Genomic DNA, 57671 nt, shown 5'->3' on the forward strand with positions numbered 1-57671 from the left:
AACAGACTGCCATTGAAAGATTCCGGGCTTGTTCGGATTAAACTTGTAATTTGCCATTACTAAGAAAATTATCACCAACATGAATATTACGACCATTATCACAATTAAAGTCTGCTTGAACGGAAAGATTGCGACCGTAACTACCAAGAATCTCTTGAATCTTGGCAGTTTGCGCATCTGGATTTGTTGCATCGATCTGATTGAACTCTTGACATAACTTGGCAGCCCGCGCTTTTTGAGCGGCCACCTCAGCATCTTTAAATTGATACCATTCCCCAGCTGCTAATTTATCTAATTCTGACATTGTTGTCCCTCCTGTATTTTATCACCCTAATTTTACTGCTTAGAGTGGCGTCGAAGTCAACACTTGAGTTAATGGTTTAGCAGGTGTTATTGACAACTATCCTTGCGGACCAGCTGCCTCGAATTTATTCAGCAGTTAGGGCAACAAAAAAAGAAACCGATTACTCAGGTTTCTTTGCGCCAATTCTAGGCCTTAAACTCACGAATTAATTGTTGGAGTTGCTGATTATCGTTAGCCGTTCCGACCGTTAGTCGTAACCACCCTGGCCGTAAGCCAGTGCGAATCAGATACCCATGGTGCACTAAATAGTCAGCCAGTTGCGTGGCACTCGGATACTTAAAGAAAATGAAGTTCGCGCCAGATTGATCGTAAGTGACACCCTGATCATCAAAGAATGCCATCCACTTAGCACGTTCCGTCGCATTTTTTTGGACCGTTTGTTTCACAAAATTAGGATCATCGATTGCCGCCAGGGCTGCCACTTGAGCCAAGGAATTCACATTGTATGGAAGCCGAATAGTTTGCATCGTTGCGGCATATTTGGTATTAAAAACGGCGTACCCGATTCGAAAGTTAGCTAACCCATATGCTTTGGAGAATGTCCGCATGACCACTACATTCGGGTACTTGGCTGGTAACTGCATGGCCGTTACTTGAGCCGCGCCCGGTGTAAAATCAATGTAGGCTTCATCAATCAGGACCATCGTCTCCGGGGGTACTTGCTGAACGAACGCTTCAATTGCCGCTAATGATTCCACGGTGCCCGTCGGATTGTTCGGATTGCACAGCCAAACCATCTTCACGCGGGGCGTAATGGCCTTCATTAAGCCTTCGAAGTTCACATGGTCATTAGGCAACGTTGGCACACTGATTAATTGCCCCCCCTCGATCTCAGCATGTAGTCCATATTCTGAAAACGTCGGTGCGGACACTAGCACCTGGTCGTTGGTGGCTAAGAACGTCCGTGATAACATCACGATCATCTCATCAAGACCTACACTAAAAACGATGCTATTCGGGTCGATTCCCTGTTGCTGGGCCACTGCTTGTCGTAACTCCTGTGCGTTGGCATCGGGATAACGATTACTCTGGGTGAAGTCCCAATTCTTCACAGCGATCGCCACTTTTGGCGAGGTGCCATACGGGTTCTCGTTAGCTGATAACCGGACTAATTCTGTCAATCCTAACTCAGCTTGGAGGGTCGCCAACGGCTTTTCAGGCACATAGGGTTCTAACTGTTCAATACTAGCTTTCATTCGGCTACCTCCTATAGGTTCTTAATTTCGGGCCGATCCTTATAGTCACTCATCTTACCTTCACGTTTAGCCAATTCTTGCTTAATCTGGTCAAAACTAACACCACGTTCGACCAATAACACTAAAACGTGATACAACAAGTCGGCTGTCTCATAGGTTAATTCGTCGTCACCGGGATTTTTGGCCGCCACAATAACTTCGGTTGATTCCTCACCAACTTTTTTTAAAATCTTATCCAGTCCCTTAGTAAATAAATAATCTGTGTAGGAGCCCTTCTTAGGCGTTGCCTTCCGTTGTTTGATCAGTTCGTATAATTCTTCCATATTTTGCATATTCGACACCACTTTCTTCTATAATATATTCATCAATTTAATACGGGTTAAAAACAATCCTGCTTATCGACCGTTGGGACCGCATTTTCCAACCAATCAGCCATCTAACTCCCAACTCATTCGGCTATCGTCATCAATCCTTAGGCGCCCGGCTCTAGTTCAACCGGGTTAAAGAAACAACTCGTATGTCCCGTATGACAAGCGGGACCATGCGGATGAACTGCGACCAATAGTGTATCTTGATCGCAATCCAACGTCATACTAACGACATCTTGTAAATTGCCGCTCGTAGCGCCTTTGTGCCAAAGTTCTTGCCGAGACCGTGACCAAAACCACGTCTGGCCCGACGCCAATGTCCGTTGATAGCTTTCCGCGTTCATCCACGCGACCATTAAGACATCCTTCGTATCCGCGTCGGTGACGACCGTTGTCAGTAAGCCGTCACCCTTTTCAAAGTCTGGTTTCATCTTACGACCACTCCTTGTTTTCTTAATGTCGCTTTGACATCTGCAATCGTTAACTCGCCAAAGTGAAAGACGGAAGCCGCCAATGCACCATCAACCGGGGTTGTGCTAAAAACATCCACAAAGTCTTGTAAGTTACCCGCACCGCCGCTGGCAATGATTGGCACATTGACCGTTGCTCCCAGGGCCTGATATAACTTGGTATCAAACCCCGCCTTAGTGCCATCGCGATCCATGCTAGTGACCAATAACTCGCCAGCCCCTAAGGCGACCGCTTGCTTGGCCCACGCCACTGCATCGAGGTCGGTCGCTTGCTGACCCCCATGTGTATAGACACGATATTGACCAGCTGCCGCATCCCACGCCGCGTCAATCGCAACAACAATGCACTGGTTACCAAATTTTTCAGCACCGGCACGAATCAGTTCAGGGTTGGCAACTGCAGCCGAATTAATAGCCGTCTTATCAGCACCCGCACGTAAGATTCGTTGCATATCAGCAACGCTTGTAATTCCGCCACCAATCGTCAGTGGCATGAAGACCTGAGCTGAGACTTGTTCGACCATGGCGGCCATCGTCTCGCGGTGCTCATTGGTGGCTGCAATATCTAAAAAGACAAGTTCATCCGCGCCCTGTTGCTGATAGGCAGCTGCAATCGCCACCGGATCTCCGACATCCGTCAAGTTGACGAAATTAACGCCCTTCTTGACCCGACCATCCGCCACATCCAAGCACGGAATAATCCGCTTTGCTAACATTCAGTCACCCCCGCTAATTCGGCCAGTGTCACACCGCCTTCAGCTAACGCCTTGCCAATAATAACATCCTTGAACCCACTGGCTTGTAACACTTGAACATCGGTCAAATTCCGAACGCCACCGCTGGCAATCAGGTTGGCCGTGGGCACCTGTGCTTGTAGTTCTTGGTATAACGCAAGGTTAGGGCCTTGCATCGTGCCATCACGGGCGACATCGGTCACGATAAAGTGCTTGGCACCACTCGTAGTCATTGTCTTCATTAATGTACTCATCTTGGTCTGTGACTGCTCCAACCAGCCTTTAATTGCCACATAACTATTGGTTCCGTCTAACCCAATCACAATTCGCTCACCACCAAACTCACTTAACAGTCGTTTGACCAGTCGTGGATCAGTCAACGCAACTGACCCCAAGATTAAGCGATCGATTCCTAATTCGAGATAACGAGTCGCCAGCTCGTAGGTTCGAATACCTCCACCGAGCTCGATCGTCCCGGTAAATGCTTGCCGGATCGCCGTGATTGTCGCGAAGTTTTCTGGGCGCCCTGACTTGGCACCGTCCAAATCGACCATGTGTAATTGCTGCAAGCCCGCTGCGTTAATTTGTTGGGCTTGAACGACAGGATCAGGATTAATCAATGTCGCCTGTTTAAAATCACCTTGGTAGAGCCGGACACTCTGACCGGCTCGTAAATCAATTGCTGGAAAAATCATTTGCACTCACCATTTCCTTAAAAGCTGCTAGTTGTTGTAATCCGACTCGACCACTCTTCTCCGGGTGAAACTGCATCCCAATCACATTTTGATGCTGAACAATACTTGGAACCTGGACGCCGTGTTGAACTGTCGCCACGATTTCAGTTGCCGGACATACCGCATAGTACGAATGAACGAAGTAAGTATAGGCCGCGTCAATACTGGCAAAGGGACTATCAGGACGCCGAAGCTCGTTCTGATTCCACCCCATCTGTGGGACTTTGACATTCAAGTCCGTTGGCAAAGCGCTAACCCGGCCGCTTAACAAGCCTAGCCCAGCATGCTCGCCGTACTCGGAACTACTTTCAAACAAGAGCTGCATGCCTAAGCAAATACCGAGAACGGGTTTGCCACTCCGCGCCAATGCTTGTAACACGCCGACTAACTGGCGCTCTTTTAAAGCGGCCATTGCAGCTGCGAAAGCTCCCACACCGGGTAAAATAACTGCGTCAGCGGCCGCTAATTGTTGCGGGTCAGCCGTTAAGATGGTTGACACTTGCAGGTAGTCAAAAGCTTTCTTCAAATTACGGGTATTACCCGTATCATAATCGACGATTGCAAACATTTAAATCACGCCTTTCGTAGAGTTGACCCCCTGAATATCTGGATTAATCGTGACAGCTGCGCGCATTGCCCGCCCAAACGCTTTGAACAAACTTTCAACTTTGTGGTGAGTGTTACGGCCGTACAGGATGCGTGCGTGCAAATTCATTTCAGCAGCAAAGGCCACGGCTTGGAAGAAATCTTCGACTGTCTCCGTATCTAAGCCACCGAGCCGCGGATTCGTGAGCTCGGCATCAAAAACTAAGTATGACCGTCCACTTAGGTCGACACTGACCTGACCTAAAGTCTCATCCATTGGCACAAATTCCGTCCCGTACCGTTCAATTCCCTGCTTATCACCCAACGCCTGCTTAAAGCATTCGCCAAGCACGATTCCCGTATCTTCAGTAGTGTGGTGCGGGTCAACGTCGAGGTCGCCGTGACACTTCACGACCAACCCGAAGCGCCCGTGCTTCGCAAATAAGTTCAACATGTGGTTCAAAAAGCCTATCCCGGTATCGATTTCGATACCGCTCTGTTCGTCTAAATTCAAACTGATTTCAATCTGGGTTTCTTTCGTTTCACGTTTAATCGTTGCTTGTCGCATGTTCATTTCCTCCTCATCTGCTAAAACGACTACCGGCTGTAATCACAATCAGTATCAACTACTAATTACGCCCTAATCGTAATAGGTGTCAAAACGACTCTCAATCGCACGAGCATGGCCTTCCAGACCTTCGGCCCGTGCCAACGTGGTAATCGCCGGAGCTTCCTTAGCCAAAGCGTCCTTAGTGTATTGGATAAAGGACGTTCGCTTAACGAAATCATAGACGCCAAGTGGTGATGAGAAACGGGCCGTGCCACTCGTTGGTAAGATGTGGTTCGGACCAGCAACGTAGTCACCGAGTGGTTCAGAGGCGTAGCGTCCTAAGAAGACCGACCCGGCATTTTTGATTAAATTCAAGTACTGAGTTGGATTCTTCAATTGCACTTCCAAGTGTTCTGGTGCCACCGTATTCATCAAGTCAAACATTTCTTCAACCTTTGCGACAACGGCAATGAAGCCTTTTTCGTTAACAGCGTCGGTAGCGATCGCTTCTCGTGGCAAAACTTTCAACTGTGACGTCACGTTGTCACTGACGGCCTGCGCTAAGTCGGCACTATCCGTAATTAGGATTGGCCGGGCTCGACGGTCATGTTCTGCTTGACTCAATAAGTCAGCCGCTAATTGCCGAGGATCAGCTGAATCATCCGCTAAAATACCAATTTCTGACGGGCCGGCCACCATGTCGATCGCCACCTGACCAAAGACCTGCTTCTTAGCAGTCGCCACAAAAATGTTCCCAGGACCAATAATCTTGTCGACCGCTGGAATCGACTCAGTCCCATAAGCTAACGCAGCAATTGCTTGAGCGCCTCCCACTTGATAGATGGCGTCGACGCCAGCGATTTTGGCTGCAGCAAGAACGGCTGGATTGATGCCATCGACTTGTGGTGGCGTCACCATAATGACTTCATTAACGCCGGCAATCTTAGCGGGCAAGGCACTCATCAGTAAAGTCGATGGATAGGCTGCCGTGCCACCTGGAACGTATAAGCCAACCCGATTAAGCGGCATTAACTTCTGCCCTCGTAGAACGCCAGGCTGTTCAGCATCAATAAAGCCAGTCGCCTTTTCCTTTTCGTGAAAACTCGTGATATTGCGTTTAGCTAACAACAAGGCGTCCTTCACTTGCGGGTCCAGATTGTTATAAGCATCATCAATAACAGTTTGTGACAACTTAAAGTCGGTCAAGGTGACCTTATCGAATTGGGTTTCGTAATCCTTGACGGCGGCATCCCCGTTTTTAATCACATTGGCAATAATTTCGCGAACCGCTGATTCAACCTTTAAGTCAGTCAATTGTTGGGTCTTCGTTTGAACTAAGCGTTTTAAACTAGCTAAATCTTCATTAATAATTTTCATTAGACAAACTCCTTTGGATTATTCGTATCAACAACTGTGGCCAACCGATCAACTAAATCAAAGATGGCGGCTTGTTGCTGTTTTAAGGCTAACCGGTTGACCACTAGGCGGGTCGAGACTGGTTGTAAATAGTCATAAATTTGTAAATGGTTCTCACGAATCGTGGTCCCCGTCTCGGTGATATCTACGATGGCGTCGGCTAAGCCAGTCAGTGGTGCTAATTCAACCGAGCCTTCAATCTTAATAATTTCAACATCTTGGCCCAAGCGATCAAAATACCGTTGGGTAATCAATGGGTACTTGGTGCCGATGATTTTGCGTCGTGGTGCAACGGGATCAAAGTCGGCCGTGGATGCTAGCACAAATTGGCACTTACCAACCCCCAAGTCTAACAGTTCATATTGGGTACTCTCGTGTTCAGTCAAAATATCGCTACCAACGATGCCGATATCAGCAGCACCCCGTTCGAGGAAGGTCGTCACGTCCGGCCCTTTCGCTAAAATAAACTCATATGGTTGCGTCTCAGAATCAAAAATCAACCGCCGTTGCTTGTTGCGGACTTGCGAACAATCCAGTCCAGCTTCTTCCAGCAACGGCAGGACTTGTTGTTCGACGCGGCCCTTAGTCAAGGCAATCTTTAAACGTGGTTCAGTCATTGGTCATACCTCCAGTTAAATCAATCAGTTGGGCATTCAAACGTCGTGCTTCGATGCGCGCACCTGCTAAGTCATCCGCCAAACTCAAAATGGCGTGCGGTTGTTTCGCTAAGTATGCCTCCGCTTGTGACCACTGTTCAGGCTCAAAGTAAATCAATTGTTCAGCATAAGCGGTCTGTTGGTCGGTGGCTAAAGTCGTTAACAAGTCAACGTTTAACCCCATTCCCACAGCCGGTTCTGCTTCAGCTTGAAAGTTCGTTAACAGTTTGTCGTAACGGCCGCCGCTGAACAGGTAGCCAGCCCCCGCTTGTGAATAACCCCGAAAAGTCAGGCCGGTATAGTATTTTTGTGGTGCTTGGCTACTCAAATCCACCGAGATGACTTGCTCCGGCATCGTTTGTTGCATCCAGGCCACCACCGTTTGAAGCCGTTTCAGACTTGGTTGGACTGTTTCAGGTAGTGGTGCTGCCGCTAATTCTTTGAAGATACATTCTGGACGCCCGAACAAACGCGGCCATGCTTTGAGAAAATCGTATAAAGGCTGTGCGCGGTACTTGGCAATCAACTTCGTGTAGCGTGGTACTTGCTTATCGAACAGTGCGGTTAAAATGGCTTGTTGTTCGCCTTCGTCACCAGTCAAGCTGGCCACGACCCGTTGTGCAAATTGGGCATCTCCTAATTCGATTTCAACAGCATCGGCAATCAGCTCACTTGAAAGCTGGTTGGCAATCGTTAAACATTCAAATTCGGCTTTCAGCGATGCGTAACCGACTAATTCGACTCCCGCTTGTGTGATTTGGTTATATGAACCTGATAATTGACGGCTTACTCGAAAGATATCGCCGACATAACCAAACTTTTGCGGTAAGGGGACATTCGTCGCGCTAATGAAGCGAGCAACTGGTAAGGTCATGTCCGGCCGTAAGACCAAGGTGCGACCATCGTTGCCAAATAAGCGGTATAGTTGGTAGTTACCCATCTGATATGGATCAAACACCGCTTCGTTTTCTAATAACGGCGTTGCAATTGGCGCGAGCCCGCGTTGTTTAAAATGGGCTTGGATCACCGCGATCAAGTGTTGTTTGATACGTGCCCGCCGACCAAATTCATCCCGGGTTCCTAGTGGTAATAAGTGTTTCAACATAATTTACGCCTCCTAAAACGTCGTTATTTTTAAAACTAATCAGTTTAATTCATATCGTTACTTATCAACGCGCTTAATCAATTGCTTACATGCTAACCGGAGCGACTTGCGATTCCGTCACGCAAACTTACCGCATGGATCGGTGAAACTAAAAAACGCCCCCTTAGCAATTTGCTAAAAGGACGTTTACGCGTGGTTCCACCTTATTTCATCTACCGTTCGCACGGCAGACCTCATGTTGATCAAGTCAACTTGGATAACGAAACCAATTCGGCTAAGGCTAATGAGACTGGTTCACCTTAGCAGTTCATAGATGTGTGTTCGTTAAGCCTGTCTGTCCGGTTCTCAGCTACCCGGGCTCTCTGGATGAGGAAGACTTAATTACTTGTTCTAATCACAACCGTTTATTAAAATTTGATTAGTCGTTTAATTTATAATTCATTGTAATCACTAAACTGACGGCTGTCAACCCTCAATTAATTTTTTTATAAGATGATAGCCACGCCCCACACTGGCTATGTCATGGGCATCAGAGCCATAAACCAGCGGAATGTCAAGCTTTTGAGCGCGTTGTAGAATCTGTTCACCGGGATAAAAATCATTACAATACGGTTTGTAGAGACCAGTCAAATTCAAATCTAACTGCCGCCGTTGCTGCTTCACTAACGCCAACGTCTGATCTACTAATTGAAGATTATGGACATCCAAGGGTTCAGTCAAGCCAAAGTAATCCTGATATTTGCGGACGAGACTCATGTGGCCGATCCGTTGTGGTGCGTAAGGGCCCAGATCTGCTTGTACTGATGCCAAGACCGTCTGATAATACTGTTCAAAAACACGTTGGGGCGTCTTAAGCCACTGCCCAAAACCGGCTGCAAAATCATCCGTTGACATGTCAACACACCAGAAATGCTGCCGTAACCCCCGCATGAAATGGACTGACAAAATACTTTCCTGCGTCCGAGGACCATAGGTATTCAGAAAATCACGCGTCCAAGCAACATGCTCTGGTAAGAAATCAACTTCAAAACCCACTGAGATCTCGATTTGCCCGGCATATTTGGTCTTCAGTCCGTTAGCCAGTGCCAAATAATCGGCTACTTGGTTCTCACGCAACGACGCCTCAGTATAACCGGCCGGCGTCCCTTCATACTGGTCACGAAATGCCGGTGGTAACGGTGCGTGCTCCGTAATACAATACCGCTGAAAACCTAGCTGTATCGCCCGTTGAATCATTTTTTCCGTTGCTTCACCACTCCCATGCGGACATAGTTCCGTGTGGGTATGCCCATCCATTAGCATATCCTCATCACCCTCTCATAATTTATGCTTATTCAATCATATTTTTTTTAGATAAGCAAGTATGGTCGAAACGGTCATTCGCGACAATCCGCTAGCAGTCACGGCGAAAGTCTAACAATTTACTTATTTATTTATATTAATTGTCACAATTTCTTTATACCATGATATAGTCAACATTAGTTAAAGAACAGCGCTATTCCCAAAAAAGGGGGGACCAGCCATGCACGAACTCATTACAAAACTTTATCAACTCGCACTTTCCAGTCACATTGTCAGTACGTTGCTGGAACCCGTGCACATCGTTATCTTAGCTTTACCCATCATGACCTTACTACTCGCCATGATTATCCTGACTATCCAGCTCCGAACACGTCAAACACTGAGTGAGCGTAACTTGATCAGTACCTATTCGTTTATTTGGTACTTGGCAGCAGCCTACTTACTAATTATTCTGCCACTCCCGACTCGCTCATCCGTGGCTAGCCTAACAACTGCTGAGTATAATTTACAACCCTTCTACTTTCTCACCCAGTTGAAGGCACTCACGCCGTTTGAACTCGGGGACCCCAGTACTTGGTTAGCCGCCTTCAAATCTGACACGTTCTTCCAGCCGTTCTTCAATATTCTATTATTTATGCCGATCGGTGCCTACTTAAAGTGGCGGCACCGCTGGCCGCTCTGGTTGATCACCCTGACGAGCTTCTCGATTTCATTGTTCTTCGAAACCACGCAGTTAACCGGATTATACGGCTACTACTCACGAGCCTACCGGATGTTCGATGTCGACGATTTAATGATGAACACACTTGGTGGGATTGTCGGTGCTGGGTGTCTACATCTGATTCCTAATCAGTGGCGCAATCGCGACCACAGTACCCGGTTGAATTGGCAGGAACACCCCATCAATTGGCGCCGCATTGGGGCGTTGGTCATCGATTGGCTCGCAATTGCCGCCTTTGACACCGTCTACTTCGTCTTAGTCAAACATTTTAATTGGCCATTACCACATGATTTTCGCTGGCTATACCTGCCTCTTCTTCATTGGGCCCGCCTGGTGTTGGCATGGTAAAACCATTGGTGGTCGCCTGCTCAATAGTCAGATCGTAACCATCAGTGGTCACCAGGCCAATCTCTGGCAACTGCTTATCCATTACAGTGGGCTCTACTTAATCGGCCTGCCACTTTTATTCTTGGATTTATGGTTATTCAATCGTCTAGGCAATGTTCCTAGTGCCACCCTTAACCGCCTGGATGTCTACCTCGTCGTCGTTTCAGTCATTTTACTGATTATCAGTTATGATTTATTGTTAGCGCTTTTCAGTCGCAGTCACCAGTTATGGTGTGAAAAGTTAAGTAGAACAACTGTTAAATAATTAGGTGGCCTTAAAACTTCCTTTGCGTTGTCTCGCAACTCATGTTAAATTGAAGATATCTCAAAACGCTGGAAGTAAAAACAATGATAAAAGTCCATGAACTAAGCGACGATTTTCGCTGGGTCGCTGTTAATAATTACACTGAAAATGATTATCATCAACTCGTAAGTGAGGAACACGTTACCGACGAAATGTTAGGCTACGCAACCGATCAACACGAACGAGGCCGGTTGGAATATGACGCCAAAAGTGCCATCACGACCATTATTTTTGACGTGGTCACAGAAGACGTTGAGGAAGGTACTTATACCGCCCAAGTCAGTTTCATGTTGATTGACCACACCCTACTGACTTTTACGACCGATAACACAATATTCGTTGAGGATATGTTGGCAGACGAAATCGATGCCGATTGGGAAGATGTCCTGCATCCATACGACCATATCTTTAACGTCTTGTACAAGCTATCACGGCAATATTTTTCGGCCATCAACAAGATCAATAAACAACGACAAGACATTCAGATGAAGATGAAAAAGCAAATTCAGCGTTCGGTCATTATTCAATTGATGGACTTAGAAACAACGCTAGTCTATTTCCTCACGTCCCTTAAAAGTAATAACGACATGTTGCAGTCACTCAAACGGTTTGTACCGGTCAAATTCTCGGCGGCCCAATTAGAACGGCTCGACGATATTATTGTCGAGGCACAACAAGGATTGGAAATGGCCAACATTGCCTCAGACATCATCGGCCGGGTGTCGAACGCCTACTCGAACATTCTAGACAACAGTTTGAACAACACGATGTGGGTGCTGACGATTTTCTCCATCGTCCTGACAATGCCCAACATTGTCTTCGGTTTTTTCGGGCAAAACGTCGACTTACCGTTCATGAAGAATCCATTCGGTTGGGAGATTACGGTATTCATCGCCGTTGCACTATGTGCCCTAACCATTTGGTTGCTACGACGCAATTCATTTCGTAAATAAAGGAGGTTTTAAAAATGCCTAGTCGAGTTAAAGTCACGGACACCAACGATTACATCAATAAAGCTGCAATCGCTGCACAACCAATCTTGAGCACCCTTGCCCAACTGATTACATCGGAATTGCTTGACTTTACTGCTAAAATCAAGTGGAATTTGCCGTTCTATGAACATGACAAACAATACGTTAGCATTGCTGCTTATCAGGCCCACGTCAGTCTAAGTATTTCAGCCGACCTTGACGATGCGACCCTCACTGCTGCTAAAACTGCTGGTTACGCAACCGGTCAAAAGCGGCTGAACATTGGCCTGGATCAACCCGTACCAGTGGCGCTAGTTAGACAAGTCTTACAACTAATTGCTTAAATATACGCTGCTTTTAATTTCAAAAGGTTCCGAACTGTCAAACAACTGACAATTCAGAACCTTTTATTTTGGTTATTCTTATCCAATATCCAAGCTATCAAAACCAGTTTTTCTGTACAGTTTCATCGATTAAACTGAAACTGCTAAGGACTATCGCTTGCGCAACCGATAATCCTTTACATTAGCAAATCGAGACAGCTCAACCAGTTGACCGGTCGCCTTCAAATACGCATCATATTCCTGGTCAAGACCGGGAAGAACTTCATTAGTACCCGGTACAAAATGAATATCCTCATGTCCGGCAGCCGTAGCGGTCTCATAATACCACTCCTTAAACTTCAAATAACTCATCGTATCCTGTAAGTCGGTAATCCGCTGTTGTAATTCCTGCTCATGCGTTTTGAGTAATTGGTAACGATCGTTTAATGTCGTATCACCTTCGAGTCTGAGCGCAATAAAAGTAGCAATGTCAGCTACTGACACACCCGCATTTTTGAGACATACAATGGTCCTCATCAAATGTAGATCATTATCAGTAAATTCACGCCGGCCAATTGAATTACGCTTCACGAATGGCAGTAATCCCGACTTATCATAGTAACGAATGGTATCAATCGTCACTCCTAACTTATCAGCTACTTGTCCGATTGAATAACTCATACTGAACTGAACCTCCTCGATTGTCGTTTAACCACTATCTTAACGCAGCTAATCGTCTGTCGATAATGAAAGGTCCTCACGTGACTTAATTTCACTAACAATGCTTTGTAAATTAGCGAGTCCACCTTGATAGGCAAATTCACCTAATGGCAAGTGTGCCGGTACTTCTACCAAATTGGCCTGATCAAACATAACCTGAGCAATTCGGTGCGGATTGCCCGGTGCCTGAGTAACCGAGTCCGATACCGTCGTAATCGCGTCACTAAACGCGGCGTAATCTGCAATTGTCGGTACCATCTTTTGGGATGACCGCCCTGACCACTGCGTTCGAGCGCCACTTGGTTCAACCGTCATAATTTGAATCCCCAAGTCTTTTACTTCTTGCCGCAAGGTATCACTATACCCCTCAACTGCATACTTTGTCGCACTGTAAAAGCCCATAGTTGGTAGTGTCGTCAATGCCAACGCCGATGATAAATTAATAATTATCCCAGCATGGTGTGCCCGCATGGTCGGTAAAACGGTCCTAGTCACGTTAGCGAGTCCCATAACGTTAACTTCAAACATGTAGCGAACTTTCGCCATATCACTTTCTTCAATTGTTGAAAAATAGCCTAAGCCAGCATTGTTCACTAAAACATCAATAGTTCCAAAACGTTGAATCGCTTGAGCGACCCCAGTTTTAATTTGTGATTCATTTGTCACATCAATGCTTACTTTCTCAATACGCGTCGCGTCAAAAACATCTAGGTAGGCTAAATCATCGGTGTGGCGGGCAGCCGCAATCAGCTGAGTGTCAGACTGACGTGCAACAATTGTCGCGAGTTCCTTTCCAAAACCACTTGAAGTTCCTGTAATAAACCATGTTTTCATCTTTTAATCACTCCTATTAATCTTGCTGAGCTACTACTTTACTCAGTCATAGTCCTTTTAGCAGCCTTGACTAACCCATCTAACCAGCTTTGGTGACCATTTAGCATCGGATTGGGTGTTTGATTAGCTAAGTCTTTAGCAGGCTGTCCAACTTGCGATTCTTGTGTTAATAATCGAATCCGGCCATCTGTCAATTTTTCAATTAAGAAAGCGTGATAGACATCAAATTGAGTATCTGCATCACCATTTTGCCAGCCATGCCATGCTAGTCGTGCTGTTTCACCATCCGTCGGTTCAACGAGTTCCATGACCTGGGCATCGATAGGAAAACCAAATGTATCAAATCGGAAATGTTCCGCAAACTTTAGTTCAGTATTCGTTTGATCATCCAAAATAATGTTAGTCGCATTGTCATAATACGTCGTCCACTTCGATGTATCGACTAAATTTTTCCAAACAGCCGCTAAAGTCACACCGTCTGTAATGACCTCGTTTGACACGAAATTATCAGTATGCCCTGGTAAATAGTCCGTTGACCAATTAATTGATTTCATTATTAATTCCTCCATATTCGCGTTAAAATTTTATTCTAGCTAGCAAATTAACATCATGACATCTCATTGACCATTCACTAACTTTGAATAAACTTAGCTTATATGCTGGAGCTGACTCCAGGACAAGGATAAAGGACACTCATCAGTTTTAGCTTAACAAATTCTTAATATTGCTTTCTAAAACGAACCTAATTTCAACATGACGCTTATTATATTTTATCTGACTCTAACGCTCGAATAATTCGACATCAAAAAAAGCTGGTCGCCAGAATATTGATTCTAGCGATCAGCTTTTCATTACCCTTAACAAATTAGTTTTATTGCATGTGCAATAAACCCATCTTGTCCATGGTTTCCGCAATCTGAACTGAGTTCCAAGCAGCACCCTTTAAGAGGTTGTCGGAAACGTTCCACATGTGGAAGGCTTGTGGCGTTTCTTGGTCAGGACGAACCCGACCAACGAACGTGTCTTTAGAACCTTCCGCATTATGCGCTTGCGGATAAATTTGGTTATCAGGGTCGTCTTGTAAGACCACGCCTGGTGCAGCTGCCAAAGCATCTTGAATGCCCTTGACGGTTGCCTTAGGATCTTCAACTTCAAAGTAAACTGATTCGGAGTGACTCACTGGCACCGGAATCCGCACACAAGTTGCCGTTACTTTGATATCCTTACTGTCCATGTCGCCGCCACACATAATCTTTTTGGTTTCATGGATCATCTTCCATTCTTCATGGGTGTAGCCATCTTCTTCAAACACGTCAATTTGTGGTAACGCATTGAAGGCAATTGGATAATGCTTCTTGTCGCCCGCAACAGGTAAGATATGAGCTTCCATCTCTTCACCTTTTAAGTAGGCTTCCGTCTCATCATGCAATTCCTTCAAGGCCCGGTTACCAGCACCACCAACGGCTTGATAGGTTGAAACAATGACCCGCTTCAAACCAAATGCCTTGCGCACTGGTTCCAAAGCAACGACCATTTGGATGGTTGAGCAGTTCGGGTTAGCCACGATTCCATGATGAAGCTTCAATGCTTCAGGGTTAACTTCAGGAACAACTAACGGAATCTTTGGGTCCATCCGGAAAGCACTTGTATTATCAACAACTACGGCACCCCGTTTGACTGCTTCAGGGGCGAACTTCTTAGATACTGAGCCACCCGCTGAGAAGAGGGCTAAATCAATTCCTTCGAATGATTCAGGAACGGTCTCTTCAACAGTTAAGGCTTGACCATTGAACTGTAATTGTTTACCGGCTGAACGGCTTGATGCCAAAAGTTTAACTGAGTTGACAGGTAAACTCGTCTGTTCCACCATTTTGATCATCCGCGCGCCAACTGCACCAGTTGCACCGACAATCGCGACGTTATATCCACTCACTATGAAGACCTCGCTTTGATAGTTATTGAAACCTCATTATAGCACGTTTGTAAAGATTAGAAAATAATGAGTTCCATCCGACCATAAATTAATCTGTCACTGATTGCACTGCCAGCTGTTTTGCACACGCAGATCATCAAAAAAGTAACCGTTACCATCGTTAATTAAACAGTCATTTAGCTGTCGCCTATTTTGACGTATAATGAACCTAATTCAAAGGAGGCCGCGCCATGTGTACCAGCTTAACTTATCTTGATACTGACAATCACCGCTACTTCGCCCGCACCATGGACTTTCCAACAACGACACCTTGGCGGCCAATTTTTTTGCCGCGCCGTTATCCGTGGCCAACTGGGTTAGCGACGACGCGTATGACGCAGTATGCCATTCTCGGTGGTGGCCGGCTACCTGACCACTTTAAGGCTTGTTTGATGGCTGACGGCATTAACGAAGCTGGTTTGATGTGTGCTGAACTGTACTTGCCCCACGCCGTTGAATACGCCACTCAACCACAAGTCAACCAAATTAATTTAACACCTCAAGCCTTCATCAACTGGGCTTTAGGTGAACACCAATCAGTCGCAGCCGTGATCGCCGATCTGCCAAGTGTTAACCTGGTCGGTGCGTCCTGGGGTGATGACACTGGTGAAGTCTATCCCTTTCACTGGTATCTCAGTGATGCACACACCAGTGTCGTCATCGAACCCACTGGTGGCCCACTGACTGCGCAACCGAATCCAGCCGGCGTCCTGACCAATACACCAGTCCTAAGCGACCATCAGCGCCGACTAAATCTTTATTTAGCAATATCTGGCAACCAGATTACAACTGCCACTCGTCAGGCTGCTCAGCACGTGATTCAGACTAAGCAACCATTACCGAGCGGGCCGATTCCCACTGATCGTTTCATTCACATGGCACTTCGACGACTGGGAACACCGCAGTTAGCACCGCAACAAGTGCCGACCACTTTATTCCGCTGGTTACAAGAAGTAAGCTTGCCATACCACGCCGACCGTCGCCATCTCATCAGCCACAACTACACGCACTATCGTTGTTTGATCACGTTAGCGACTCGTACTTACCGCTTTATTCCACGCACGACTGGTCACGAACAACGACTGACACTAACACCTGAAATGGCAGCAACCTGGCGAACACCGTACCTCTTCCCTGCCGATTGAAACTAAAAAATCACGATGTTGAGACTGAACTCACATCGTGATTTTTAATTAATGACGCTGCTTCAAAAAATGATCAAATTCCTGATTGATTGCCGCTCGTACTTGGGGCTCATGTAAATCAGCTTGCGCTGCATTCGGACCACCCGTAACTTGACTAACCACTTGCAAATAGCCGAACAAGACCTGGCTGGGATCAAGATGATACTGCTTGGCTAACGTCACGGCTAGATCATAACGATCAGGTCCTAATAAACTTGAATAATCCATTATGCCGTCCCTCCCTTCGCCTGTTCTAGCTGGCGACTCATCCGTAAGTAGGCCAAAAAGTGAAAAATGATGCCACCTGCTAGTAAGATTGCACCTAACCATACCGACCAAAACGTTGCCACGATGGCTAAGCCATAAATCGTGACACTTCGAACCGGATCAAACTTAATTGCGGCATAAAAAGCCATTGAGATTCCCGGCTTCTTTAGATCCTGGTGATGATGCAGATAAGCGTACATGAAATAAAATGTCGCCGAAATAAACAGGGCAACCAAATCATAAACGATAAATGCCGTTTGCATATCCTGTCGATTACCAGTTGTCAACGCATCTGCCACTAATGACATCGGGTAATCCAATAAGGTGATACTAAAGAGCATTAATAAGTTTAGCATATTAACGTTGCGATCAATTCGTTGTAGCATGTTGAAATAATCATGATGAAATAACCACAGCGTGCCAACGTAGAAATACGAAAAGACGTACGACAAGATCAACGGCCATTGCGCTAATAGTGCCGCCAGTAAATGTCCCGGTTGGTAATCGGGAATGTGAAATTCTAAGACTAAAATTGTAATTAAAATGGCAAAAATACCATCACTGAACGCCTGAAATCGATCTGTTTTCAAAATCAGCACCTCCCACAGCGTTTTAGGATACCATAACTCACAAGTAATTACTGTAATTAACTTTTCAAACTGACGACCAAACCGCTTCTCTAACACCTGATATGGTAAGATTAAGTCAAAATAAAGTAATTGATGTGGGGGCGTCAAGACGAATGCGAAAATTATTAAAACCAAAGTGGTTGTTCTTATTTTTCTGGGGAATCGTGGTGTTTGCAAGTATTCTGATTTTACCGAACATTACCACGTTTGTGAATGAACAAACCGCAATGCCACAAGATGCAACAACGAGTCCTAAATATCAACAACAATGGGGTCACGGGTTAACCAACAGCCAGTCCTTAACGTTAGTCTTCAACAATTCAAATGGTAAATTATCCAAACAGCAACGCCAACAAATCTCCACGACCCTAGCCAAACTTAATCGCCGAGCCGATGATTATGGCATTAACCAGCTTCGAACGCCAACCGGTATGACTAATGACCGGCACTTATTACGTTCCAATGATGGTTCCACCGAATTAGCCCTTGTCGCCGTTCAGACATCCCGGGCTGACCTATCTGTGATTGCAAATCAACTTAATAATGCGATTGCAATCGCCGACCTCAATACGAGTGTCACCAGTACGGACTTGATCTACCAACAACACGTGCAACAACAACGTCGCAACTTGCTGATTAGCATGCTTGTCGGTAGTCTGCTCAGTTTAATCATTCTCGGCCTCATCTTCCGCTCACTGTTAGTGCCATTACTGAACTTACTGTGTCAAGTGGTCACTCTGATCACAACGATTAGCTTTATCACTAACGCGCGTTTAGCTTGGCATTGGCCACTGACGGCTAATGCGCTGAGCCTTGCTGGTCTAATCAGTTTAATACTGACTAGTCTATTGACATAGCACTTTATGTACGCGTATTGGCAATCGAGCGCACCAACCGCACCGACCACTGTCAGTCTCAAAATTCTGACACTTCAATATCGACAGTGGGCACTTGTTTTTATCCCATTAATACTCATAACCATCACTTTACACTGGACTGCCTTCATCTCATTAGCCGCTGCTTGGGCCATTACTGTAGCGCTTGGAATCACCTTACTGGCGGTACCGCCGCTCAATTACGCCTTTACCGCTTGGCTCGGTGATAATTTATTTTGGCCAGGAACAACGGCTTGGCCGACCCGTCCACGCAATCTATGGGGCCAATTGAGCAAGTTCGGCTACTGGCAGCCAGCGCTTGGGAGCTTGGCCGTCGCACTGTTACTACTCCCCGGCCTCATTCTTGCTAACGGCCAGTTTGCCGATGACAACTTACGACCCTGGCGCCAAAATCAGCTTAGTAATGCTGAATTAGGTCAGCAATTAGTCCAAGCTCACTTCGGTACCGGTGCCACGGCGCCAATCACAATTACACTACGAGCACCGCAGAATTTAACGCAGCAGCAATCATTACAAACAATCGATCACCTGACGACTAAACTGCGGGCCGTACCAAATGTGGCTCAAGTCATCTCAGTGACCCAGCCCACCGGCCAACCACTAAGTAATTTCTACGTTAACCAGCAACTTGCGACTATCAACATTGATTTGGCTGGTAAACTGACGAGTATGGCGAAACTCAAGAGCCAACTCACGACTGACCAACAAAGTCTGGAACAAGCAGCGACTAGTCGCCATACCAAGTCGGTCGACCAGTTGTCCGACCGCATCAATGATTTGGCTGAACTGAATGATCAAGTGCAACGGCAATTACAGGCTATTGACACGACGCTAACGACATCAGCTGAGGCTGAACCCGATTTAACCAAAGTCAATCAGCAGGTCACCAAGTTAGATCACCTGACTGACCGCATGACAACCGCACTAAATCACGTGGTAACGGCCCAAACTACGGTCGCAACCGAAGCTGGACACGTTGATCAGCGTGTTCACCACGTCAACCAATCATTGAAGCAGACCGTTCAACCCTTAACCACCTTACTCGCTTCACTGAAAAATACGAAGACCTATCTACATGATTTAGCCGCTAGTCAAGTTGGCCGGAGTTTTTACCTGCCTGCTAACGCGGCTACTAATCAGGCCTATCAAAACAGTCTTTTTACTAATATTAGTAGTGATTTAAGCATGACACAGCTAACGGTCACTTTGAAATCAGCGCCGGCTAGTGCGGCTAGTCGCAGGACCCTGCAACGACTTCAGGCAGTCACCCACGACAGCCTACTCGCCACGCCCTTAGCGCACGCCAAAATCCTAACAACCGGGGTAACACAGCAACAGCACTATCAGCATACCCTGATTGCGACCCACGCACTGAGATGGCTCACACTCGGATTAATCATCGGCATAGTTGTTTTATGGTTCGGCCTGCGTTCATTGACCTTCAGTCTGTTAATGACCGCGTGCCTAACTGGCGTGACGTTAACTAGTTGGGGTTGGACTCAGTTAATATTAACACGCTGGTTGCAAACCGGGCCGCTCAGTAGCAGTGTCTTGCTTGGTAGCTTGATGTTGTTGACACTGCACTGGCTAATGATTACCACCGCAACCAGTTACCGTCAAAGTTGGTTACGACACTTGGAACCCACTCAACTGCAGCAACACTTTTATACTAGTGGACGATTTGTTTGCCCGGTAACAATGATTGAATTGACCTACTTACTGCCACTGCTTTTGACGACCGCACCAACCTTAAAGGGGCTTGCACTCATGAGTCTCATTGGGATTACGATAAGTAACCTCATCGTTCCATTGGGATTTTCAGGGTGGACACGTTGGGCTAATGAGCCACCAGCTATAGCCACGCTTTGGCAGCACTTTCGCCCATCATCTACCAACCGCTAGCAATTGATTAGCCTAATCTTTGAGTAAAAAAAATTGCTTTTCCAGACGTCAAATCTGGAAAAGCAACTTTTTTACAATACTAAATTGAATCGTAGCAAACTGCCAGTCGTTTATACTTAATGATTGTGTGAGCACCGGTAATCTGATAGTCACCGCTGACTAACTCAATATCGTCATACTAGCAACGACAAAGACTAATAAGGTCATCGCCATCCGCCATTCACTGTGCCAAAGATTTTGCGTGTGCCACCACACAGCTAACAATCTCCACATCAGCTAACTAGACCATATTGCTTAATCGTAACTCACACGATGATTCAAATTTATTGATTGAAATTCTGAACTGACCCCGTAAACAATGTTAGCTCTACACATAACCAAAACAATGCCCCAGAAACCATAAAATTTCTGGGGCATCATCAATCCCTACATGATACTTTAATAAATCAATTCATGCGTCTTCAAGCACGACGGCGATAACCGATTCCCACCGCGGCAATTAACAAGCCCAAAAGCCCGGCAAAAATCACCCAAATCGGCGACTGCTTCTCTCTGGTTTGCGGCAAAGTTCCGTGGTTATAGCCAGCTGATGTGCTTTGGTCACTACCAGTTGGCGTTCCAAAGCCGTTCATACCAGTTGTCACACCATTATCCACAGTGCCACCAGCACCATTGACACCCGTGCTTGGTTGCTTGATCAGTCCTGGTAATGCCGGTTGACCTAATCCAGATTGTCCCGGTTTAGGTGCAGCGGGTTGGCTTGGACCGGGTACAGCTGGTCGTTCCGGTTGTGGCGCGGTTGGCCCCGTGGTTCCAGGGTTACCTGGCTCAGTCGTTCCTGGTTCGCCTGGTTTGCCTGGTTGGCTTGGTTCAGTCGTTCCTGGTTCACCCGGTTTACTTGGCTCAGTCGTCCCTGGCTCACCTGGTTTACTTGGTTCAGTTGTTCCTGGTTCACCTGGTTTACTTGGTTCAGTCGTCCCTGGTTCACCTGGTTTGCTTGGTTCAGTTGTTCCTGGTTCACCCGGTTTGCCTGGTTCAGTTGTTCCTGGTTCAGTGACCGGTTCATCAGTTGCTGCTACCGTTACCACTGCCGTTTGATTCGGCTTGATTGTAAATGATAACGGTGCCGCATTAAGCTGATAACCACTAGGCGCTTTAGTTTCAACAAATTGATAATTGCCCGCGGTCAGACCTGATACGGTAAGTTGACCAGTGGTATCCGTCGTTAATCCCATCTTGAGCACTTTGCCAGTGGCATCTTGCAATTCATAAACGGCCCCAGCCAATGCCGCCTTGGTCGTGGCATCAGTCTTGGTTAACGTGACATCACCAGTTGTCGGCACAACTGGTTGCTTGACATCATCCTGACTTACCTGAAAAGCAACCTCTGGCTTAATACCGCCGAGAGTAAATTTTACTGGGGTGGTATTAAGTTCATACCCAAGCGGAGCCTTGGTTTCAACGAACTGATAATCACCAGCACGTAGATTTTTGACAATCAATTGTCCCTGCGAATCAGTCGTCAACCCAGTTTGGATTACCTTGCCCGTACTATCTTGCAATTCATAAACGGCTCCAGCCAACACGGCCTTGGTTGCCGCATCATGCTTCGTTAATTCGATGGTATAGGTCATCCCTGCTGTTCCATTGCCACCATAGGTAATATCGGCCGTCGCATCAACGCCTAGTCCGTCCAGTGCAGCCGTATTATGCCATTTAGCTGTGTCAGCCGGATTAAAATTCTCAACCTTAGTGTTATAAGTAATCACAAACGGCGAATGAATGTTGTTAAACGTAAAAGTAATCACGTTACCATTAGTTGCAACAGTCGGTGTTAACGGTTGCTGTGGCACTTGGATACCATTGATAATTTGCACGGCCTGTGCCGCAACCGAATCTGAAATGAATGTCTGATTGGGCCCTAGCGTATCTGTAACCACACCCGTCGAGTTATTGCCCGGTGTCACGGTAATGTGCCACCCCAATACCGTTGGCGCACCATCACTTCCCGACGAAACAACCAAGCCACTTTTAGCAATTTCGGCTGATCCTTCCGTCGCCGTCGCATTGCCCTTCGCATTCATGCTCAATGTGCCAGCCCGACTATTGAGTGTACCCAACGCATCCGTAAACGTGATCGTCCCAGTACTGGCACCTTTCGTATACGTAAACGTGCCCAAGGTTTGCCCAGCAGAATCTGTTAACGGCATCACAACATCATGATCGATACTGACGTACGTTGGAATCTCAACGGTTGCTGTATCACCGGCCTTAATCACTTCAGAATCTGGAATACTCCAATGATACGTTAATTGGTAGCCAGCCTTATCATTCAACGTACTTGTGTCAGTAACGGGCTTGCCATTCGCATCAAGTACGATGGCATTGCCAGCCGTTAAACCCGTAACACTGATTTCTTTAGCATGTGCAGTACTCCCCAGCATAAATAGCGCTAATATTACCGTCAACATGCTTAGCATATACCCAACTAGCTTTCTTCGCATACGCTCCTCCCCCATTCAAAAAAAGCTTTGTCTTTGTCATTCTCACAACCCAACACACCCTCACAGTCGCGTATGATTGTCAGGGTCGGCCACCAGTTAGTGATTCACGCTAATCAGCTCCATATGTACAATACTGCAACCAACTAGTTTACTACGAATCAAAACTTTTATTTGCGAACTATCCGAACTAATCGTTTAGCAAAAAAGGCCTCTAGAACTATGCCTAGAAGTCTACCGGAAATTCCATTTACATTGTCTCGCTAAAAACAGCCACAAAGCTAAGCCTTAAGTTGAAGGCCCCTTTATTCTGGAATATGACTCGAATCAACAACCTAACCAACTGAAAGTTACGCCAATATGCTTACGATAATGCCAATATCATCGTCTGATGTCGCAAACCCGCCTCCATAAACGGGCGCCCTTGTGGCTGATACCCTAATTGTGTATAAAACCCTTGTGCAGTGACTTGAGCGCCTAGTACCAACTGTCGCCAACCACGGCTCAGCCCATCCGCTGCAATACGTTGAAGCAATTGCCGTGCATAGCCCTGCCCTCGCGCCGCTTTCAACGTAGCAACTCGTTGAACATGCCCCGTCCATTGGTCGCTAGGTGTCACTCGCGCTGTGGCTACCGCCTGCTTTTGATCATCATACAAGACGTAGTGCCACGTCGCTGGAGTGACCATATCAATTTCCAAAGTTTCATCGATATGTTGTTCCTGCACAAAGACTGCCCGCCGGATTGCAATGGCATCCGCATAAACTGATGAATCAACCTGGTTACTCATTTTTATCTGCATCACGTTATCACCCGTTCTTCTGAAATACTTTGAGAATACGCGTTTCACCGGTTATCGTCAAACTAACTCGAAACGAAATTAACGCATTCTTAAAATTGTTAGCGATTACGAGTTCCGATGTTATGTTAAAATGATTTGATGACTGGTTATCGAGTCATATCCAAATTTGTTAAAAATGAGGTCTTTATCGATGTTTACCAAATTTCGCCAATACGTTAACACGCGAATTGGATTTTTTTGGCTACTAGTCTTCTTATTCTGGGCCAAAACGATCTATGCGTACTTAACCGAATTTTCACTAGGCGTTGCCGATCCACTCCAGGCATTCCTGATGCTCGTGAACCCGATTGCAACGACGGTCTTTCTGTTTAGTCTGGCGTTCTACATTCGTAAAACCGGTGTATATTACTATATTTTGCTATTCATTGATGCACTCGACACCATTTTACTGTATGCCAACGTTATCTACCATCGTGAATTCACGGATTTCATGACTGTTAGTACGATTACCGGCGTGTCCAAGGTCAGTCAGGGACTTACCGGCTCATCGTTAGCCCTAGCGAGTTGGGGCGATGTTCTTTACTGGGCGGATATTATTGTCATTCTGGCCTTGGTCATTCTTCATCGGATTAAGCAAGACACACGACCAATTAAGAAACACACGGCCTTTGCGTACACCTCTGCCGCGATTGCAGGTTTCGGTCTTAACTTGACCTTAGCAGAATCCAACCGACCACAACTACTAACCAGAACGTTTGACCGCACTTATATCGTCAAATATCTTGGTATAGATGCTTTTACAGTCTATGATGGTATCAAGGATGAACAGACCAATCATCAACGCGCCAGCGCAAAGAAATCAGAATTAGATACCGTTAAAGATTATACTGAATCACACTATGCCGCGCCAAACGCTAAGATGTACGGTCTGGCGAAGGGTCGCAACGTCATTGTGATTCATTTAGAAAGTTTTCAACAATTTCTGATTGATCAGAAAGTCAACGGTAAGGAAGTTACGCCGTTCTTAAATAAACTGTATCATAGCAACTCAACTTACAGTTTTAAGAACTTTTTCCACCAAGTTGGTCAAGGGAAAACTTCTGATGCCGAAAATATGCTTGAAACTAGTACTTACGGGCTCTCAACTGGCTCATTATTCTCCCAATTAGGCTCAGATAATACGTTCCAGGCCGCTCCCGCGATTCTAAACCAACGGGCCAATTATTCCTCCGCCGTCTTCCACGGTAACGTGGCCAGTTTCTGGAATCGAAATAACACGTATAAGAATATGGGGTACCAATATTTCTTTGATGCCAGTTATTTCGATACGACTGGTGATAAATCAACTGGATATGGTCTAAAGGATAAGCTGTTATTTAAGAATTCAGTTCAGTATCTTGAACGGCTACAACAACCGTTCTACGTCAAATACATCACGGTAACGAACCACTTCCCATTCACACTTGATAAGGAAGACACGACGTTTAAGACAACGGATACTAGTGATTCCGCCATTAACGGTTACTTCCAGACCGCCCACTACCTCGATCAATCCGTCAAAGAATTCTATACCTACTTGCAAAAGGCTGGTTTATTAAAGAATTCGATGATCGTACTCTATGGTGACCACTACGGCTTATCCAACAGTGAAAACTCGACCTTGGCACCTATTCTTGGTAAATCTGCGGACGATTGGACTTCCTTTGATAGCGCCCAGCTTCAACGTGTGCCATTCATGATCAATATTCCAGGAATCAAGAGTGGTAAAGTCGAATCGACTTATGGCGGTGAAATTGACGTCCTACCAACGATTCTGCACTTACTAGGGATTTCAAGCAAACGTTATATTCAGTTTGGGACCGACCTCTTCTCTAAACAACACGATAGTACCGTTGCGTTTAGAAATCGCGATTTCGTCACGTCTAAATACACCGTCCTTAGCGGCAAAATTTATGACAACGCAACTGGCGAAACGATTGATGATGATGAGGCAGTTCAGAAGACTGTTGATAAAGATCAGAAGAAAGTCGACAAAGAATTAAGCCTCTCTGATTCACTTAACAATAAAAATTTGTTACGTTTCTACACCCCTAAGGGCTTCAAGAAAGTCGACGCTTCTAATTACAATTACGCCGATGGCCTTGAAAAAGAAATTCAGATTCAAAATAAATTAGCTGGCAAGTCAACCAGTCTCTACTCGAAGAATGGTAATAAGTCAACAGACTCGTTGTATACGACCGACGCACCGGAAGCTTCGCATAAGAAGACTGATTCTACTCGTATCAAGATTACCAACCCTGATGATACGGATAGTACCACGACTAGCTCTAGCAGTTCCAAATAGCAACAAGCATTCCATTTACAATGCAAGGCGCGACGGCAATTTATTTGCCATCGCGCCTTTTTATGATCTCCTTTAAATATGACGCTGCCCTCACCCATCTGGCATCGTTTTCATGATAAAATACTGATTACGGCTTGTTTCATGCTTGCGCATTAACGATGATTACACGTGCCATCTCTTAAGTTCAGTGGCCGTTCATCAGCCATTCGCACGGATTACCGAAACGTGCTCGGTAGCCCCATTATGCTTAGTTGAAAGTGGTTTCCTAGAGTGACTAATCTAAGCAATTATTTAGATAAAAATAACTAACACAATGCGTGTTACAATAAAATTAATAATGACTTGATTCGTCAATGCCGGATCAAGGGAGGAGGCACCACGCATGGGCGCTTGGCGTTTTTGGTGGGATAGTACCCGCCGTTTTTATAAGAACTGGGGCAGTTACGTTGCCCTGATATTTAGTACCAATTTGGTCATTAGTTACCTAGCAATTCCTTTTTTTAATTGGGTGCTAGAAATGTTACTCAAGTGGCAACGGGTCAGTTATGTCTCGTACACGAATATCGGTAGTATTATTATTCACCAACCACTGGCCGCACTCGGTATGGTGGCGATCTTATTAGCCATTATTATTTTAGTTTATTGGCAATTTGCCTTTCTGCTACTGGGTATTATGAATATCTTTCGTGGTCGACCACAAACTGTGTGCGCGGTCTTGCGGTCAACGGTCACTAGTCTGACTGGCACCTCACCCAGCACTTTCTTATTCTTTATCGGCTATTTTATTGTGATTTTGCCATTTGGAAGTTTCATCTTTACAACACCATTACTCAACAAGGCCAAAATTCCAGCCTTCATTGTCAGCTATCTCATGGAAAACCCGTGGATGACGCTCGGCTTGGGGTGCTTCTACTTGCTGGCTGGTTACCTTGGAATTCGCCTAATTAGCCTATTACCGCTAATGATTGTCGATCGGCTTCCATGGAAAACGGCCGTTACTCGTAGTTGGCAACAAACGCGCCACCATCTTTGGCGCTACTTGTGGACCATGATTGTGACCTTATTTATGATTTTTCTGATCGTTACGACCATTTATACGTTGATTTACGTCGCCCAGCTTCAATTCGATAAAACAAGTTTTGCCATGGCCGCTGCCACTGTTAATCTCTTTATCATGGAAGCAATCACCGAAATTATTATTTGTTATACCACGGCCATCTTCATGATGTTAATTATTGTTTGCTATCGTCAAGACTTTACACTCCTCCGCCAACAACCGCAATACTTTAACGAGGCACCACGGTTGCGCAAATTGACCCGGGCGAGTGTTGCAATTGGCTTGCTGTTAGCAACAAGTTTGCTAGTTGCCGTTAATTTAGTCTACTTAAATGGACTAGTGATTACCAAGCCAATCATGATTTCCCACCGCGGCGTCGATAACGGAAACGGCGTGCAAAACACAATTCCTGCACTGATCAAGACCAGCAAGGAACATCCGGATTACGTTGAGATGGACATCCAAGTCACCAAGGACCATCAATTCGTTGTCATGCATGATCCAACCTTAAAAGCCTTAGCTGGCGTTGAGAAAAAGCCATCTCAATTAACATTAAAACAACTAGAAAAAATTACTGTTCGTGAAAATGGCTATCAGGCAAAGATTCCAAGTTTCGATGCTTACCTGAAAGCGGCTCACAAGCATCATCAAAAACTATTAGTCGAAATCAAGACCAGCTCGGCTTACACCGCCGCCGATACTAAACGGTTCATCGATCGTTATGGTGTGACCCTACTGGCTCATCATGACCAAGTCCATACGCTTAGTTTCAAAGTCATGCGTGACTTGAAACGCTTAGATCAAAAACAATTCGTTAGTTACATCTTGCCTTATAATCTCACGTTCCCGCATACAGTCGCGAACGGCTACACCATGGAGGTCACCACATTAAACGACCAATTCGTTGACAAGGCTGACCGCAATCACAAGACGGTTTACGCCTGGGACATTGATAATACGGACCAAATGGATCAAATGATGTTCATGGGCGTCACCGGCGTAGTCACTGATAATCTAACGGAAATGCAGCAAGAAGTTAAGAGCAACACCGACCATCCCAGCTATGCCAAACTCTTATTGACTTTTATGAATGAATTAAGTCTAACTAGCAACGAGTAATCCACATTATTTCAAAATTGCTGTCACAGCGAGTGCATAAATCATTCAGCAACCACGAAAATTCTGAATGATGTCGTTGCTGAAAAAGTGACTTCCAGCTGATGACGAATCGTAAGCGCCATCTGAATGCATAAGTGCATTTGGATAGCGCTTTTTTTGATCTGATTAGCCGTCGCGGTGATTGAGATGTTGGTAAAAAACTGTATTAAAGTGCGCAGCGCTCCGGGTTATCTGCCATTTTAATTTCTAAAGCGCACGAATGCCGATAGTTGATCAGCCACTGATTTTTAATACTTTTACCGCCAATTAGGTGCTCATATGGAATGACCCAGAAACAGGGTCTGAACCATGAAGTCCTTTGATGACAGTACGTTATCAGGGACGTCAATATTAGATAAAAACCAGAAAGAGCCATGAGTTATCATGACTCCGTAAGCAACAGATTGGTAGCAGTTCGTCCTACTTTTGCTTGTGTCTCAACACAACAACCGAAATACCCAAAATTCCAAGAACTATTGGAACATCGATTGCGGTAACCGGCAATCCAAATTGCGATAAAATGTAAATGAAGCATACTATTAATAAAACACCACCGTATTTTTTAAAAAAACCGATAATTACATTGTCTGGATAACGCTTTTTTAAATACAGTAATAGAAAAATAAAACACAAATAAAGTATCGTATGCTTCACAACACTTAGTGACATATAAAATCTAATCATCTAAACTAACACACCATCAATAATGGAACCTTTTGCCATAAACAGAATCATCCTCTCAAATTCTACGTTAACAACAGGCAGTATGTTACGAATTTATCTTAACAACAGCGTTTCTTTATCGTTATCAATTTTCAGTAAATTTTGTGTATTTTTTTGTACAAACTTATACATTGTAAAAGTTTAGCCGGAGCGACCGGTTGTTTTTTTATTTTAAGACACACCAAAGCTATCTAGATTAAAAAAACATTTGCCTTTCTACCACTTCATGGTACAACAGGCCGCCAATAAAGCGGGTTCTTAAAGGAACAAGCAAATAGGACGAGAAGCCAAGATTCGGTTTCTCGTCCTATTTGCTTGTATAGCGCCAGTTATATCGCAGCTCTTTTAAACTTACATTTTTTCAAACACGGTCGTACTATGCAGTGGACTCCGTCGTTCGGGATACAAGGTCATCATTAACTGATTGACCGCGTTAGGAGCTTCCCCGAAGCCACTGGCAATCAAGCCTAACTTGCCCGCGTAAGTCACCGTATCACCAATAGCCGCAATCCCAGGTACGTCGGTATTCATCTCCGTATCAACGGTGATGAGTCGGTGCGCCATGGTTGGGGTCACGTGCCAGTTTCGGATGACTTTATTATCCGCGATAAAGCCGTAGTTAACAATCAAATCATCAACGGCCAATGTTTCTTCAGTTGTGCCGCGAACCTCTTTCATCGTCAGCTGTAACTGTCCGGTAGCCGTCCCTGCAAGTTGCTTAATCAAAAATGGCGTCTTGATTTCAACGGAAGACGCTTTTAACAAGTCCACATTGTGTTCCATCCCACGGAACCGATCACGCCGATGCATGATATAAACGTGCTTAGCAACGGGTTCAAGCATCAAGGCCATATCGATGGCTGAGTCGCCACCACCCGCAACTAGTACCGTTCGATCCGCAAATTGCTTGACACTTGGAATGTGGTAGAATAATTGCTTATTCTCAAATTCAGCCGCATTATCGACTGCTAAGCGCCGGGGTTCAAAAGCCCCACTCCCAGTCGCTACGATAATCGCTTTGGAATGTGACTGCTGTCCACTCGCCGTGGTAATCGTGAAATCACCCATCGCTCCCGTGACATCCGTCACCGGGCTCGCCAATTGAATGTCAATTGGAAATTGTGTGAGTTGCTTTTCAAGTTGTGCCACCAGTTCACGGCCCTTGATTGCCGGATATCCCGCAACGTCATGAATGATCTTCTCAGGATACAAAGCCTGAACCTGACCCCCTAATTCGGGGAGACTTTCTAATAACTGAACCCGCGCATTACGCATACCAGCATAGAAGGCTGCAAACATGCCGACCGGGCCACCACCAATAATTGTTAAATCATATTCTGCACTCATCGTTTCCCAGCTCTCTTCTATGTAGACTTATTGCTTCTCATTCTAGTGGATTCGGCGAAGGTTTGCAAAAGCAATTTTTACTAATTCGACTATAATAGGATTCAAAGGCGAGGTGGATCAGTGATGCGACGAATTAAAATTATTAAAATCATGGCCATTATTAGTGCGACCCTGGTCGTAGGGATTGGATCCTATTGGCAACATCGCTTGACCCCATTACGAAAAACGCGGGTTGCCCAAACGAGTATTCCGACCATCTTCGTCGGTGGCGATTACGCGCGCGCATTTTCTACCGACGGCTTTGTGCACCGCTTAACCGCGGCACACCTGATGACGAAAGGATTGGTCGTCCATGTTAGTCACGCCGGCCACGTGACCGTCCAACAGTTCGGACCACTAAAAAACAACCCAACGATTCAGGTTATCTTTGCCGATAATCATCATGCGAAACGTCAAGCTCGGCAGTTTGCTACTGTCATGCAAGGGCTCGCAAAACGCTACCACGTGACCCGCTACAATGCTGTCGGTCACTCATCTGGAGGTAATATCATCTTTGATTATCTGACAGCGCAAGTCCCCCAGCGCGCACAAATCAATAAGTTTGTGACCATTGGCTCGACCTATCCGGGCTTGACCACTCAGCAGTTAAACCGGTTACCACGGTCCTTGCCGATATTGAATATTGCCGGCCATGTTTGGCATACAAGTGGTGATGGCGGCGTCAATTTACAAGCCGTACTTAAATTCAGCCATCAATTATTGGCAGCTGGTTGGTCACCAAAAACCCAAATCATTCACGGTAGTCCCCTGACCGCCAGCCACTCAATGTTGCATATCAATCCACAGGTCGACTTACTCATCATCCAGTTCTTGTACGGCAACTGATCAATTCATCGAGGCGTGCTGCCAATCAACCTGAAGCACGCCACACTTCTAATTTAACAGGATTCGGACACCCTTACGTCCCTTGGATGGGATGGCAAATGGTGTCTTTTCTGGTATCCTAAAACATCACATATCAGTTAATAACGCAATCACAAAAAAGTCTGCTAAATCTGGCCGCATACCGTTAGTTAAGCTAGCAAACGGTGTTTTGTCAGCGATTTTTATGTACAACGGTGGTAATGTATGGGTATATCTTAATGGAGGCGATTACCATGCGCAAAAAATGGCGATGGTTATTATTAGCACTTACTGGAATTTTCTTTTTGATGTTCGGGCCACCCTTAGTTAGTCAGGCCCGCAACGTAATTGAAGCAACGGGCAACGATGTTAATAGTGCGGTTATCAAAGATAGTAAGGGCAAGATAATGGCTCACGATGCACAATTGCCAGAAGACCAGGAATACACAGTCAATTACAACTGGCGCATCCCTGATAACCTCAAGATCAAGGTGGGCGACACGATGGCTTTCCAAGTCCCCGAAAACGTTCGTATTCCGCATGACGAGGCTTTTCCAATGAAAGGAACCACTGCAGGTACCATCGGAACCTTCTTCATTGCTGCCGGCGCACATACGGGTCTCGTCACATTTAATCAGGCCTATCAAACCAGACCACGTAATCGGAAAGGGTTTGTTCAATTGGACGCCTTCGGAACCGTTCCTAGTCATCCTGGTAACTTAGCCCCAATTTTATTAGAGAAATCAGCTGAATGGGCTGACGAAGCTAATCCACGGCGGATCAACTGGACAATTCGTGTCTTGCCTAATAACAATCAGCTCGTCGATCCCACCTTTGTTGATACGTTGAGTCCGAACCAAACGTATGTCAATGGCAGCGCCGTCCTACGCGATGAGACAGGTAATATTATTCCCGTCAATACGAGCGTGAATGGTAATCAATTGACGTTTAATGCCACAGGGTCGTTTACGTCAGAGTTAGCTTTGACCTACCAAACTAAGACTAACGAACCCACTGGCGACGCAACTTTTGAAAATAATGTCACCTATACTGACAAGAACAGCAACAAGGGATCCGCGACAGCCACGATTTCACGGCCAGTCACCGAACCAGAGAAACCTGGGACTACCGAACCAGAAAAACCTGGGACTACTGAACCGGAGAAACCCGGGGTCACTGAACCAGAAAAACCTGGGACTACTGAACCGGAGAAACCCGGAATCACTGAACCAGAAAAGCCGGGTACCGTCTCACCAGAACAGCCGAGTGGTCCTAAGCCCACCAATCCAGGAACCGTAACACCTGAAAAACCAACGGCCGTCACTCCAGCCGTTCCAAATGAGTCGTCTCCATCGACCCCCGAACCAAGCGTCAGTGGTAATCTGTCAGCACCTGCCAATCCAGCGACAAATTCGACTAACACGACCGCCACAACGGTTCCGGCAACTAATCCCTTACCAGCATCGGCAGCTACAGCTTTTGCAGGCTCAGCACCGATGAATAAGTCGTTGCCACAAACTAACGAACACTCGGCAAGTTGGTCAGTAGCTATCGGTCTCGCCTTATTGATTGGATTACTCGGTAGCGCTTTTGTCCTGACACGCCGAACTAAGCATCGGCATTCATAATTAGCTTGTCACACCGTCAAAAAAATGAGCTGCTCACGTCGCGTTGAACTGACGATCAACGGTGTGAGTAGCTCATTTTTTATAATTTCAACTTGCTTCTAGTAACACTGCGCGATACTTTGTTAGTCGGTCTCACGATCTAGTTGCTCCAGCGCCGTTTTTAATTGTGCTTGCGCACTCGCATCCAGTGAGGGATACGCTAATGGCAATTCCGACAGGCGTTGATTGATGATTTCCGAAACACAGAGCCGCGAATACCACTTACTATCCGACGGAATGACGTACCACGGTGTCGCTTTAGTAGCCGTCTTGGTGATAGCATCATCATAAGCACGCTGATAATCATCCCAATACTGCCGTTCCTGAATATCGGCAGCTGAGAATTTCCAGTTGTGACTTGGAATTTCAATACGGCGAATAAAACGTTGCTTCTGTTCCGCCTTTGACATGTGTAAGAAGAACTTGAGCACTAAGTAGCCGTTGTGTTGCAAGTAATCTTCAAAGTACCGAAGATCGTTAAAACGACGTTCAAAAAAAGCATCATCCACTTGTTTCTTATCGTTAATCTCACCGACGTGCTCATTCACAATAATTTCCGGATGGACTCGACTAACAAGTACGTCTTCATAATACGACCGATTGAAGATCCCAATCATGCCGCGTTTGGGGACCCGATCATGAATTCGCCATAAATAATCATGCGCAATTTCTTTAGTAGTTGGTTGCTTGAACGATGTGACTTCACAGCCTTGGGGGTTGACCCCACTCATGATATGGCGAATCATACTGTCCTTACCCGCCGCATCCATCGCCTGAAAAATGACTAAAACACCAAATCGGTCTTGTGCATATAACTTACCTTGCAGCTCAGTCAGTTGCTTAATATTCTTGGCGATTTGCGCCTTGATGACCTTTTCGTCTTCAAATTCTGGATCAACCGCCGTTGCTAATTTAGTTAATCCTAATTTTTGCTTTCCAGTATATCGGTAGTGCTTTTCAAAATTCACGTTCTAGCTTCCCCTCAATATTATCGATAATCAACTAATGTCGCTAGCGGCTGATGATCTGCTGGCTTGCCAGCAACGGCCGCTTTGCCAATTGAAACGAGCAATAGTGGCCGATACCGCTGGGCGTCAAGTTCCAAAATAGACGTGAATCCGGCAGCATCAAACCCGGTCATCGGATTCGTATCAAAGCCATGATCTTTAGCCACTAACATAAATTGCATCGCAATCAGGCCAGCATCTAGGGCGCCAATGGTCTCGTCACCAGTATCAAATTGTTGCCCCTGACTGGCCTGAAACGCTGGCGCTTGGTGTTGATTTTCACGATCCAGCACAAATAAGACGACGGCACTGGCCGTAGTTAACTGACTGGTATTACCAGTCGCGGCACACAACCGTTGTCGCAAGGCTGCATCCTCAATCACCAACGCCCGAATCGGTTGTTGATTCAATGCGGTTGGTGCCAAAAATGCGGTCTGTAACATCGCGGCCATTCCTTCACGCCCAATTTTAGTTTGGCCGTCATATTGCCGAACCGAATGGCGCGCATTCATGATTGCTTCTAATGGACTATTCGTCGTCATCAGCTTCACCTTCCTTAATTGTCAGTATAAAACAGCCTTCAACATTTCGCCAGTAAGCGTGGTCGTGAAATATTTCCGAACATTTTTCTGTTCAATGTTAATTTAATTCGCCGCTAGCCGTTGTCAGCATCAGCTGAAACGTTTACAATTAAAACATAGCTTTATAGCGCTTCAGACCTAATCAGGGAGGATGTTTTACATGGCAAAACGTAAAATGATTTTAGACTTAGACACCGGGATTGACGACGCAATGGCCATTGCCTACGCAGTCGGTGCACCCGACGTTGATTTAATTGGGATTATCAGTTCTTATGGGAACTGCCTAGTGGATCAGGCGGCGATTAACAGTTTACAAATTCTAGAACTACTAGGTGCCACTGACGTACCCGTCTTTCTAGGTGAACCCCACTCCAGTACGACGGAACACTTTGACGTTATGCCGATTTCACAGCAGATTCATGGCATGAACGGTATCGGCGACGTGAACCTTCCTGAACCGAAACGCGCCGTGGAAAAGCAGTCCGGTGTCGACTTCTTAATTGATGCCGTTCACCAATATGGCGCCGATCTGACCCTAGTGCCAACCGGTCCCTTAACCAACTTGGCCGAAGCACTCGAAAAAGCACCAGACATTGCCAGCACCATTGGTAATGTGACCTTAATGGGTGGTGCACTGACTGTTCCAGGTAATGTCAGTCACTACGCTGAAGCCAATATTAATCAAGATGCCGAAGCGGCCAACGCCGTCTTCACCAGTACGATGCCTCTTACGATGGTCGGACTCGACGTAACGTTACGGACATTATTAACCAAGACTGAAACACAACAATGGCGGGACTTAAAGACAACTGCGGGCGAAAAATTTGCTGACATTGTTGACTATTACATTGCGGCTTACGATATTACGAGTCCTGACTTACACGGTTGTGCCTTACACGATCCACTGGCAGTCGGCGTTTCACTCGATCCAAGTTTTGTCACCACGTTAGAACTGAATATGTACGTCCAGGCTAGTGGTGAAGATTATGGCCGGACAATTGGTGACCCTGCGCGACTCAATGACCCAACTAACGTCACGGTTGCGTTAACGGTCGACAAGGATCGTTATTTGAAGACATTCATGAATTACCTGACGACATTATTTAAAGCCCATTAGTTATATTTCATCATGGCAACCGGATCACAGAAGTTCGCTTCCGTGATCCGGTTGTTATTATTTATTTACAAGTCTGCTAATTTTTCATTTTTCCCCGGCAATTTATGTTAAATTAGCAGTATCACCATTCAGAAAGTAGGTATCGCCATGGCACAAAAATATTACGCTGTTCGTAAGGGACGCCAACCTGGTATTTACCGCACCTGGCCCGAAACTCAAAAGCAAGTTAGCGGTTATCCACAAGCACAGTACAAGAGCTTCACAAGCGAGAAAGACGCTCAGGATTTTATGGCTGGTAAGGCCCCAGCTCACTCAAAATCAATATCTAATCAAGCGCCGGTCAACGCAGCCATTACTGTTTATACTGATGGCGGTTCGCGAAATACCGGAAACGTTGCCGGTCAGCACGTGCACCAAGATGATAAGGCTGCCTGGGCTTATCGGATTGAAATGCCCGACCAACTCGTCACTGACTCTGCCGGCGAATGGGGTGCCACCAATAATCGCATGGAAATCATGGCCTTCTTACGAGCTCTTGAACAATTGCAACAGCTTGGCCAAACTAAGACTGGGATTCTGTTCGTACTTGATTCACAGTATGTCCTCAACGCAGTCACTAAGGGCTGGCTGGCTGGTTGGAAACGACGCGGCTGGAAACGCAGCAATGGTCCGTTAGTTAACGCTGAGTTATGGCGTGAAGTCGACCGGTTGCTTCCAGCATTCACTGCACTTAATTACCGCTGGACTAAGGGCCACGCTACCAATCAGGGCAATGTCTTTGTCGATCATTTGTTGAATCAAACTATGGATCAAATGCACGCTGGTCAGCCGGCCCAAGCCTCGACTGGTGCTAAAATTAGTCCACAGCCAGCTAAAACTAGTGTGCCACAGCCGGCTATGTCGAACCCAACACCAACTAAGTCTAATCAATCGGCCACTGTACGCTCGACACCAGCTGAAAAAAAGCCAGTTGATCCCGAACAAGTCGCCCGTTCAGTAGCGGCGATCAAGAAGATGCTACGCGATAACTAATCAAAAACTGTGACCCCAACATACTGATTGCTGGAACCGAATTCCGCAAGTCAACTGTTTGGATCACAGTTTTATTTCATTAAAATTTATAGCCAACCAATTTTTTTTAGTCCATTGGCGATGCCATCGTGATCACAATCGGTCGTCGTAATGTCTGCTAATGCTTTAATCTCAGCTTTCGCGTTACCCATAGCGACCCCAATACCGGCGCTCTGAATCATCTCTCGGTCATTATCATTATCACCAAAGGCCGCAACGTTACTCGAATCGACATTAAGTGCCGCTGCCAGTTTTGCAATTCCTTGCGCCTTAGATCCCACTTTGGGAATGATATCAACCCCGCGTTCATGAAAACGAACAAAGGAAAACTCATCTGGATGCGGCAACAATCGATTTTGGACATCCGGGTAAAACATCATGGCCTGATACACATCATGGTGCTGATAGTAATCAGGGGCATAATCCAACTCAGGTGCCCGAAACGTGTTCAACACCTGGCGCGTCGTGGTGGACGGATGTGTGTGGATATGTAGCCCATCCAGTGATTCGACCACAATATCAATATTCTGTTTATCCGCCGCCGCAACCAATTTGCCAACATTGTCTTTAGATAAGGTGTGTTGATAAATTTGTTGGCGACCAGCAAACGCTGCTGAACCATTGCACAGTACATAATCTTGTAATTGTAAGGCATTAATAACTGGCCGGGCCATCGCTAAATTGCGACCCGTGGCGATGGCTACATGAATCCCGTCATCTCTAAGTGCTTGAATACTTTCAATGGTGCTCGGTAATAATTGCTTATTGCGAGCCAATAGTGTGTCATCAATGTCAAAAACTGCTAATCTTGCTACCATATTAATTGCTCCTCCAAGTTATCGCGGGATAAATTCTGATTTAATCAATTCATGGGTACGGGTCTTGCCGATTGCCAATCGAAATGCTGACTGACCCAATGATTCTAGATGATGGTCGATCGTCGAAAACTTTAATAGTCGACTCGTCAGCAAGTTCTCCTGCCCAATCACTGGAATGGGGGCTAACCCGTGATCCATAAAATATTGATAGGCGCCCGCCCCAATATCATCGCCATTTGCAAAAATCGCGGCCACGCGAGACGCTTGATTGGCAAAATACTTACCAGCGTGGTAACCGTCTTCATAAGTGGCAGCACCGGTATAGAGTCGCTCGTCATCCAACTGACCATATACTTCGTGGTAGGCTCGCCGCGTAACCCGTGTACTAGCACTAATGACGTTATTACGGCTCAAAATAACGCCCATCGCCGCATAACCTTGTTGCTTCGCCCACCGTAATGCCGTAACATATGAAGCCATGCGGTCCGTATAAGCTGCGGCCAATGCCCGGTCATCACCTGGATCTTCACAACAGACGATTTGACCATACTTGCGGTAACGTTCCAGTGTATCCAGTGAACTACTACGTGACGTAAAAATCAGCGCATCATAGGCTTTACTTCTTAAGTCTTCTAAATAATGGCGTTCAATCGTCATATCATAATTAGTCGGTAGCAACATGATTTTATAACCCGCCGCAAAGCCTGCACTGACGATACCATCAACTACCCGTGCGAAATACGGGTGATTCGCATACGGTAGTACCACGCCAATTGTCTTCGTCCGCCCCCGACTTAAATCACGAGCGACCCGGTTAGGTACGTAATCCAGTTCTTGCATAATAGCCTCAACTTTGGCCCGTTTATCATCCGCAACGTACTTCTGATGGTTAATTACCCGCGAGACTGTCGAGACGGAATAACCCGATAGTCGCGCAATATCATGTATATTCGTCATCACAGAACTTCCTCTCTCAATTGATGATACCACGTTGTTTCATATAATTACCATAATTTATGAAACCGGTACCAGGTCAAGCTGATTTTACTCAGTTTTATGATAATCGTCGCTTTTTTCCAATATTAACCGTATGATACTAACTATGGAGGTCGATGACATGTCAATATTAATTGCCTTGCAACAACAGTCAGACTTTACTAGTACTGAACAGCGGATCAGTAGCTATATTCTGGCACATCTAGATCAAATGCCAACTATTCTGATCAAAGACCTAGCCGCTAAGACGTACACATCCCATTCAGCAATCATTAGGTTGGCCCAAAAATTGAACTACCGGGGCTTTCGCGATTTCCAACGGAAATTGACTGCCGAAAGCATTGCCCAGGCACATCAAGCCGCCACTGTGGATGCCAATTTTCCGTTCTCGGCGACAGATTCGGTCGCCACAATCAGCCAAAAGATGGCCGCCTTGAATATTCGGGCCATTCAGACAGCCCAGCAGCAACTTGATACGAACCAATTAGCCCAAGCTGCTGACTTATTGACGCGATCAAAACGAATCTTTATCTTCTCGCAAGGTGACTCACAACTACGGGCCCGTAGTTTTCAAAATAAACTCGTCAAAATCAATCGTTTTGCTATAATCGCCGAAGAATATGCTGACGAATCCTGGAACGCAGCCAACTTAACAGCTGATGATTGTGCTCTGATTATTTCATATGCTGGTACTACTAAAATCCATCAGCAAGTTGCCACCTATTTTCACGCTCATCAAATTCCCATGATTGTCCTAACAGGTAATCCACAATCACCACTCATCAGTCAAGCGACCCAGCACTTGCTCACCGTTCAGAGTGAATATAATTTTGCCAAAATCGGTACTTTTGCATCCCAAGCGGCGTTTGAATACGTCTTAGACAGTCTTTTCGCAGTCATGTATGCACATGATTTTCATCACCATTTACAAGACCTGCGACAAAAACAGCACCTAATCCAGGACGGCCCGCTCACCACAAAATAACACATCTAACGACTCAAAAGCGCGTCCTACAGTTTCTAGGACACGCTTTTTACAATATCTTCTATTTATTGTGCAGCCACGTTAGCAACGACGCATTAGCCCAATTGCAATCCCGCGCTCGCTAACGCTTGGTCAACAACTTCCATGACCGCTTGGGAATGATCTAATTGCCGCTTAACGGTTACCATATCGTGATTAGCAATAAGACGTTCAAACGCCACAAACTCAGCATACATCCGATGCTCAGCTTGATTAAGCGCTAAATCAGTTGTCGTTCCATCATGTGAAATTTCAGTGATACTTTCGACCGTATTAGTAGGACCGTTGACAATGATCGAACCAGTCGTCCCCTGAATCGTGGAACGTACCGGTGAAGTCGAATCCTTGGCACCGATACAAACGACTTTAACATTCGGATAGGTCAACACTAAGATGCCTGATGTATCAATATTTCGTTCAACATTAGCTAAATACTGCACGTGCGTTGGTGCGCCTAACAAGCCAACCACAAAATGAATATTATAAATATTCAAGTCCATCAGGGCGCCCCCACCAAGCTTAGGATTAAAAGCTGGTAAGATCGTTCCGGCTTTAAACTGATCATAACGTGATGAATACTGCGAATAGTTGCATTCGATAATTTTCAAGTCGCCCAACTTGGTCAAATCACGTTTGATTGCCTGATAGTTTTCCAAATACTGATTCGTAATTGCTTCGATTAACACTAAGTCTTGGCGACCTGCCAATTCGATTAGTTCCGTTAACTGAGATGCCACTAACGTAAACGGCTTCTCACAAATAACGTTCTTCCCCGCTTGCAATGCCCGCTTCGCATAGTCATAATGTAACGAATTCGGCAAAGCGACGTACACTGTATCAATTGTCGTATCGGCTAGCAAAGCTGCATAATCTGTGTAGACCGTTCCAATACGATACGTGGCTTGCAGCTCGCGTGCTCGCGCCACACTCCGCGGCGTTGACAGCAATCCCACCAATTCAATCGCGGGAATGCTCTTCACCATTGGCAAGAAGTCCTGAACAATCTTGCCTGTTCCTAAAATTCCTAATCGCATCATAATCCTCCTCATAATTTATATTAACGAATTAATACCGGCCAAATGAAATCAGCTAAGGCCCACTGAAAAAAGCTCAAGTTTGCGTAAACATGCTTAGCCAGCGTCGGCTTGCGCCGACCGCCAACAATTGGCACCAACCTCCTAGGGCGCACACCGGTAGCCGAACAACAATCTAAAGCTGACACGTACCAATAGCTGGGCTAGTGCAACACTCAAGAAGCGCTAATGTCGGCATTGTTGAATACCAGTTTCTAACATTTTCACTTGCAACAACGTTTCCTCATCTTTGACTAACTTAGGTTGTCCATTGATGATGCTGTCGTAAACGCCGGCGTAAACCCGACTGTAGTCACCAACTTCCGAAACGACTGCCTCTTCGTGATACTGACCCGCATCGTCGATATAAGTTAACGTGCCATAGTTTTCAGGTTGATCAATGCCAAAGTCAGCGTGATTCGGCATGTAAAAATGTTTCAGATCGTATTCCTGACGATCCTTAGTCGCCTTTACGAACATGCCCTTTTTGCCATAAACCACGAAGCTCGGCCGTGATTTAATGCGGAAATAGCTAGATTTTACAGAGACTTTCAAGGCACCGTAATACAGATCGATATCAAAATAATCATTCATCCGGTCACTTCCCAATAGTTGCCGAACATCATAGTGCACGTCATCCGGCTCCCCGAAGTATGCAATCACTTGGTCTAAAGTATGGCAAGCATGACCATATAAATAACTCGTATCTAATGAAAAATGGTCAACATTGGTTGGAACCTCTGGCCGGAAATAATCAAAGTGCATTTCGACTTCCAGCAAGTCACCGAGGACGCCGCTTTCAATGACCTTTTGTGTCGTCAAATAGTCCGAATCAAAGCGCCGATTCTGGTAACACTGAATAAACAAATGCTTTTGCTTAGCCAATTCAAAAAGTTCGCGGGCTTCCGCTGATGTTTCCGTAAATGGTTTTTCCACCAAGACATTCTTACCATGGTTCAAGACATCCTTAGCTACCGAATAGTGCGTATGACTAGGTGTTGAAACAACTACGAGCTGAATATCAGGGTCCTCATAAATATCTGCTAACGTAGTCGTGTAATGCACGCCCGCAATTGGTTGCCAATTCTGGTGTCCTGAACGTGAATAGATGGTCTTCACCTTAATTTGATCTTTGAGTTTCAGTGCAAATGGTAAGTGATAGCGGTTAGCACTCTTACCGTTGCCGATATAAGCAATTGTTAACATCGCGATGTCCTCCAGTTAAGTTGATAATTTCATTATACTGACTTAGAACGTCACGCCAAGCTAATGACATACTTTAGGTCAAAACGTTCAATAATTAACTTCTAATCGGTCTTTTTTTAAACATTAGGTCCAGCCCCAAATTAATCATTGCAGATAATACTTTTATTCATTTGATTGCGTTAAAATTAAACTACTTTACAAAATCTAGGAGGAAATTTGGTTTGCAAACCGTTTTCTTAGTCTTATTACTCGTTGCGGCTGTCGTCGTTGCTAACGCCGTCTACGCACGTTTCAATCAAATTCCAGTCGCCTTTTTACAAATTGGGGCTGGGTTAATCTTGTCTCTGATTCCGTTGTATCGAAATTTTGAATTGGAACCTGAAATTTTTCTATTCGTCATTATTTCGATTTTAATGTTTAATGATGGCCAAAACACCAATATTCGCAAGCTCAGTCACCAGTTTGGCACGACCCTTTCGCTTTCGGTAGTGTTAGCCATCGTGACCATCCTAATTGTTGGTACGGTCACTCACTTACTGATTCCCGAGTTTTCGCTGGCACTTGCTTTTGCCCTTGGCGCTATTATTACGCCAACCGATGCCGTCGCGGTCTCATCGATTACGACTAAAGTTGCGATTCCAAGAGCAGTCATGACGACGCTTGAAAATTAATCACTGTTCAATGACGCCTCCGGAATCGTGGCCTTTAACTTAGCGATTGCTGCGATCGTCACTGGTAAGTTTTCGGTCTGGCACGGAATCACTAACTTTTTATATGTCTTTGCCGGTGGAATCTTTGTCGGCCTAATCATCGGTTATGTCATTGTTGCTGTCAGGATTATGCTGATTCGCATGCGGGTCGATACACCTTCTGTGATCGTCCCCTACACATTACTGACACCGTTTGTCGTCTATTTCTTAGCTGAATCGTTAGGCGTTTCCGGTATCTTAGCTGTTGTTGCCACCGGTCTCATTCATGGTGTCCAGTCCGATCAATTACGGTTGACCACTTCCCGGCTACAAATCGTGATGACAACGACTTGGTCAATCGTGGCTAGTATTTTGAACGGTATCGTCTTTGTGTTATTAGGTGTGTCGTTGCCAAGTGTCATCAACCACTTACAGCAACGTGATACTAGTTCGGTCGCGGTATTAGTCGGTCTGGGAATCTTGCTCTACCTAATCATGACGTTCGCCCGTTTTCTCTGGACGCGCTTCGACTTAGCCCGTATTCGCGCGTGGGATAATCATGAAAAGACCCGTAATGCATTCGTGATGGGTCTGAGCGGCGTTCACGGCACGATTACGCTGGCGATGGCCTTTTCATTACCACTAACACTCAATGGCAGTGCTTTTCCTTATCGCAACGATATTATTTTCGTTGCCGCAGTGGTCATTCTAACTAGTCTGCTGGTGCCAACACTTTTGTTACCGTTGACGTTGCCAAAACAAGTTGTTAAGGTCACTGAAGATGAATTGGCAACCGCCAAAGCTGACATGGTAACTCACGCTATTGATCTCATGCAAGCACGCCATGGTAATAATGCTGGCACTAGTAAAGTGATTGCGATTCTGTCCGGCCAACGAGTACTAGATGGTCGTCCTAAGCGCTCGCAACTGGCGAGCTTGTTCGACGCCACTTTCAAAGTTGAACAAACCACTATTGATGAAATGGTTGCCAACAATGAAATCACGCCCCATGCCGCCGAAAAGTACATGCGCGTCGCTAGTCAGACGCGTCTGCAGAATCAACAAACTTTCTTCGAACGCTTGAAATTATTTTTCCAGTTTACACTCAGCAAATGGTCGCTCAGCAAAAAAGCTCGTGCCCGACGTAAAATGTTCCGACAATACCGGCCCCGTGGTGGTCAGAGTCGAACTGAGCTCATGACTCGTAATCGGCAAATGTGGCAACAAATGCGACAGATCGAACAAAAGCCGTATGAGGCCGTGTTAGCTTATTTAGCCGACACGATTACTGCTGACAATCAGCAAGCTATCGGGATCGTTCGCCGCGCCTATGATGAACGTCATCGCCGCCTATCTGGTGAACGGGATTTCCAGGAAACTCAAAATGAGCTTCTAATTGAAGCATTCCAGTTGGAATATAACTTCATTCAGACCCAATTAGCCAATAAAACATTCAGCTCAGAACTTGGTAACCAACTCTATGAACAAATTTCAACTGATCAGTTAGTTTACTTGCAATCGATCAATACCGACTAAATTCGTTTAGTAATGTCAATAACGTGACCAACTGTCCACACCACTATTTGGGCATCGGGTCCGTTACACTAACGTTGTACCATTGGTCGAACTGCCAACTGAACGTCTCAACAAGCCCCCCAATCTTGTGACCATGGTAACCTAATGACGCCTGACAACTTGTCGGCGTCATTTTTTATGATATTTTTGAAACAAAACACTTGTCTTAGAGTGGCTCTAAGGTGCTAATCTATAAAAGTATTCATGAATGAGAAAGTGAGCGATAGATAATGGAAACACCGATTTTAGCACGCATTGATCAGCCGGCCGATCTGAAACAATTATCCTTGCCGGAATTAACACAACTCGCAAGCGAGTTACGTCACGTCCTACTCAATAAAGTTAGTCAAACTGGTGGTCACGTTGGACCTAACTTGGGCGTAGTCGAATTAACCATTGCCTTTCACACCATTTTTAATTCACCAGTTGATAAGGTTGTATGGGATGTTTCACACCAATCCTACACACACAAGATTCTAACGGGCCGAAAGCAAGCTTGGCTTGACCCCGCTCATTATAATGATGTCAGCGGCTACACTGCCCCAGAAGAAAGCCCCCACGACTATTTCAATATTGGTCATACTTCAACCTCGATTGCCTTGGCAACTGGCATGGCTGTTGCTCGTGACCTTGAGGGCAAAACAGGCAATGTCATGGCAGTGATTGGTGACGGCTCATTATCCGGTGGTTTAGCATTGGAAGGTCTAAACATCGCGGCCACCTTAAAGTCTAACCTCATTATTCTGGTTAACGATAATGGCATGGCAATTGCAGAAGACCATGGTGGCATTTACCAAAATCTCCGTGAACTCCGCGAAACTAACGGCACGAGTTCCCATAACTTGTTCAAAGATTTTGGCCTCGATTATCGCTACGTTGATGATGGTAACGACCTTGAGACCATGCTAACGACTTTTAAGGAAATTAAGGATGTTGACCACCCAATCGTGTTGCACGTCCATACCGAAAAGGGTCACGGCTATCAACCCGCGATCACTAATAAAGAAGCTTTCCACTGGCACGTGCCGTTTGACCTAGCGACCGGTCAGACGTTGCATCCCAACACCAAGGAAACGTATACGGATGTCATTCATGCCACGTTAGCCGATGAGTTAGCAGCCAAGACGCCTATCACGGCAATTACGGCGGCTGTTCCAGGAACTTATGACCTCAAACGCTTTGCTCGCCAATATCCAGACCGGTACTTTGACGTCGGCATTGCCGAACAAGAATCGATTACATTTGCTGCCGGACAGGCCCAACAAGGCTTACGGCCAATCGTCTTCCATTCTGGTACCTTCTTGCAACGGGCCTATGATCAACTATCCCATGATCTTGGCATCAATAAATTGCCCGTTACGATCATGGTTGCCGGTGGCCGCATTAACGCAGGCGATCCAACTCATCAAGGTATCTTTGACGTTGCCATGCTCAGTAATATTCCTAACTTAACTTACTTAGCGCCAACGACCAAGGAAGAACTTCAAGCCATGATGCACTGGGCTCTCCATCAAAATAACGGTCCGGTTGCCATCCGGGTACCAAGTAATGACGTCCAGTCAGTACCTCTAGCGCCTGATTTTGACGCAACTAAGATGCACACATTACACGCTGGTCAGCAAGTTGCTTTACTCGGTGTAGGCAGTCTCCTGCCTTTAGCAACAGCCGTGCAACAATAATTAGCTGAGCAACACATTGACGCGACGCTCATTGATCCCCGGGACATTTCTGACCCCGATACGATGACTTTGGCCAACTTAAAGGCCGACCATCAGTTAGTTGTCACGGTTGAGGAAGCCAGTCTCAGCGGTGGTTTTGGTGAAAAAGTTAGTCGCTACTATGGCAACAGCGCTATGCGCGTTCTGAACTTTGGTGCTGCCAAACGCTTTAATGACCGTGAAACAACTAATGAACTGCGGCATGAATTTAAGCTGACCCCTGACCAAATTGTCACGGCAATTACTGATCAACTAGCAGAATAATCATCAGGCCAGCGACTCAACTTTCGTTTACCCACCAAAAGTCTAGCCAGTATGTTGTCGAACTCAACACGCTGGCTAGACTTTTTATATTTAACTGACAATAACCCAATCTCAGTTTAACGATTGGGAAAACAGGACGGCGGCTACTGTGCCAATTTGGGGCAAAAATCAGCAATTAGCAAACAGAACGCCGGCTAATAAGTCGCCATTCGCAATTATTTATATTAACGCCCAATACCTGGCGCCTTGGTCGGCCACAAAATATTATTAATATTTTATTGTTCAGAAAAGACTTTCAGCAAGCTGCTGTCCTTATAGCTCCAAATCTCATTAATATAATTATTTAGTCAATCCAACGCTAGTTAAACAATTGACAGTCCCATCAGAGTTGTTTACAGTAAAACCAATCTCAAACCTAATATTGGAGGCCTTTATTATGGCAAGTCACCAAGCCTTACTGATTATTGATTATACGAATGATTTTGTGGCTGACGGCGGGGCACTCACTTGTGGGCAACCCGGCCAAGCGCTCGCACCAACGATCGTCAAACTCGCCAACCAAATGGCTACGGCAAGCGACTGGGTCTTACTGCCAACCGATGTCCATACCCCGCATGATCCTTACCATCCCGAAAGCAAGTTGTTTCCACCTCATAATGTTCGGGGTACCTGGGGTCGTGAACTCTATGGGCCACTCAAAGATTGGTACGCTGATCATCAAGCCGCCGATAATGTTTGGGCATTCGACAAGACGCGTTACAGTTCATTTGCGGGTACTGATTTGGATTTACGTCTGCGAGAACGCCATGTTGACACCCTGCACTTAGTCGGTGTTTGTACCGACATTTGTGTCCTTCACACGGCTGTTGACGCCTATAATTTGGGTTACCAACTCGTCATTCATCAGGATGCCGTTGCTAGTTTTGACGCCGCTGGTCACGAATGGGCGTTGCGTCACTTCAAAAACAGCTTAGGTGCAACCATCGTTTAAAAAATGCGCAATAAAAATCACTCATTCAATACGAATGAGTGATTTTTTAGGATTACTAAATTAATTCAAGGTTGGCTCAACCCATTTTTGCAACATCAAGGTATTTAACACACCTTCAACTAAGATAACTGCCAACATGACGAGACTACCGACCCATAAAGAATCGATTTGTCCCTGGTTGACTAGCTGACTGGAGAGAAAGCTGACCATGCTAATCAACAAATTAGCTAAGCGGAAAGCTACGTAAATGACCACCACCGTGATAATCACATTGACGAACCGTTGCCGAAATCGTGGTAAAAAGCCCTTGGTCGCATTCGTAACAAAATGGCAAAGCGTTATCGTGCTCCAAATCAGAATCGTCACAAGAACTAAGACTAGCAACGTTCCGAGTGCGAACTGCACGGCACTACCCGCATCAAACTGGCTAAAGAACAGCGACGCTGATGTTAAGCCTCCCATCAGTTCATTCCAACCAATCCACAGAGTTAAGCAGAATAAAATCACTTGGACCAACCAAACATAAACAATATCAACCAACGAAACGACTAAATTAATCGTATAGCGTCGCCAATCGCTAATTGGCAATAACCAGAACGTCCCCGCCCGGAAGAATTTTTCATTTGAAACTGCCAATAAGATAAACCCAACGATTAAAGGTAACGCCATCCAAGCACATAAATTATAGAATAATGTGGCAGCTGTGAAGTTTCCTTTGATGGCAGTCCACAAACTAGTGACAATCACCGCCAAAGCTTCGATACCAATCAATAAACTCATTTGCTTAAAGCGTGGCCAACTGAGGGCCTTAAATAGTGACCAACTACTTGTCATCCGTCACACCTCCCATATATAAGCTCTCATAATAATCTTCAAGTTCCATGCCATGTTCGTCGCGAATCTCATCTGCACCCTGATGAACAACAATTGTTTGGTCCTTAACGACCACGATTTCATCAAGAATCGGCGCGATTTCAGTGACATAATGATCACTAATCAATAATGTCGCTTCGGCAGGCGTCCACTTGATAATACTGTTAATAATTTTTTTGCGGCTCATACTGTCGATCCCACTAAACGGTTCATCTAATAAGTACAAAGCCACTTTGCGACTCAGGGTCAGCGCAATGATTAATTTCTCGCGGGTCCCCTTAGACAACTCACCCAATTTTTGTTGTTGGTTGAGTTCCAGAAAGTCAACCAGCTCTTGATAGCGTTTGGCGTCAAAATCAGGATAAACAAGTTGATAAAATTGCGCGATTTGTTGTAATTTCATACCGGCACTAAAACCAGTCAAATGATCCGTGAAACTTACCTGCTGCTTACGGGCTACGGCAGTTGTCGCACCATTGATCACAATACTGCCCTGACCCTTGGCACTACCTGTAATTAGTCGCATCAAGGTCGTTTTACCCGCCCCGTTTTCACCTAATAAACCGACAATCTTGCTGGGCGCCAGGGTTAATTGAACATTTTGTAAAATCATTCGTTGATTATGTTTATAACGTAAATCCTTAATCGTCAATGCTGTCATGATTGTGCTCCTCTCGTTGGGCAATGTATTGTTGCAGACTCGCCACGATTTCGGCGTCACTTAAATTTAGTGCGTGCAATTGGTCGTACGCTAATGCTAATTGCTCGTTCACCAGTGTAGTCCTCAATTGCATAATATGCGCCTGATCTTCCGTTACGAAATTCCCCTTACCTCGTTGGGACGTCAGAGTGCCTTCCGTAATCATCTCACTGAGTGCCCGCTGAACTGTATTAACATTAACCGTCAAGTCCAACGCAAGCTGCCGGACTGCGGGCAACTTTGCCCCTGGTGGTAACGTTCCGTCAATCATTTTATGATAAATATACTGTTTGATTTGATAATAAATCGGAACCTTGTCATCAAATTTCAATTTAACGGCCTCCTTAGTGTTCTATTTTTCTATTACAATATAACACAGCTGATACCAAAAGTACAATAATGACCTACCGTTACTTGTGATAGCGGTTACATTTGTAACTTGAATCTCAATTTAGGAGCGCTATACTTAAATTAGGACGTGGACTAAGTTCGCCACATCACAGGAGAGGGATGGTAGCATGTTAAAAAACGAAAACGCCATTGCGCTAATTCGCGCCATCGATGTCGCTTATAGTGACCCCGAAGTACGCGCAATTCCCGAATTACAACAAGCCTTAGCTAAGGCCGCACAAGACTTAGACTGTGTTGCGGACCACCATCAAGTCGCTAGCCGCCTAAACCAGTTGCTAACTACTTGGGGGGCTCGTCATTCACAAGGCCCCGCCGTGCTTGACCAGTTATACCTGATCACACTCAAAGATGGCGTCGATGTACCTTGCCAGGTCCCATACCGGGCATAATTATCTTAATATCACAAAAGCTCCCAGATCGAATCAATTTGGGAGCTTTTGTGATATTAAGGGGCCGTTTGTTTGATTCTTGTTTGTCAGCAATGATCATCCGATTCCGACCTCCGGGGCTGGGTGACAATTGCTGGAACGTAAGCCGACGTCGATTTGAGCCCGTGCACAACCCGCCCGGTCTCAAATACGAGTCTTATTCTAAGCCGAAAGCACCCCACTTCCGACTAAGAATAATTTGGCTACTGAGCATTGTCACCCAGCGCCTCCAGTCGGTAAGCCGCTCGAATGGCTGATGAACGGCCACTGAACTCGGTACAATTTGTCGTTGGCTATTTTGGCAAAGGAACCTCCAACGAAAATTTAAGGTTACAGCAACCGCTTTGTCTAGACGGTCAATTATTACTATGTTGATTGAGGAATAGGGCGCTATCACAATATCACCTTCAGCCTGACAGTTGATTGAGAAAATTACTGTTTATGAAAAGTAACGACAAATCGATCAAAAGTTGAGTACATCTCTATCAGCCATTCGAATACTCTCCCGACTGGAAGGCGCTTCTGACAATGCCCAGTGGTGAAATTTCACTTAGCAAGCGTCTTGTGCTTGGTTAGTGAAAGGTCAGTATTTGAGACGTGGTTTTTCGGCTCAAATCTGTGCCCACCACGTTCCGGCAATTGGCAGAAATGCCTGGAAGTCGGCGTAGGACGAACTAACTAAGCAAGGTTACGCTAACTCGCACTTTTTCCAGTGGTCCATAGCTGGCTGCTTTTGTCCTTGAAAGTTAGCATCCTAATATCACGATTCATGACAAATCAGTGCTAATTCAAGCAAGCTAACATTACTGCACGTATTGTTCCAAGAATGCAGCGACGTGACGCTTGTAACGTTGGTAATTCTGAGTAATGGCCGTGGTGTGGCCGGCTCCCTTCACCAACCATAAAGACTTGGGTTGGTGAGCATTGCGGTACAGCGTCTTGCCCATGCTAGTCGGGACAAAATCATCCCGGGTGCCGCTGATAATCATGATAGGCAAGTGGTTTTTACGAATCTGAGCGATTGCATCCGCCTCTTTGAAGCTATAACCAGCACGTAATTTAGTAATGAGACTGGTTACGTTGACTAACGGAAACGCGGGTAAATGATAGAGTTGCCCCGCTTGATAACTAATAATCGCATCAGCACTCGTAAACGGACTATCGACGACGTACGCTTTGATCTGTGGCAACTGCCGTTCACCACTGGCCATCGTCATCCCGGCTGCACCCATACTGATACCGCTCATCACGATTTGAGTTGTGGCCGTTTTATGTACGACGGTTTTGGCCCACTGCAAGTCGTCGCGGCGCTCCAGCCAGCCGTAGCCGACCGCTTTTCCCTGGCTCGCACCACTTGCTCGGGAATCAGGAACCAGCACGTTGTAGCCGAGTTCATGATACATCCCCGCCCACGCACCCATCAAACCCTTATTCCCAGCAAATCCGTGTGCCAAAACAACAGTCTTCTTAGAATTTTTAACTGGAATATACCAAGCAACCAACCGTAAATGATCCGATGACTCAATAGTCCAAGTTTGCTTACGCGCATGTAAATACCAATACTTTTGGTGATAAACCGAACTTTTTTTCGATAGCTTTGTACTCTGCGTAACAAATGACTTATCACCACGGGCAATTGCCACGTGGTAAAAATAACTGCCAGCACCAATCACAGTTCCCGCTACCAGAACAACGAGTACCCCCAGTGTGATCCACCATTTCTTCATTAAAATTCACTCCTTGATGAGACAAAAATCTGTTTTGAGCGGGAAAATTTCGCCACTACTTCATAATAACCGTTATAATTAAAGATAACTAGACCAGATTGAGGAGGCTTCTTTTTATGCACTATTCCGAAACGTGGGATTTGGACAGTATCTTTGCTGGTGGCATTGATTCCCCAGCACTAACTGCCAAAATGTCCACGATTAAACAGCAGTTGACCACAACAGCAGACACCTTAGTTCACTGGCGTGCTGCCGCTGACACACCAGACGCCGACTGGTTTACCCAACTCGTCAACAGTCTGCAAGCCATTCAAGCCGGTATTGACCAAGCTACCGTTTTCGTGGTTGCTTATCAATCCGCACATGCGGACGACACCAAAGCCGCCCCACTACTAAACCAAATTTATCAACTTGATAATCAGTTAAACAATTTATTAACCCGCTTCAAGAAGCAGCTCGTTAAGTTAGATCAAGCCACCTTTGACACGCTCGTGCAACAACCGGCACTACAAGCCATCGCCTTTAACTTAACCGAAATGCGTCAGCAAGGCTTAGCGCTCCTAGATGACGACACTGAAGCCCTAATCAATGACTTAGCACTCGACGGTTTTCAGGGTTGGAGTGACCACTACGACACGTTAGTTAGCCAAATTCAAGTGCCCTATACCGATGAAAACGGAATAACCCAGCAACTATCCGCGGGTCAAGCTCAAAACATGTTAGCAGCCGCCATGCCGAACGCCCAACGCGCCGAATTAATGCGCAACTGGGAGCACGCTTGGCAAACTCACGCCGCTCCCTTTGCTGATACGTTGAACCACTTGGCGGGCTTCCGACTTGCCAATTATCGTGCGCATGGTACGACGAACTTCCTACAGAAACCACTAGAACTCAACCGCATGAGTCAAGCGACACTAGACACAATGTACCAAGTTGTCGCTGACAGCAAGGACATTTTACTAAGTTACCTGAAGCGTAAGGCCCAGTTACTCGGTAAAGATCAACTAGATTGGCAAGATATTGAAGCCCCACTAACCTTGGGACAACTTCCTAGCCAAACTTACGATCAAGCTGCCGATTTTGTCATTAACAACTTTCGCCAATTTAGTCCAAAGATGGGCGCTTTAGCCCAACACGCCCTTGAACATCGTTGGGTTGAAGCTGAGAATCGCCCTAATAAGCGGCCTGGTGGCTATATGGAAAATCTACCAGAGACCCACGAATCCCGAATTTTCATGACGTTTACGGGTTCACCTAATGACACAGCCACCCTCGCCCACGAATTAGGGCACGCCTTTCATGGCAGCGTCATTCAAGATCTACCACTTTGGCGTCAAGATTACGCGATGAACGTGGCCGAAACCGCCTCAACATTCGCCGAACTGATTGTCGCTGACGCCAGTGTCAAAGCGGCCGATGATGCCAAAACCAAATTAACTTTATTGGATGCTAAAATGCAAAATCCGTTAGCCATGTTTCTGGATATTCGAGCCCGCTTCCTGTTTGAGACGCGCTTCTATACCGCCCGTCAGCACGGGATCGTCACTCCTGACACTTTGTCAGACTTGATGCTAACCGCCCAAAAAGACGCCTATGGTGATGCCTTAAATACTTACCACCCGATGTTTTGGGCTAGCAAGTTGCACTTTTACATTGACGACGTCCCGTTTTATAACTTTCCATACACATTTGGCTACCTTTTCAGTCTCGGTATCTATGCTCAAGCTAAAACACAATCGGACTTTGAAGACCGCTACATTGCCCTATTGCGAGACACCGCCAACATGTCGACCGAAGCCCTAGCTGCCAAACACCTCGGTGTTGATCTGACCAAACCAGCCTTCTGGCAAGCTGGTGTAGCTTTGATCAAGCGGGATATCGATGAATTCATGGCGTTATCCGCACCGTTAATCTAAGGAATGGAAGTGAGCACATGTTTCCAGAACGTTTAAGAGCACTACGTCGGGGGCAAAAAATGACCCTCGCTCAACTCGCGGCGGCCCTCAATCAAATGCCGACCGCAGACAAGACGACTCGTCAAAATACCGCGGCTCAAATTGGTAACTGGGAGCGGGACTTACGGACCCCGTCCTACCTAGAAGTTCGTAAATTAGCCGAATTTTTCAACGTCACGACCGATTACTTGTCAGGTAAATCAGACCAAGAAGAGTATGACCTCGGTCGCATCTTTTTATCGGGCAAGCCGTTGACGTTTAATCAAGAACAATTATCCAGTGAAGACCGCTATGAACTGTTTCAGTTGATGGATGGTTACTTACATGGTCGCCAGCATCGGGTTTCAACGGATGCGACCGGCCAAGAAGAATTAGACTTACACTTTGATGACTAGGAGTTTTTTATGAATCCCAAGAAGTTAAAACAATTAAAAAAGCGGGTCAAAAAGCAAGCCGGTGCCCCGTATATTCAACAGTTGATGAAGTACCGCGACTTATTTAAGGATGATCCCCAAATTCTAGTACTGATCAATAATGTCTTGGAAAGTGACCGCTTGCTGGCAGCCGGCTTAGCTCCCCAACAATTGCCAGTCTTAGAAGTCCCTGATGATTTTCAGGACCATCTCTTTGAGCGCATCAATCAGCAATATGCCATGGGTGATCCTGCTGGTGATGCGGCTTGGAACCAACTATCAGCCGCTCTCCCAAAAGTTGACCAACTTCTACGCAATTTTCGAGACTATATCGAAGAGCAGTACGGGATGTGGGCCTATATCAGTGCGCCATTCCTGAAAGACCTAGCTGACTTCACCGGCAGCGCGCCAGTTCTGGAAGTCATGGCCGGTAACGGCTATATTTCCAAGGGCCTCAAACGTCTCCATCCTGGTCAGCCAATTTATACCACGGATTCAAAGGATTGGACACACGAAACTGGCAATCAGACGGGACGCCACCCAGTCACGACGATTGAAGCGTTGGATGCCGTCAGTGCCTTCAATAAGTACGCCGCAACTATTAAATACGTCATTATGGCCTGGTCACCGGACAAATTGACTATTGATTGGGACTTGTTACAAGCTATGCGGCAAAGTCCTTACGATATCCCATTGATCGTCATTGGCGAAAAATACGGCGCCACGGGTTCCAAACAATTTTGGGACCACGCTAATTATCAGGATAACGAGGCCGTTACCAAGTTAAATGCTCATTTCCGACCATTCGACCTGATTCACGACCACGTCTATGTGGTCCGATAATTGAACACGCGTTAAATTAAAAGTCGTGCTTTCAGGATTAAATTCTGAGAGCACGACTTTTAATTTTTCCGTCATAGCTGAATCTCTTTTTTGCCAAATTCATTCGTGATTTGCTTAGATCTTAGCATCACATTTTCAATTTTTGCAGTTGTTCCAATCCCGCCACCAACGATGTTCGTGAAATTCCCCCGGCAGCGAGACTTTGGTCGTCAAATTGATTAAGCGTCGCATAAAGCCAAATTCCGAGCTGCAAGAATTCAGCTTCCGTCATTGCGAACTGCAACGCTAACAACCGATGAGCGGCTTGAGCATAAGCCTTTCTGTCAATGAGTTGTGCCAATTCGACTTGATGTGGCAACGGCTGATCTTGATCTTGCGGAAACACCACCTCAGTTGTGCCTCCCTTATGACGACTAAGCGTGTACCCTAACCCCGTTGCGAACGCATGTAACTGCCGCATTAACCAATCACTTTCATCTTGCATTAGCATTAATCCCCCTAATTGTGTGCCATCCAATAAATCGCTAAAATTGTCAAAATGACTGATAACGTACACATGTACCAGTAAAATTGTTTTTCCGGTACTGTTCGACCATGCTTTCCCTGATAGGCATCCGCCATACTAGTGATAAACGTCGCCAAAATTGTATATAAGATCAATAACGTAAACGCGTAGGCCGTCCAAGCCGTCCCCATCGGTTGGTGCATTGCTTGCAAGCCCCAGCCAATCAACCATCCCACCAATAAAAGACCCGTAGGCGCTGCAATTAACCGTCGCTTCATCCTCATCACTCCCCCTAGAATTAGCTTCATTATCCGCTTTTAAAACTCTCAGACCAATCAGAATGACGCCCTAAAATTATATCCGCATGATACCAAGCCTTTTCTGCACGAAATATTGTTAAAAGGTTCCGGTTTAAGATCAAAAGCAACCAGCTTAGGCCCGCTGGAAAAAGTTCGAATCAGCGTAAACATGCTTGGTTAAACGCGTCCTACGCCGACTTCCAGGCATTTCCGTCAATTGCTGGAACGCGGTGGACACAGATTTAAGCCGCAACCCACGTCTTAAATACTGGTCTTCCACTAACCAAGCAAAGGACGCTTGCTAAGTGAAATTTCACCGCTGAGCATTGACCGAAACGCCTTCCAGTCGGGACAGTGTTCGAATGGCTGACACGTGCGTTCCGAACTTTTGCTGGACTTGTCATTGTTTTTTACAAACAGTAATTTGTCAATTAACTGTCAGGTTGATGATGCTATTGTGATAACTTACCATTTCTGAATTACCGTAGTAATAGTTGAATATTTCGACAAAGTAGAGAATACACATTGATATTTCACTAAAAGTTCCAATAAAAAATAGTCAGCGACTAATTGTACCAAGTTAAGTGGCTGTTCATCAGCCATTCGAGCGGCTTCCCAAAACGTGTTCGGTGCCACTAAAGCCTGTGCTTGCTACGCCAACAGACAAATGCCAAAACCGCATTAATCAGTTGGCTAGGCAATGCTCGACTTCAACCCGTGGCCCCTCACAAGCTAGAGACTGGAGGGGCTGGGTGACAATGCTCAGTAGCCAAATTATTCTTAGTCGGAAGTGGGTTGCTTCCGGCTTAGAATAAGACTCGTATTTGAGATGACGCGGATTGTGCGTTAGCTCAAATCGACGTCGGCTGCGTTCCAGCAATTGTCACCCAGCCCCGGAGTTCGGCATAGGACGCGCACTGGCTGACGAACAGGAATCGAGTTAACCGGAACCTTTTAACAATGATTCCTGACCTATCCTAGAACAAAAAAGCCTGCAATCAATTGATTGCAGGCTCGTTCACACTGACTATTCGACGTTGAACTCCTTGAAATAACTGGTTAGTGGTTTCAATTCGTTCGCGTCATATTTTTCTTTGAAGGCACTGACAGAAGCATCCGATGTCTTGGCTGGATCAACATCAAGGATTTCAACTGGTAACCCCCGTTTGTCCGTAATCTTGGCATCAATTAAGACCGGACGACCTGCCTTTAATTCGGTCATCGCAGTTTCGAAGGCTGCGTGCAGTTGATCAAAATGTTCAACACGGATACCTTTGACGCCCATTCCTTCAGCTATCTTAGCAAAATCAGCATCAATCAAGTCGATACCATAATATGGTTGCGGCACATCTTCTTGTTCTGATTTAATAAAGTTCAACGTTTGGTTAGACGTGACAATATTAAAGATTGGCAAGTGATACTTAACTTCGGTCAACAAGTCTTGCATGACCATTGAGAAGGCCCCGTCGCCAGCAATGTTGAAGGCTTGCCGATCAGGATAACTCATCTTCGCCGCAATCGCACCGGGAACGCCGGCACCCATCGTGGCAAATAGTGCTGAGGTCAATAATTTTTGCTTGGGATTCATCTTTAGGAAACGGAAACTATTAATCGTATTGTCGCCAACATCCATTGAGAAAACTGCATCATCGGTAGCGACCCGGTTGATTTCTTGGTAGACTTGTTCGTATTCAAGTGGATCGGTCGTCCGTTCACTCAACTTCTTCAAATACTGTTTCCAGTCGGCCATATCTGCTTTAGCTGCTTGGTAGTATGGCGACGGTGACGCTGGTTCACTTAATGCCAAGGCCCGTTTGATGAAGACTTTAGCATCGCCATTAACCCCGAAATCCAAATGATGGTGCCGACCAAACTTGCCAGGATCCAGTTCAATTTGCACATATTTGAAGTCGTGAGTCGTGTACATAATCTGTGCGAACGAATAATCCGCGCCAACTGAAACGACCAAATCGGTAATCCCCATCAGTTCATCCGCCGCTTTCGAGGCTGCCCGATAAGCGCTTCCCATATTACCATCAAAGCTATCAGGAATGACGCCCTTGGCTAACCCAGTGATAATAATCGGTACTTGCAGACGCTCCGCTAACGCCATCATGTCCTCGGTTGCACCACGCGTCCCTTGACCAACGTGGAAGACGGGGTACTTGGCGTTCTTGATCATCGTTAACACCGTCTTAACTTGTTCATCATCAATAGTAGGAATGCCGGTCAGTTTAGCAGGGACACTTGCTGAATCGTAATTAAGATCAGGAATTTCAACATACCCAAAATCAT

At 45.8% G+C, this 57671-nt stretch carries 50 protein-coding genes, 4 pseudogenes and 1 other annotated feature (1 of these 55 running past the window's edge); of the genes and pseudogenes, 20 read left to right on the forward strand and 34 right to left on the reverse strand.

All coding sequences use genetic code 11. The annotated features are described in order from the left end of the window. Positions 1–55 precede the first annotated feature (55 nt). The 12 genes and pseudogenes from MMY95_RS00005 to hisJ form a co-directional block, all read right to left on the reverse strand. Positions 56–304, reverse strand: a pseudogene (locus MMY95_RS00005) (maltose acetyltransferase domain-containing protein); the annotation flags it as partial. 185 nt (positions 305–489) lie between these two features. Beyond that, complete coding sequence (gene hisC, locus MMY95_RS00010) at positions 490–1560, reverse strand: histidinol-phosphate transaminase (protein WP_053267707.1); 1071 nt, start codon at positions 1558–1560, stop codon at positions 490–492. Between the two features lie 11 nt (positions 1561–1571). Further along, positions 1572–1892 carry a phosphoribosyl-ATP diphosphatase gene (gene hisE / locus MMY95_RS00015; RefSeq protein ID WP_003642719.1) on the reverse strand — a complete coding sequence of 107 codons (321 nt, stop codon included), beginning with the start codon at positions 1890–1892 and terminating at the stop codon, positions 1572–1574. Between the two features lie 140 nt (positions 1893–2032). Continuing rightward, positions 2033–2359, reverse strand: coding sequence for a phosphoribosyl-AMP cyclohydrolase (gene hisI / locus MMY95_RS00020; protein ID WP_003644681.1), 327 nt, complete (start codon positions 2357–2359; stop codon positions 2033–2035). Further along, a complete protein-coding gene (hisF, locus tag MMY95_RS00025) occupies positions 2356–3114 on the reverse strand; it encodes an imidazole glycerol phosphate synthase subunit HisF (protein ID WP_003646590.1) in 759 nt (252 codons plus the stop codon). The genes hisI and hisF overlap by 4 nt, the downstream gene beginning before the upstream one ends. Beyond that, positions 3108–3827 carry a 1-(5-phosphoribosyl)-5-[(5-phosphoribosylamino)methylideneamino]imidazole-4-carboxamide isomerase gene (gene hisA / locus MMY95_RS00030; protein ID WP_202861112.1) on the reverse strand — a complete coding sequence of 240 codons (720 nt, stop codon included), beginning with the start codon at positions 3825–3827 and terminating at the stop codon, positions 3108–3110. Before hisA ends, hisF begins: the two co-directional genes overlap by 7 nt. Next, a complete protein-coding gene (gene hisH, locus MMY95_RS00035) occupies positions 3808–4434 on the reverse strand; it encodes an imidazole glycerol phosphate synthase subunit HisH (protein ID WP_003642715.1) in 627 nt (208 codons plus the stop codon). Before hisH ends, hisA begins: the two co-directional genes overlap by 20 nt. Further along, a complete protein-coding gene (gene hisB / locus MMY95_RS00040; RefSeq protein WP_003644682.1) occupies positions 4435–5019 on the reverse strand; it encodes an imidazoleglycerol-phosphate dehydratase HisB in 585 nt (194 codons plus the stop codon). 72 nt (positions 5020–5091) lie between these two features. Next, positions 5092–6378: a histidinol dehydrogenase gene (hisD, locus tag MMY95_RS00045; protein ID WP_202861113.1), complete on the reverse strand. Its 1287-nt coding sequence runs from the start codon at positions 6376–6378 to the stop codon at positions 5092–5094. Further along, positions 6378–7034: an ATP phosphoribosyltransferase gene (gene hisG / locus MMY95_RS00050; RefSeq protein WP_003642712.1), complete on the reverse strand. Its 657-nt coding sequence runs from the start codon at positions 7032–7034 to the stop codon at positions 6378–6380. The genes hisD and hisG overlap by 1 nt, the downstream gene beginning before the upstream one ends. Beyond that, positions 7027–8178, reverse strand: coding sequence for an ATP phosphoribosyltransferase regulatory subunit (gene hisZ / locus MMY95_RS00055; protein WP_053267705.1), 1152 nt, complete (start codon positions 8176–8178; stop codon positions 7027–7029). The genes hisG and hisZ overlap by 8 nt, the downstream gene beginning before the upstream one ends. Positions 8179–8353: 175 nt before the next feature. Beyond that, positions 8354–8585 (reverse strand) — a binding site (T-box leader). A 58-nt stretch (positions 8586–8643) separates the two neighbouring features. Next, complete coding sequence (gene hisJ / locus MMY95_RS00060; RefSeq protein WP_053267704.1) at positions 8644–9480, reverse strand: histidinol-phosphatase HisJ; 837 nt, start codon at positions 9478–9480, stop codon at positions 8644–8646. A 220-nt stretch (positions 9481–9700) separates the two neighbouring features. Between hisJ and MMY95_RS00065 the strand changes: the two genes are divergently transcribed. The 4 genes from MMY95_RS00065 to MMY95_RS00080 all read left to right on the forward strand — a co-directional run bounded on the left by MMY95_RS00065 (position 9701) and on the right by MMY95_RS00080 (position 12207). Continuing rightward, a complete protein-coding gene (locus MMY95_RS00065; RefSeq protein ID WP_238352227.1) occupies positions 9701–10549 on the forward strand; it encodes a VanZ family protein in 849 nt (282 codons plus the stop codon). Then, a complete protein-coding gene (locus MMY95_RS00070; protein ID WP_238352228.1) occupies positions 10488–10853 on the forward strand; it encodes an RDD family protein in 366 nt (121 codons plus the stop codon). The genes MMY95_RS00065 and MMY95_RS00070 overlap by 62 nt, the downstream gene beginning before the upstream one ends. An 83-nt stretch (positions 10854–10936) precedes the next feature. Beyond that, complete coding sequence (locus tag MMY95_RS00075) at positions 10937–11845, forward strand: CorA family divalent cation transporter (RefSeq protein ID WP_003646585.1); 909 nt, start codon at positions 10937–10939, stop codon at positions 11843–11845. 14 nt (positions 11846–11859) lie between these two features. Continuing rightward, positions 11860–12207: a DUF1801 domain-containing protein gene (locus MMY95_RS00080; protein ID WP_003642707.1), complete on the forward strand. Its 348-nt coding sequence runs from the start codon at positions 11860–11862 to the stop codon at positions 12205–12207. 150 nt (positions 12208–12357) lie between these two features. Here the strand turns inward: MMY95_RS00080 and MMY95_RS00085 are convergent, their stop codons facing one another. The 4 genes from MMY95_RS00085 to MMY95_RS00100 all read right to left on the reverse strand — a co-directional run bounded on the left by MMY95_RS00085 (position 12358) and on the right by MMY95_RS00100 (position 15673). After that, complete coding sequence (locus MMY95_RS00085; RefSeq protein WP_003642706.1) at positions 12358–12867, reverse strand: MerR family transcriptional regulator; 510 nt, start codon at positions 12865–12867, stop codon at positions 12358–12360. 48 nt (positions 12868–12915) lie between these two features. Further along, positions 12916–13740: an SDR family oxidoreductase gene (locus tag MMY95_RS00090; RefSeq protein ID WP_003642705.1), complete on the reverse strand. Its 825-nt coding sequence runs from the start codon at positions 13738–13740 to the stop codon at positions 12916–12918. 38 nt (positions 13741–13778) lie between these two features. Then, positions 13779–14294 carry a polyketide cyclase gene (locus MMY95_RS00095; RefSeq protein ID WP_003644685.1) on the reverse strand — a complete coding sequence of 172 codons (516 nt, stop codon included), beginning with the start codon at positions 14292–14294 and terminating at the stop codon, positions 13779–13781. Positions 14295–14611: 317 nt separating this feature from the next. Beyond that, positions 14612–15673, reverse strand: coding sequence for an aspartate-semialdehyde dehydrogenase (locus MMY95_RS00100; RefSeq protein ID WP_003642703.1), 1062 nt, complete (start codon positions 15671–15673; stop codon positions 14612–14614). Between the two features lie 230 nt (positions 15674–15903). On the opposite strand from MMY95_RS00100, the gene MMY95_RS00105 reads away from it, so the two are divergent. After that, entirely contained in the window at positions 15904–16857 is a 954-nt protein-coding gene (locus tag MMY95_RS00105; protein ID WP_003646584.1) for a linear amide C-N hydrolase, read from the forward strand. 48 nt (positions 16858–16905) lie between these two features. Here MMY95_RS00105 and MMY95_RS00110 read toward each other — a convergent pair whose 3' ends face one another. Then, on the reverse strand, positions 16906–17124 hold the full coding sequence (locus MMY95_RS00110) for a hypothetical protein (protein WP_003642701.1): 219 nt from the start codon (positions 17122–17124) through the stop codon (positions 16906–16908). Further along, positions 17124–17900, reverse strand: coding sequence for a TMEM175 family protein (locus tag MMY95_RS00115; RefSeq protein ID WP_016527251.1), 777 nt, complete (start codon positions 17898–17900; stop codon positions 17124–17126). The genes MMY95_RS00110 and MMY95_RS00115 overlap by 1 nt, the downstream gene beginning before the upstream one ends. A 5-nt stretch (positions 17901–17905) precedes the next feature. Here MMY95_RS00115 and MMY95_RS00125 point away from each other — a divergent pair. Next, positions 17906–20590 (forward strand): annotated as a pseudogene (locus MMY95_RS00125) (MMPL family transporter). Between the two features lie 461 nt (positions 20591–21051). Here MMY95_RS00125 and MMY95_RS00130 read toward each other — a convergent pair. Both MMY95_RS00130 and MMY95_RS00135 read right to left on the reverse strand, forming a co-directional pair. Next, positions 21052–23094: a SpaA isopeptide-forming pilin-related protein gene (locus MMY95_RS00130; RefSeq protein ID WP_241277440.1), complete on the reverse strand. Its 2043-nt coding sequence runs from the start codon at positions 23092–23094 to the stop codon at positions 21052–21054. A gap of 361 nt (positions 23095–23455) precedes the next feature. Then, positions 23456–23893, reverse strand: a complete 438-nt coding sequence (locus tag MMY95_RS00135; RefSeq protein ID WP_016527254.1) for a GNAT family N-acetyltransferase — start codon at positions 23891–23893, stop codon at positions 23456–23458. A 190-nt stretch (positions 23894–24083) separates the two neighbouring features. Between MMY95_RS00135 and MMY95_RS00140 the strand changes: the two genes are divergently transcribed. Beyond that, positions 24084–26237, forward strand: coding sequence for an LTA synthase family protein (locus MMY95_RS00140; protein WP_003646579.1), 2154 nt, complete (start codon positions 24084–24086; stop codon positions 26235–26237). 382 nt (positions 26238–26619) lie between these two features. Then, positions 26620–28413 (forward strand): glycerophosphodiester phosphodiesterase, encoded by a 1794-nt coding sequence (locus MMY95_RS00145; protein WP_241277441.1) that lies wholly within the window; start codon positions 26620–26622, stop codon positions 28411–28413. A 1113-nt stretch (positions 28414–29526) separates the two neighbouring features. On the opposite strand, the gene MMY95_RS00150 is transcribed toward MMY95_RS00145, so the two are convergent. Further along, positions 29527–30522 (reverse strand): NAD(P)/FAD-dependent oxidoreductase, encoded by a 996-nt coding sequence (locus tag MMY95_RS00150; protein ID WP_003646575.1) that lies wholly within the window; start codon positions 30520–30522, stop codon positions 29527–29529. A 123-nt stretch (positions 30523–30645) separates the two neighbouring features. Between MMY95_RS00150 and MMY95_RS00155 the strand changes: the two genes are divergently transcribed. After that, positions 30646–31407, forward strand: coding sequence for an alpha/beta hydrolase (locus MMY95_RS00155; protein WP_003642691.1), 762 nt, complete (start codon positions 30646–30648; stop codon positions 31405–31407). A 272-nt stretch (positions 31408–31679) separates the two neighbouring features. Further along, positions 31680–33053, forward strand: coding sequence for an Ig-like domain-containing protein (locus MMY95_RS00160; RefSeq protein WP_241277442.1), 1374 nt, complete (start codon positions 31680–31682; stop codon positions 33051–33053). Positions 33054–33175: 122 nt separating this feature from the next. Here MMY95_RS00160 and MMY95_RS00165 read toward each other — a convergent pair whose 3' ends face one another. Together MMY95_RS00165 and MMY95_RS00170 are read right to left on the reverse strand one after the other, a co-directional pair. Continuing rightward, on the reverse strand, positions 33176–34060 hold the full coding sequence (locus tag MMY95_RS00165) for a polyphosphate kinase 2 family protein (RefSeq protein WP_003642687.1): 885 nt from the start codon (positions 34058–34060) through the stop codon (positions 33176–33178). Between the two features lie 20 nt (positions 34061–34080). Continuing rightward, the gene (locus MMY95_RS00170; protein ID WP_003646573.1) at positions 34081–34641 is read right to left on the reverse strand and encodes a nitroreductase family protein; all 561 of its coding nucleotides are present in this window, start codon (positions 34639–34641) and stop codon (positions 34081–34083) included. 199 nt (positions 34642–34840) lie between these two features. Between MMY95_RS00170 and MMY95_RS00175 the strand changes: the two genes are divergently transcribed. Together MMY95_RS00175 and MMY95_RS00180 are read left to right on the forward strand one after the other, a co-directional pair. After that, positions 34841–35797, forward strand: a complete 957-nt coding sequence (locus MMY95_RS00175; RefSeq protein ID WP_003646572.1) for a nucleoside hydrolase — start codon at positions 34841–34843, stop codon at positions 35795–35797. A 147-nt stretch (positions 35798–35944) separates the two neighbouring features. After that, on the forward strand, positions 35945–36829 hold the full coding sequence (locus MMY95_RS00180) for a ribonuclease H family protein (RefSeq protein ID WP_003646571.1): 885 nt from the start codon (positions 35945–35947) through the stop codon (positions 36827–36829). A gap of 86 nt (positions 36830–36915) precedes the next feature. Here MMY95_RS00180 and MMY95_RS00185 read toward each other — a convergent pair whose 3' ends face one another. Continuing rightward, positions 36916–37686: a Cof-type HAD-IIB family hydrolase gene (locus MMY95_RS00185; protein ID WP_241277443.1), complete on the reverse strand. Its 771-nt coding sequence runs from the start codon at positions 37684–37686 to the stop codon at positions 36916–36918. A gap of 18 nt (positions 37687–37704) precedes the next feature. After that, on the reverse strand, positions 37705–38643 hold the full coding sequence (locus MMY95_RS00190) for a LacI family DNA-binding transcriptional regulator (protein WP_241277444.1): 939 nt from the start codon (positions 38641–38643) through the stop codon (positions 37705–37707). 160 nt (positions 38644–38803) lie between these two features. Here MMY95_RS00190 and MMY95_RS00195 point away from each other — a divergent pair, with 160 nt between their 5' ends. Then, positions 38804–39667, forward strand: a complete 864-nt coding sequence (locus MMY95_RS00195; RefSeq protein ID WP_003644694.1) for a MurR/RpiR family transcriptional regulator — start codon at positions 38804–38806, stop codon at positions 39665–39667. 95 nt (positions 39668–39762) lie between these two features. Here the strand turns inward: MMY95_RS00195 and MMY95_RS00200 are convergent, their stop codons facing one another. Both MMY95_RS00200 and MMY95_RS00205 read right to left on the reverse strand, forming a co-directional pair. Then, the gene (locus MMY95_RS00200) at positions 39763–40740 is read right to left on the reverse strand and encodes a Gfo/Idh/MocA family oxidoreductase (RefSeq protein WP_003646568.1); all 978 of its coding nucleotides are present in this window, start codon (positions 40738–40740) and stop codon (positions 39763–39765) included. Between the two features lie 225 nt (positions 40741–40965). Next, positions 40966–41985 (reverse strand): Gfo/Idh/MocA family oxidoreductase, encoded by a 1020-nt coding sequence (locus tag MMY95_RS00205; RefSeq protein ID WP_003646566.1) that lies wholly within the window; start codon positions 41983–41985, stop codon positions 40966–40968. Between the two features lie 221 nt (positions 41986–42206). On the opposite strand from MMY95_RS00205, the pseudogene MMY95_RS00210 reads away from it, so the two are divergent. The 3 genes and pseudogenes from MMY95_RS00210 to MMY95_RS00220 all read left to right on the forward strand — a co-directional run bounded on the left by MMY95_RS00210 (position 42207) and on the right by MMY95_RS00220 (position 47222). Continuing rightward, a pseudogene (locus MMY95_RS00210) lies at positions 42207–44210 on the forward strand (sodium:proton antiporter). 269 nt (positions 44211–44479) lie between these two features. Continuing rightward, a pseudogene (locus MMY95_RS00215) lies at positions 44480–46231 on the forward strand (1-deoxy-D-xylulose-5-phosphate synthase). A gap of 436 nt (positions 46232–46667) precedes the next feature. After that, the gene (locus MMY95_RS00220) at positions 46668–47222 is read left to right on the forward strand and encodes an isochorismatase family cysteine hydrolase (RefSeq protein ID WP_003642674.1); all 555 of its coding nucleotides are present in this window, start codon (positions 46668–46670) and stop codon (positions 47220–47222) included. Positions 47223–47282: 60 nt separating this feature from the next. On the opposite strand, the gene MMY95_RS00225 is transcribed toward MMY95_RS00220, so the two are convergent. From MMY95_RS00225 to MMY95_RS00235, 3 genes are read right to left on the reverse strand one after another with little or no spacing between them, the layout of a single operon-like run. Beyond that, a complete protein-coding gene (locus MMY95_RS00225) occupies positions 47283–48056 on the reverse strand; it encodes an ABC transporter permease (protein WP_003642673.1) in 774 nt (257 codons plus the stop codon). Beyond that, complete coding sequence (locus MMY95_RS00230) at positions 48046–48756, reverse strand: ABC transporter ATP-binding protein (protein ID WP_003642672.1); 711 nt, start codon at positions 48754–48756, stop codon at positions 48046–48048. The genes MMY95_RS00225 and MMY95_RS00230 overlap by 11 nt, the downstream gene beginning before the upstream one ends. Further along, on the reverse strand, positions 48737–49126 hold the full coding sequence (locus tag MMY95_RS00235) for a GntR family transcriptional regulator (protein WP_003642671.1): 390 nt from the start codon (positions 49124–49126) through the stop codon (positions 48737–48739). The genes MMY95_RS00230 and MMY95_RS00235 overlap by 20 nt, the downstream gene beginning before the upstream one ends. 187 nt (positions 49127–49313) lie before the next feature. Here MMY95_RS00235 and MMY95_RS00240 point away from each other — a divergent pair, with 187 nt between their 5' ends. Then, complete coding sequence (locus MMY95_RS00240) at positions 49314–49595, forward strand: bacteriocin immunity protein (protein ID WP_003642670.1); 282 nt, start codon at positions 49314–49316, stop codon at positions 49593–49595. Between the two features lie 842 nt (positions 49596–50437). Here the strand turns inward: MMY95_RS00240 and MMY95_RS00245 are convergent. Further along, on the reverse strand, positions 50438–51361 hold the full coding sequence (locus MMY95_RS00245) for an alpha/beta hydrolase (RefSeq protein WP_053267695.1): 924 nt from the start codon (positions 51359–51361) through the stop codon (positions 50438–50440). Positions 51362–51477: 116 nt separating this feature from the next. Here MMY95_RS00245 and MMY95_RS00250 point away from each other — a divergent pair, with 116 nt between their 5' ends. From MMY95_RS00250 to MMY95_RS00260, 3 genes are read left to right on the forward strand one after another with little or no spacing between them, the layout of a single operon-like run. Then, the gene (locus MMY95_RS00250) at positions 51478–53277 is read left to right on the forward strand and encodes a M3 family oligoendopeptidase (RefSeq protein WP_053267694.1); all 1800 of its coding nucleotides are present in this window, start codon (positions 51478–51480) and stop codon (positions 53275–53277) included. Between the two features lie 17 nt (positions 53278–53294). Next, on the forward strand, positions 53295–53711 hold the full coding sequence (locus MMY95_RS00255) for a helix-turn-helix transcriptional regulator (RefSeq protein WP_003642665.1): 417 nt from the start codon (positions 53295–53297) through the stop codon (positions 53709–53711). Positions 53712–53720: 9 nt separating this feature from the next. Next, complete coding sequence (locus MMY95_RS00260) at positions 53721–54572, forward strand: hypothetical protein (protein ID WP_027821861.1); 852 nt, start codon at positions 53721–53723, stop codon at positions 54570–54572. 127 nt (positions 54573–54699) lie between these two features. Here the strand turns inward: MMY95_RS00260 and MMY95_RS00265 are convergent, their stop codons facing one another. The 3 genes from MMY95_RS00265 to spxB all read right to left on the reverse strand — a co-directional run. Continuing rightward, positions 54700–55056: a DUF6483 family protein gene (locus MMY95_RS00265; protein WP_053267693.1), complete on the reverse strand. Its 357-nt coding sequence runs from the start codon at positions 55054–55056 to the stop codon at positions 54700–54702. A 14-nt stretch (positions 55057–55070) separates the two neighbouring features. Beyond that, entirely contained in the window at positions 55071–55385 is a 315-nt protein-coding gene (locus MMY95_RS00270) for a LasU family protein (protein ID WP_027821859.1), read from the reverse strand. A 1018-nt stretch (positions 55386–56403) separates the two neighbouring features. Continuing rightward, a protein-coding gene (spxB, locus tag MMY95_RS00275) for a pyruvate oxidase (protein WP_241277445.1) crosses the window boundary here: on the reverse strand, positions 56404–57671 show its 3' portion. 490 nt of this gene lie beyond the right edge of the window; the window shows 1268 of its 1758 coding nt (coding positions 491–1758); its start codon lies off the right edge, out of view — the gene reads right to left on this strand; it ends in the stop codon at positions 56404–56406.

The organism is Lactiplantibacillus sp. ME-2 (assembly GCF_022549155.1).
Lineage (GTDB): Bacteria > Bacillota > Bacilli > Lactobacillales > Lactobacillaceae > Lactiplantibacillus > Lactiplantibacillus plantarum.

Excerpts from the sequence above, each read along its gene's own strand:
- hisC (WP_053267707.1), bottom strand. The coding sequence starts at position 1,560 with ATGAAAGCTAGTATTGAACAGTTAGAACCCTATGTGCCTGAAAAGCCG.
- hisE (WP_003642719.1), bottom strand. The coding sequence starts at position 1,892 with ATGCAAAATATGGAAGAATTATACGAACTGATCAAACAACGGAAGGCA.
- hisI (WP_003644681.1), bottom strand. The coding sequence starts at position 2,359 with ATGAAACCAGACTTTGAAAAGGGTGACGGCTTACTGACAACGGTCGTC.
- hisF (WP_003646590.1), bottom strand. The coding sequence starts at position 3,114 with ATGTTAGCAAAGCGGATTATTCCGTGCTTGGATGTGGCGGATGGTCGG.
- hisA (WP_202861112.1), bottom strand. The coding sequence starts at position 3,827 with ATGATTTTTCCAGCAATTGATTTACGAGCCGGTCAGAGTGTCCGGCTC.
- hisH (WP_003642715.1), bottom strand. The coding sequence starts at position 4,434 with ATGTTTGCAATCGTCGATTATGATACGGGTAATACCCGTAATTTGAAG.
- hisB (WP_003644682.1), bottom strand. The coding sequence starts at position 5,019 with ATGCGACAAGCAACGATTAAACGTGAAACGAAAGAAACCCAGATTGAA.
- hisD (WP_202861113.1), bottom strand. The coding sequence starts at position 6,378 with ATGAAAATTATTAATGAAGATTTAGCTAGTTTAAAACGCTTAGTTCAA.
- hisG (WP_003642712.1), bottom strand. The coding sequence starts at position 7,034 with ATGACTGAACCACGTTTAAAGATTGCCTTGACTAAGGGCCGCGTCGAA.
- hisZ (WP_053267705.1), bottom strand. The coding sequence starts at position 8,178 with ATGTTGAAACACTTATTACCACTAGGAACCCGGGATGAATTTGGTCGG.
- hisJ (WP_053267704.1), bottom strand. The coding sequence starts at position 9,480 with ATGCTAATGGATGGGCATACCCACACGGAACTATGTCCGCATGGGAGT.
- MMY95_RS00065 (WP_238352227.1), top strand. The coding sequence starts at position 9,701 with ATGCACGAACTCATTACAAAACTTTATCAACTCGCACTTTCCAGTCAC.
- MMY95_RS00070 (WP_238352228.1), top strand. The coding sequence starts at position 10,488 with ATGATTTTCGCTGGCTATACCTGCCTCTTCTTCATTGGGCCCGCCTGG.
- MMY95_RS00075 (WP_003646585.1), top strand. The coding sequence starts at position 10,937 with ATGATAAAAGTCCATGAACTAAGCGACGATTTTCGCTGGGTCGCTGTT.
- MMY95_RS00080 (WP_003642707.1), top strand. The coding sequence starts at position 11,860 with ATGCCTAGTCGAGTTAAAGTCACGGACACCAACGATTACATCAATAAA.
- MMY95_RS00085 (WP_003642706.1), bottom strand. The coding sequence starts at position 12,867 with ATGAGTTATTCAATCGGACAAGTAGCTGATAAGTTAGGAGTGACGATT.
- MMY95_RS00090 (WP_003642705.1), bottom strand. The coding sequence starts at position 13,740 with ATGAAAACATGGTTTATTACAGGAACTTCAAGTGGTTTTGGAAAGGAA.
- MMY95_RS00095 (WP_003644685.1), bottom strand. The coding sequence starts at position 14,294 with ATGAAATCAATTAATTGGTCAACGGACTATTTACCAGGGCATACTGAT.
- MMY95_RS00105 (WP_003646584.1), top strand. The coding sequence starts at position 15,904 with ATGTGTACCAGCTTAACTTATCTTGATACTGACAATCACCGCTACTTC.
- MMY95_RS00110 (WP_003642701.1), bottom strand. The coding sequence starts at position 17,124 with ATGGATTATTCAAGTTTATTAGGACCTGATCGTTATGATCTAGCCGTG.
- MMY95_RS00130 (WP_241277440.1), bottom strand. The coding sequence starts at position 23,094 with ATGCGAAGAAAGCTAGTTGGGTATATGCTAAGCATGTTGACGGTAATA.
- MMY95_RS00135 (WP_016527254.1), bottom strand. The coding sequence starts at position 23,893 with ATGCAGATAAAAATGAGTAACCAGGTTGATTCATCAGTTTATGCGGAT.
- MMY95_RS00140 (WP_003646579.1), top strand. The coding sequence starts at position 24,084 with ATGTTTACCAAATTTCGCCAATACGTTAACACGCGAATTGGATTTTTT.
- MMY95_RS00145 (WP_241277441.1), top strand. The coding sequence starts at position 26,620 with ATGGGCGCTTGGCGTTTTTGGTGGGATAGTACCCGCCGTTTTTATAAG.
- MMY95_RS00150 (WP_003646575.1), bottom strand. The coding sequence starts at position 30,522 with ATGAGTGCAGAATATGATTTAACAATTATTGGTGGTGGCCCGGTCGGC.
- MMY95_RS00155 (WP_003642691.1), top strand. The coding sequence starts at position 30,646 with ATGCGACGAATTAAAATTATTAAAATCATGGCCATTATTAGTGCGACC.
- MMY95_RS00160 (WP_241277442.1), top strand. The coding sequence starts at position 31,680 with ATGCGCAAAAAATGGCGATGGTTATTATTAGCACTTACTGGAATTTTC.
- MMY95_RS00170 (WP_003646573.1), bottom strand. The coding sequence starts at position 34,641 with ATGACGACGAATAGTCCATTAGAAGCAATCATGAATGCGCGCCATTCG.
- MMY95_RS00175 (WP_003646572.1), top strand. The coding sequence starts at position 34,841 with ATGGCAAAACGTAAAATGATTTTAGACTTAGACACCGGGATTGACGAC.
- MMY95_RS00180 (WP_003646571.1), top strand. The coding sequence starts at position 35,945 with ATGGCACAAAAATATTACGCTGTTCGTAAGGGACGCCAACCTGGTATT.
- MMY95_RS00185 (WP_241277443.1), bottom strand. The coding sequence starts at position 37,686 with ATGGTAGCAAGATTAGCAGTTTTTGACATTGATGACACACTATTGGCT.
- MMY95_RS00190 (WP_241277444.1), bottom strand. The coding sequence starts at position 38,643 with ATGACGAATATACATGATATTGCGCGACTATCGGGTTATTCCGTCTCG.
- MMY95_RS00195 (WP_003644694.1), top strand. The coding sequence starts at position 38,804 with ATGTCAATATTAATTGCCTTGCAACAACAGTCAGACTTTACTAGTACT.
- MMY95_RS00200 (WP_003646568.1), bottom strand. The coding sequence starts at position 40,740 with ATGCGATTAGGAATTTTAGGAACAGGCAAGATTGTTCAGGACTTCTTG.
- MMY95_RS00205 (WP_003646566.1), bottom strand. The coding sequence starts at position 41,985 with ATGTTAACAATTGCTTATATCGGCAACGGTAAGAGTGCTAACCGCTAT.
- MMY95_RS00220 (WP_003642674.1), top strand. The coding sequence starts at position 46,668 with ATGGCAAGTCACCAAGCCTTACTGATTATTGATTATACGAATGATTTT.
- MMY95_RS00225 (WP_003642673.1), bottom strand. The coding sequence starts at position 48,056 with ATGACAAGTAGTTGGTCACTATTTAAGGCCCTCAGTTGGCCACGCTTT.
- MMY95_RS00230 (WP_003642672.1), bottom strand. The coding sequence starts at position 48,756 with ATGACAGCATTGACGATTAAGGATTTACGTTATAAACATAATCAACGA.
- MMY95_RS00240 (WP_003642670.1), top strand. The coding sequence starts at position 49,314 with ATGTTAAAAAACGAAAACGCCATTGCGCTAATTCGCGCCATCGATGTC.
- MMY95_RS00245 (WP_053267695.1), bottom strand. The coding sequence starts at position 51,361 with ATGAAGAAATGGTGGATCACACTGGGGGTACTCGTTGTTCTGGTAGCG.
- MMY95_RS00250 (WP_053267694.1), top strand. The coding sequence starts at position 51,478 with ATGCACTATTCCGAAACGTGGGATTTGGACAGTATCTTTGCTGGTGGC.
- MMY95_RS00255 (WP_003642665.1), top strand. The coding sequence starts at position 53,295 with ATGTTTCCAGAACGTTTAAGAGCACTACGTCGGGGGCAAAAAATGACC.
- MMY95_RS00260 (WP_027821861.1), top strand. The coding sequence starts at position 53,721 with ATGAATCCCAAGAAGTTAAAACAATTAAAAAAGCGGGTCAAAAAGCAA.
- MMY95_RS00265 (WP_053267693.1), bottom strand. The coding sequence starts at position 55,056 with ATGCAAGATGAAAGTGATTGGTTAATGCGGCAGTTACATGCGTTCGCA.
- MMY95_RS00270 (WP_027821859.1), bottom strand. The coding sequence starts at position 55,385 with ATGAAGCTAATTCTAGGGGGAGTGATGAGGATGAAGCGACGGTTAATT.